Source organism: Allobosea sp. NPDC055594, from assembly GCF_053618995.1.
The window spans coordinates 224690-280240 of sequence record NZ_JBSHIO010000004.1 but is presented as its reverse complement, the minus strand read 5'-3'; the positions used below and the strand labels follow the sequence as shown (position 1 = coordinate 280240).

Sequence of the window (55551 nt, the reverse complement as noted above, 5' to 3'; positions counted from 1 at the left end):
CACCTCGCCGAAGCCGGAGGCCTTGCGGGCGTAGAGCACCTTGCCGGAGAGCGATTTCACCTCGCGGATGACATAGGGCAGCACGCTCTTGCCGCCATTGGCGAAGGTCGCATAGGCGCTGGTCAATTCGATCGGCGTGACCTCGGAGGTGCCGAGCGCCAGCGAGGGGTTGGCCTGCAGCGCCGAATTGATGCCGAGGCGCTGTGCCACCCGGACCGCTTCCTTCGGGCCGATCTCCTGGTTGAGCTTGACCACCACGGTGTTGAGCGAGAGCGCGAAGGCGGTCTGCAGCGTCACCGGGCCGCGATAGGTGCGGCTGTTGTTCTCCGGCTGCCAGCCCTTGATCGAGACCGGCGAATCGTCGCGGATCGCATCCGGCGTCAGGCCGTTCTCCAGCGCCGCGAGATAGACGAAGGGCTTGAAGGCCGAACCCGGCTGGCGCCGCGCCGCCGTCGCCCGGTTGAACTGGCTCTTGGTGTAGTCGCGCCCGCCGATCAGCGCGCGCAGCGCCCCGTCCGGCGCCATCGAGACGATGGCGCCCTGGCTGGCGTTCTGCTTGGCGCCCTGGGCGTTCAGGGTCTCGACCAGCATCGTCTCGGCGCTGGCCTGCAGCTTGGTGTCGATCGTGGTCAGGACGGTGACGTCGCCCTCGATCGCGCCGATGAAGTCGTCGAGGACGTCCATGACGTAGTCTGCGGCGTAGTTGACGGAGCCGGCGCCGGTGCGCTCGGCCGCCTCGGCCGGCGCGATCAATGCGCCCTTGGCCGAGGCCTGCGAGATCAGGCCCTGATCGGCCATCGCCGAGATCACCAGCTGGGCGCGCTTCTCCGCCGCTTCCGGATTGCGGTTCGGCGCCAGCCGCGACGGCGCCTGGACGAGGCCGGCCAGCATCGCCGCCTCGGCGATCGTCACAGAGCGTGCCGATTTGTTGAAATAGCGCTGGGAGGCGGCCTCGACGCCATAGGCGCCCGAACCGAAATATACCCGGTTGAGATAGAGCTCGAGGATCTGGTCCTTGGTGTAGGTCCGCTCCAGCCAGAGCGAGAGGATCGCTTCCTGGATCTTGCGGGCGGCGGTGCGTTCCTGGGTCAGGAACAGGTTCTTGGCGAGCTGCTGGGTCAGGGTCGAGCCGCCCTGGACGCCGCCGCGCTTCGTGACGTTGTTGACGACGGCGCGGGTGAGGCCGATCGGGTCGATGCCGAAATGCTCGTAGAAGCGCCGGTCCTCGATGGCGACGAAGGCTTTCGGCAGATAAGGCGGGACTTCGCCGAGCGTGATCGTCCGCCCGCCGGTCTCGCCGCGATTGGCGAGCAGCGAGCCGTCGGCGGCGAGGATCGCGATGTTCGGCGGCCGCTTCGGCACGGTGAGCTGGTCGATCGGCGGCAATTGCGCTGCGTGATAGGCGACGACCCCGCCGACTCCGAGCACGGCCCAGAGCCCGAGGACGAAGCCCCAATAGAAGATCCGGCCGAAGAAGGAGCGGCCCTTGCGGCGCGGCCTGCGGCCGCCACGCCCTTCGGTCTTCTGGCGGCGTGGTTGCTGGCGCGGTGCCACGGGGTTCTTTCCTCCGCGATAGGGGCGGTCCTCGGCCGATAGGCGCAATTCGCCGTCGTCGCGCTCGTAATTCTCGCGCGCAGGTTCGAATGAGGGCTCGCGCCGCTCTCCGTTCCGTCTCGACCGGTCGTTCATCCCGCCCCGTTCAGGCCCCATGGCCGGCGCGCGACAGGCGGCCAGCCAATTTCCAAACAGAATTTAAACATGGCGCTTTTAAGGGTCGGTTAAGCGCGCCGCGCGGCGGAATGCCGCCAAAGAGGCAAGTTTTCCGCACTGTGGCGGATTTGCCGTCGCCGACCTTTGCTGCACTGCAAACGAAAATGTGAGTTGATCGCCCCTGAGCCGTCGCTGACAACCGCCTTGAGTGGTGAATCAGATATTTTCCAGCAAAGATCGCCATTCGAATGGAATTTCTCTAATCTAGTCTCGAATAGGAAAGAATTTCTGCATGCCGACCCTGAGTTCGTTGAGCCGCTTTGCTCCGCATTCGCTCGCGCTGCTGCGCATCGTCACGGCGCTGACCTTTTTCACTCATGGCACCCAGAAGCTCTTCGCCTTTCCGGTCGCGCCCTCCTGGGGCATGCCGGCCGCCTTCAGCCTGAGCTGGACCGCGGCGGTGCTCGAAGTCGTCGGCGGTGCGCTGCTCGCGCTCGGCTTCCTCACCCGTCCGACCGCCTTCGTCCTGTCGGGGCTGATGGCCGTCGCCTACTGGATGGCGCATGGGCCCAAGAGCTTCTATCCGCTGCTCAATGGCGGCGAGCCGGCCCTGCTGTTCTGCTTCATCTTCTTCTACATTGTCTTCGCCGGCCCGGGCTCCTTCGCGCTCGACAACCGCAAGGGCTGAGGCCTCTCGCCTCGCTCCAGCCGGAATGAGGGCGCGCTTGGAACAGAAGAGGCCCGCCTTCCCTGGGGAAGGCGGGCCTCTTTCACTGCAGCTGCAAAGGATCAGACCGCGGCCGAGATCCAGCGCGAGAGATCGCTCTTCGGGGCGGCGCCGACCTTCTGCGAGGCCAGCTTGCCGTCCTTGAACAGCATCAGGGTCGGGATCGAGCGGATGCCGAACTGGGCCGGGATCTGCTGGTTCTCGTCGACATTCATCTTCACGATCTTGACCTTGCCGTCGAGCTCGCCAGCGATCTCCTCGAGCGCCGGGCCGATCATCCGGCAGGGGCCGCACCACTCGGCCCAGAAATCCACCACCACCGGCTGGCTCGACTTGAGGACATCGGCCTCGAAGCTCGCATCGGTCACTTTCGTCGTCGCCATGGCTGTCGCCTTTTCGATTTGCGAGACGGCTTTCGCGCCGCCATTCGTTCCGGAAGCTATGAACCGACGCCGCCAGGGTCAAGGCTGGCTCGCCTCACGATCAAGCAGGTCTACCCTGCCAAATTCGCCAGAACGGCATCGAGTTCCGCCGCGCTCGGCTCGAGCACGGTGAGGCTTGCCGTGTAGATCGCCAGCGCTCTGACAGTCCGGCCCGGATAGATCTCGCCGACCAGGCGCCGGTAGACCGCAAGCTGCGCCAGCGTCGTCGCGGGCAGGGAGGCGGCGTCCTTCGGCGCCCGCGCCGCCGTCTTGAAATCGGCGATCAGCACCTCGTCATCGGTCGCCACCAGCCGGTCGATCCGGCCGATCACCGGGCGCACCTGCCCGCCGGGCAAGGTCACCTCGCCGGCGAGCGGCGCTTCGGCGAGGCTGCCCGGCGCGAACAACGCCGCCAGCTCCGGCCGCGCGATCAGCGCCAGCGCCTCGGCGCAGATGCGCTGGCGGCGCTCGGCCGGAAGATTGGTCCCGCGCGCTTCCGCCAAAGCGCGGGCGGTCTCGCCGCGCCTTTCGGCCGGGACCTCCGGCAGGATCTGGAGCAGGAGATGCGCCAGGCGCCCCGCCGCCGCCGCTTCGGCGAGGAACGGGCCGTCGGCCGGACGGGCCGCGGCGTCGGCGGCGCCCAGAGCGTTGGAGGGCCGCAGCGGCGGCAGCGCTTCCTGCTCCGGCGGGGCGGAGCGGGCGAGCCAGGCCGGGGCGATGGCGCCAGCCTGCGTCGCCTGCGTCTCGGCTTTAGGCTGCGCCTGCGGCTGCGAGACCATGAAGCGCCGGACCGTGCCATCGCCATCGGGCGCCGCGACCTCGCCGAGCCCGCTCGTCGAGGCAGAGAGCCCGAGCTCGGCCATGGCGTACCAGGAGCCCTCCGGCGCCTCGCCCTTGGCCTGCACGCCGCACAGGATCAGCCGCTCCTCGGCCCGCGTCATCGCGACATAGAGCAGGCGGTGATGCTCCTCGATCATCTGGGCGACGATCTCGTCCTTGGCACGCCGGGTCGCGCTGGAATCGCCGGCCCTGGCCGGCGCCCAGATCGGCACCGGCACGCCGCCCGGCGTTTCGACGCTGATCAGCTTCGGCAGGCGCCGCTCGCCGGGCGCGACGCCGAGATCGGCGAGGATGACGACCGGCGCCTCGAGCCCCTTCGAGCCATGCACCGTCATCACCCGGACCTCGCCGGCACTGGCCGAGAGATCGCGCTTCACCTGCGTTGCGACCGCACCGATATGGTGCAGGAAGCCGGCGAGCGAAGGCCCGTAGCGCCGTTCATGGTCGAGCGCCGCGCTGAGGAAGGCGTCGAGCGCGTCGCCCGCCTCCGGCCCGAGCCGCGCCAGAGCGAGATTGCGCCCGCCGCCGGGGCCGAGCAGGCCGGCGAAGAAGCGGAACGGGCCGTTGCGCCCGGCATCCTCGCCGAGTTCGGTCAGCTTGGCCTCGGCAGAGGCATAGCGCGGCTCGCTCTCTGCGGCCTGGCGTAGCGCCTCGCGCAGCGAGCCTTGCCGCTCCGGTGCAAAGCGCAAGAGGTCGTCGTCGTCCAGCCCGAACAGCGGCGTCTTCAGCGTGATCGCCAGCGAAAGGTCGTCCTGCGGCAGCAGGATGGCGCGGCCGAGCGCGACCAGATCTTCGATGGCGGGATGCTCGGCGAGCGTCAGCCGGTCGCGCCCGGCGACGGGCACGCCGGCATCCTTCAGCGCCTTGACGATCGCCTCGAACAGCGCCCCGCGCTGGCGCAGCAGGATCATCACGTCGCCCGGCTTGAACGGTCGGCCGAGATCGTCATGGCCGGCATCTTTCCAGCGCTTCAGCACCTCGGCGATGCGCGCGGCGAGCTTGACCAGCCCCGAGCGGCGCTCCGGCGCATCGACCGGCGTCGTCCAGGCATCGGGCTTGTCGCCGGCATCGTCGGCAGAGATCGGCCAGAGATCGACCGCGCCGATCGCCGCCTGCCGGACCGTATCGTGCCGCTCCGGCCCGGCACCGCCGTCGAAGACGAGGCCGCGCCAATGCGCCTGCGGTGCGAAGACGGCGTCGACCGCCTGCATGATGTCCGGCGCCGAGCGGAAGGAGGTGTTGAGGCTGATCGGCGCGAAGCGCTGGCCGGCCGCGTCCAGCCGCTTGCCCAGCCGGGCGCGTTCCTCGCCGAAATGCCGCGGCGCCGCCCCCTGGAAGCCGTAGATCGACTGCTTCTCGTCGCCGACCACGAAGACTGTGCGCGGCCGGGCCTGGTCGCGCGCGCCCTCGCCGGCGGAGAACTCCTCGGCGAGGCGGCGCAGGATCGCCCATTGCGCCGCGCTGGTGTCCTGGGCCTCGTCGAGCAGGATGTGGTCGATGCCGGCATCGAGCTTGTAGAGCGCCCAGGCCGGGTCGACCCGGTCGAGCAGCGAGCGCGTCTTGCCGATCAGATCGTCATAGTCGAGCAGCGAGCGCTGTGCCTTCAGCCGCTGATAGGCGGCGAGGATATGCGTCACCAGCACGGCGAGCGCATTGCTGCGCTCGCGCACGGCGATGGCGTTGAGCTGCTCGATCGCGCGCAGCAGGCAGCCGGCAACGGTATCGAGCGCCTCGTCGAGATGGGCCGGCAGGGCGCTGTTGCCCTTGCCGCGGACATGCTGGCTGACCGTGCCTTCGAGGGTCAGGATGCCGGCCCGGCAGGCGGCGACCGGGTCGATCCCGGCTTCCGTCGACAGCGCGAGCCGCAGCGCCGCCGCCGCCTTCTGCCGCGTCGCGCTGCCGGCGTCGAAGCTGTCGATCAGCGCCGAGATACCGCCGATGGCCGCCAGCTCCGCCCCGAAGCGCTGCTGCACCGCCTCCGGCGTCAGCTCCGTCGCGATGCCGAGGAAGGCGGCAATGCCCGCTTCCATCTCCTCCGGGCTGCGCGCCCGGCCCAGGCCGTCATTGAACAGCGCGCGCTGGTGCAGCGCCTCGCGCATGATCTGGTCGAAACTATCCTGCGCCGCCTCGCGCGCCATGAAACGCAGCGCCCGCGCCTGCGGTCCGTTGGGGTCGGCGGCGGCGGTCGCGAGCAGATCGCGCCTGGCATCGCGCATCAGCTCGTCCTGGGCGAGATCGTCGGCGACCTCGAAGCGCGCCGGCACGTTCGCCTCGAAGGGCGCGCTCTGCAGAACGCGGGTGCAGAAGGCGTGGATGGTTTCGATCTTGAGGCCGCCCGGCGTCTCCAGCGCCTGGGCGAACAGCCGCCGCGCCCGGGCGAGGCCGGCAGCGCCCGGCGCCTCTCCGGTCAGCTTCGCCAGGGTTGCGCGTAGCGCCTCGTCATCTGCTACGGCCCATTCCGAGAGCGCCCGGAACAGCCGGTTCGACATGTTGGCGGCGGCGGCCTTGGTATAGGTGATGCAGAGCATCCGCCCGGGCGCGACCCCGTCGAGCAGGAGCCGCAGCACCCGGTTGACCAGCACATGCGTCTTGCCCGAGCCGGCATTGGCGGCCACCCAGGCGCTGAGATCGGGCTCGGCCGCCAGCGCCTGATTGGCCTTCGTCAGCTCAGGGATCACCCAGCCGGAAGGGGTGGCGTGGGCACTCATGCCTCGTCTCCCGTCTCGGAGCCGAGGCCGGGCGCGGCCGACCATTCCTTGACCCGCGCGAGCTGGTCATAAGGGCTGGCATATTTGATGTAGGCCGGCGCCCGCCGCGAGACATAGGGCTCCTTGCCGGCCCGCAAATCCGAAAGATGCGCGAGCAGATGTGCGAGGTGCCGGGCGGTGACGTCGGCCTGGCTCTCATCCTTGAAGGCGAGTTTCTTGTCCTTCTGCCAGCTTTTCGGGTCGTGGCCGAGCTTCAGGTACATGAGCGCCTCGACAGGCGCGGCCCTGACGGTGGGCGGAAAGCCGTGGCGCAGCGCAAGCTCGGCTTCGAGCGTCAGTTGCGGGGCGAAGCCGAGCCTGACCTGCTCGTCGCTCGGCGGCGCCCCGGTCTTGAAGTCGATGATCCTGAGCTTGCCCTCGCGCGTTACCTCGATCCGGTCGGCGCGGCCGGTCAGCAGGATGCCACCACCGCCCGGCAAGGGAAACTCGCCTTGGGTGTCGTGCTCGACCGCGACCCTGGCGAGTTCCGGGCGCCGCCTCTCCTCCCAGCCGACGAAGTTCTGCACGATCATCAGGAACCGCGGCCACCAGAAGGCGCGCACCTCCGGCGTCTCGTCGAAGGCGCGGAACATCCGCTCGCCGATCTCGATCAGGCTGGCGGCGGCGCCGGCCGGCATCTGCTCGGGATAGGTCTGCGCGAACTCGGCGACGATGTCGTGCAGCAGGGAGCCGCGATCGGAGGCGCCGGGGTCCTCCGCCATCTCGGGCAGGGCGTCGAGCTTCAGGATCTTGCGAGCGAACAGCGCATAGGGGTCGCGGTAGAGCGTCTCGACCTCGGTGACGCTGAGCCGCTTAGGGTGGAGATGCGGCGCCGGAACCGGCTTCGGCCGGCTCGCCGGCGTCGCCCGCGCCGGGGCGCTGAGCAGACCGGCCCAGTCGACCAGTTCACGGCCGCGCGCTTCTGCCGCCTGCCAGGCATCGGCAGGGGTCACTGCCTTCAGGCGCTGCCAGAAGCGCGAGGGGATGGTTTCGGCCTCGCCGGCCTTGCGGGCGCGGGTCAGCGTCACCCTGCCCGCCAGTGCCGCCTGGACGAAGTCATGCGCGGTCTGGCCGATGCGCCGTTCCGGCGAACTCAGGCCGAGCTCGGCGCGCATCGGCCGGTTGAGGAAGGAATCGGTCTGTGTCGCCGGCGGCCAGACGCCTTCGATCAGCCCGCCGAGCACGACATGCTCGGCTTCGAGCAGGCGGGCTTCGAGCAGGCCCCAGATCTTCAGGCGGGGATGTCCGGGCTCGCGCCTGACCACCGCGCGCTCGTCGATCAGCCCGGAGAGGATCGCGATCCAGTCGCGCGCCCGCCCTTCCGTCGGGGCTTCCGCCAGCGCGGCCTCGATCTCGTCGAACAGCGCGGCCAGCGCCTCGCCATCGGGGCCGCGGAAGACCAGAGAACTGCCGCTCTCGTCGCTGCCGAGTGCCGCGACGGCGGCGCGGGCGGCGCCCGCGACCTCGGCGAGCACCGGCTCGCGCCGGGCGAGCGCCGCCGCCAGTGGCGCCAGGGCCGCGTCGAGGCGCGCGAGCACCTGCTCGGCGGCGGCGCGATCCTCCGGCGTCAGCTTGCGACGCGGGCGCGGCGCATGCTTGGCATCGATCAGGTCCTCGATCCCGGCAAAGGCCCGGTGCAGCCCGGCCAGGCCGCGGCCGACCGTCTCGCCGCGCCAGCAGCCGATCTCCAGCGTCGCCGCGCCCTGGCGCAGCACGGCCTCTTTGAGCCCGAGCCGGCAGAGCGGGTGCGCCAGCAGGGCGACGATGCCGGCCGGCGCGAACTCCGTCGCGACGGCGTCGAGGACGAGGCGCAGCAGCGCCCCGGCGGGCCAGCGCCCGAGCGGCAAGCCGGCGGAATCGTCGGCGACGATGCCCCAGCGCCGAAGCTCGATCGCGACACGCTCGGCGAGACCGCGATCCGGCGTGATCAGCGCCGCGCGCTCGCCCGGCCGTTCCAGCGCCTCGCGCAAGGCGAGCGCGGCGACGAGCGCCTCCTCGCGCTCGTCGGCGGCTTCGACGACGCGCAGGCCGGCGAGTGCCGTGTCCGCGCCGGGCGCGGTGGCGATGCCGGCCCAGCCATCGGTGACCGTCGCCGGCAGCATCGCCTGCCGCAGCAGGTCGCGCCGGGCGGCCAAGGTCTCGGTCGGCCCGGCCAGGTTCTCGACCTCGTCGCGGCCGGCGCCGATCACCTCCAGGAGATGATGCAGGGCGGCCTGCGGATGCGAGGGCGTGGGCTCCCCGGATATCGCCCGCCAGGCTGGCTCCGGCAGCGCCTCGTCGAGATCGGGCAGTACCACCGCGCCGTTCGGCAGACGGGCGATCGTGGCGAGCAGTCGCGCTGTCGCCGGCACCGTGCCGGTCGAGCCGGCGGCGATCACCGGGCCGGAGAGGCCGCCGGCCTCGAGGCGCCGGCGCTCGGCCTCGAGCATGCGGTTGCGAAAATCGGCCGGGTCGCATTCGCCGCGCTCGGCCAGGATCGCCGGCCAGGTCTCGGCGACGATATCGAGGAAACGGGCGTTGAACTGCCAGATCTCGTCGAAGCGGGCGGCGTCGAGGCCGCGCAGCCGCTCGGGTGAGACGCCTTCGGTCTGCATCTGGTCGAGCAGGCCGGCGAGGTCGCCGGCGAGGCCCCAGGCCTCGGCGAGCGTCGAGGGCACCAGCGCCGGCTCGGCCGGGTCGAGCCGCAGATGCTGGCGGTTGGCGGCCTTGCCCCATTGCGCGATCAGCCGGGTCAGGATCAGCCGACGCTGCAGCGGTTCGATCGGCGCGACGCGCGCCAGCATCTCGCCGGATCCGGCGATCAGCGCCGTCTCGGCCTCGTCGACATCGCCGAGCGGCACGATGCGCGGCAGGAGCAGCGGCCGGCCGCCGAGTTTTTCCGACAGGATCGCCGCGAGAGCGCGGGCGGCGCGCTGGGTCGGCAGATAGAGCGTCGTGCGCGACAGCGCCGTCGGGTCGCAGGGGTCATGGGCCTTGCCGAAGCGTCCGGCCAGCAATGCCTCCGCCAGCACCGCGAGAAACGGCGCGCCGGCCGGGATGCTGAACAGGTTGAGCCCGGCCATGCCGCTCAGGCCCGATGGGCGGCGTAGGCGGCCTCCGCCAGCGGGATCGCCTCCGGCGTGCCGACATGCAGCCAGCGGCCGTCGAGTTCATGGCCGAAGAGCCGCCCGGCCGCGATCGCCCGGTCGAAGAGCAGGTTGAACGAGAACGAGCCCTCCGGCGTGTCGGCGAAGAGTTCCGGCTTGAGGATCGCGACGCCGGCATAGACGAAGGGAGCGCTGGCGGCCTTGCCGCGCCGTGCCAGCCGACCCTCTGCATCGCGGAAGAAATCGCCGGCGCCGTCGAAGCCGACGCTGCCCGCGCGCTCCGAGAGCAGCAGCAAAAGGTCCATCCGGGCCGGGTCCCAGGCCGCGGCCATGGCGGCGAGGTTGGAGATGCCGTTCTCGCTCCACAGCGAGTCGGCGTTGACGCTGAAGAACGGCTCGGTTCCGAGTTCGGGCAGCGCCTTCTTGGCGCCGCCGCCGGTTTCCAGCAAAAGGCCGCGCTCGTCGGAGATCACGATCTGCGGCCGCTCGCGCGCCGCGAGATGGTCTTCGATGCGCTCCGGCAGATGGTGGACATTGACCACCGCCCGCTCGACGCCGGCTTCCGCCAACCGGTCGAGCGCATGGTCGAGCATGGTCTTGCCGCCGATAGCGACCAGCGGCTTCGGCAGGGTGTCGGTGATCGGGCGCATGCGCTTGCCGAGCCCGGCCGCCAGCACGATCGCCCGGCGGATCGGCGGCGTTGTCGTCTGCGTCAAGCGAATCTCCTGGCCGTTCGGCATGTCCAGCCTATCAGCCATGCCGGCGGGATTCGCTCAAGTCCTGCGGCCTCAACCTGCGCCGCCATTCCGGCCGCAGCGAAGCGGAGCGCCGGAATCCATCGTAGCGAGATCGGTCAGCTCGGCTGTTCGCCGGATTCGGCGGCTGTCACGGTTCTTCGGGTGGCGAGGTAGCCGGCGCCCCGGTTTCTGGCTCCGGCTCGGCCTCGGCCGATGCTTCGGCGGGGGCTTCCTGCGTGGCGAACAGCTTCGGCAGATGCGCCTGGTACCAGGCCTTGAGCTCGGCCAGCGCCGGATGCTCGAGATCGCGGCGCAGATAGGCCTCGATCCGGGGCAGGTGCTTCAGATAGCCCGGCTTGCCGTCGCGCTTGTCGAGACGGGCGAAGATGCCGGCGATCTTGGTGTTGCGCTGCGCGCCGAGGATCGCATAGGCGCGGGCGAAGCCGGCGAGGTCGAATGCCGGGTCGTTGCCGCGCCGCGCCCCGGCATAGGCGGCGAGCAGCTTCAGCTCCAGCGCCGCCGGCACGTCGATGCGCGCATCCTGGCCGAGCGAGACCAGGTCATAGGCGGGATGGCCGAGCACGGCGTCCTGGAAGTCGATCAGCCCGAGCCGGGCATGGCCGACCCGGTCGGGCAGCCAGATCAGGTTCGGCGAGTGGTAGTCGCGCAGCGTCCAGGTCGCCGGCGTCGCGAAGACCTCGTCGAACAGCCTGTCCCAGATCCGGCCGAACTCGGCCCGCGTCACCGCCGGCAGCGTCACTCCGGCGATGTGCGGGGCATACCAGTCGAGCACCAGCTCGGTTTCGATCGCCAGCGCCTCGCGGTCGTAATCGGGGATGACGTGGTCGCGCGCCTCGGCCACCGGCAGGATGGTCGGCAGGGCGTGGCGGTGCAGTTCGGCGAGCAGCCGTGCCGCCGCCTCGTAGCGCTCCGGGATCGGCCCATTCTCGTCGATCACCAGGCCGGGCCCGAGATCCTCGATCAGCAGCAGGCCGGTCGAGAGGTCCTGGGCGAGGATCTGCGGTGCCGAGAGGCCGAGCGAGCGCAGACCCTTGTCCATCGCCACGAAGGCATCGACCGTCTCGGCGAGATGGGCGATGGCGCTATAGGGCTTGCCCTGCCGGATCGCCGGCCCGTCCGGGCGCGGCGGCGAGATCATCAGGATCGCGGTCTCGCCATTCTCCCGCACCAGCCGCTCATAGGCCCGGCTCGAGGCGTCGCCCAGCATGAACTGGCGGTCGGCATCGCTCCAGCCGACGGCGTCGATCATCCGCCGCGCCCCGATGGCGATGGCGAGCCGGGCGCGCCAGAGCACGCCTCCCGAAAGCGTCGCGATCCGCCCGGTCTCGGGGTTCTCCGGGTCGACCTCGATGACGATGTCGAGCCGGCGCCCGGCCGGCAGGCGCGCCCCGGCGCGGTCGGGCCACTCGACCAGGGTGATCGCCCGCTCCAGATCCTCGATCAGCCCGAGATCGTCGAGCTCGTCGGGGCTGCGCACGCGGTAGAGATCGGCATGGAGCAGCAGGCCCTTCGGGGCGTCGTAACTCTGGACCAGGGTGAAGGTCGGGCTCGGTGCCTCGAGTTCCGGATCCTCGGCCAGCCGCCGCAGCATCGCCCGGGCGATCAGGGATTTGCCGGCGCCGAGATGGCCGGAAAGTGCGACGATGTCGCCGGTCCTGAGGATGTCGGCGATGTCGCGCGCCAGCCTGGTGGTCGCGGCTTCGTCGCTGAGGACCAGGGTATGCGTGCCCGCCTTGGCGGCTTCCTCGCTCATTCCGCAGCGTCCGAGATGCGCATGCCCTCGGGCGGGAAGACGGCGGTGACGCGGGTGCCGGCGCCCGGCGCCGATTCCAGCTCGATCCGGCCGCCATGCAGCTCGACGATCGAGCGGACGATCGACAGGCCGAGACCGACGCCGCGATGGCGCGACCCCAGGGAATGGCTCTCGAACCGGTCGAACACCTTCTCCTTGACCTCGTCCGGGATGCCACGGCCGTCATCGGCCACGGTGATGCGGATTTCGCCGCCGACGCGTCCGGCGCTGATCCGGATGGTCTGGCCCGGCTGCGAGAAGCCGATGGCGTTCGAGATCAGGTTGAACAGGATCTGGCGCAGGCGCTTGCCGTCGGCCCGCAGCGGCCCGGTTTGGGGCGCGATCTCGACCTGCAGCTTGAGCTTGCTGTCGGTGAGCCGGTCCTGCAGCCCGGTCGTCGCCTGGGCGATCGTCTGCGCGACGTCGACCTCATCGAGATTGAGCGCCAGCGCGCCATTGTCGATCGAGGCGAGGTCGAGAATGTCGTTGATGATGGCGAGCAGCGCCCCCGAGGAGCGCACGATGTGGCCGGCATAGTCGCGCTGCTTCTCGTTGAGCGCGCCGATCGTCTCCTCGCCCAGCAATTGCGCGAAGCCGATGATGTTGGTGAGCGGCGAGCGCAGCTCGTAGGAGACGTGATGGACGAACTCCTCGCGCAGCCGCGAGGCCTTCTCCAGCGCCTCGTTGCGCTCGGTCAGCGCCCGCTCGACATTCACGCCTGCGGTGACGTCGGCGAAGGTGATCAGCGTCGCCCCGTCCGGCAGCGGCGCCGCCGAGCAGTCGAGCACCGTTCCGTCACGCCTCGCCATATGACAGCGGTAATCCTCGCGCGCATCGCGCACGCCGGCGACCGCACTGCGAATCTCGGTCCAGACCGCATCCTCCGGGAAGAGCGGCCGGCACAGCCTGACGACCTCGTCGATATGGGGCGCGCCGACGGTGCGCTCCGGCGCGAGCTTCCAGAGCTGCGAGAAGGCGGGGTTGGAGAGTTTGAGGCGGCCGTCGGAGCCGAACACCGCGACGCCCTCGCGCAGCGAATCCAGCGTCTCGCGCTGGGTGCGCGAGAGGGCGTTGAAGCGCGATTCGAGGGTGAAGCGCTCGGTCTCGTCGTCGAAGAGATAGGTCACGCCGCCCTGCGGATGCGGGCTCGCGACGACGTGGATGGTGCGCCCGTCGGGCAGATACCACCAGTCCTCGCTGGCGCGGGTCGCTGTGTAGGCGGCCTGCACGCCGGCCTTCCAGCTGCGGTAGTCGCCGAGCTCGGGCAGGCGGCGCTCGGTGCGCAGCCGGTCGAGGATCTCGCCATCGCTGGGCCGGCTCTCCAGGAAGCTCGGATCTAGCGACCAAAGCGTTTCGTAGCCGCTATTGTGGTAGACCAGCCGCTGCGAGGCGTCGAAGACCGCGACGGCGGTCTTCAGCCGGTCGAGCGTGCCCACATGCGCATCCATCTGGCGCTGCAGATCGGCGCGTACTGCCTCGAGCTCGCTCATATCGGTGGCGATGCCGGCGAAGCCCGAGGGGGTCGGCGTTTCCAGAATGTCGACGATGCGGCGCTGGCCGGCGATCACGACCGGAGCCCGCACCGTATAGGGACGGCCCTCCTTGCGTGCCCGGGCGGCGGCCTCGCGCTCCGAGCGGTCGAACAGCTCGAGCCCATTCTTGACCACTGCGTCGCCATCCGCCGCTTCGACCGCGCGGGCATAGGCCGCGTTGGCCCAGCTCAGCCGGCCATCGCTGGCGCGGGTCCAGACCGGCTGGGGCAGGCCCGCGAGCAAGGTCGCCAAGGTCGCCTGGTCGGAGCTGACCCGGACGAGCTCGTCCTGCAGGGTCAGTGTCCGGGCGCGTTCGCCGCTGGCCTCGCGCAGGCGGATCACGGCGCGGCCGGCGACCGGTCGTCCTTCCGCGTCGACATATTGCCCGCCCTTGGCCCGGAAGGTGAAGGCGAAGGCCTCGCCGCGTTCCTTCAACGCTTCTGTCGCGAGCTCCATCCGCTTGGCTTCGGCGGGCGGTGCCCAGGAGCCATAGGCCAGCGCCATCGCCGAGCCGTTGACGCCGAGAAAGCCGCTATCGCCCTCGAAGACCGGATTGGCGCCGGGGCCGTCCCAGCTCAGCACCACCTGCGGATCGGCCGCGAGCAGGGCGGCGAGCCGTTCCTGATGGCCGCGCGCCGCTTCCAGCCCGGCGGCGAGTTCGCTCTCGCGCCGCTGCCAGCGCGAGCGCTCGTGGACATAGAAGAGCGAGGTGGTGGTGGCGAAGACCACGAGGCCGGTGAACATCAGCGAGAGGAGGCCGGCGCTCAACGTGGTGCCTTGCAGCGCGAACAGCGTTTCGGCCTGCGCCAGGGCAGGGCTCGGGCTGATCCCGCCGGCCAGGCCGGCCAGGACCAGGCGGGATGCCGTCCCGTCCAATCTGCGCCCCAACTGCCTTGCACGTCTCATCATCGCTTCCGTCATCTCGTCAGTCCGGCCTCGATTGGCCGAAATCGGATAGGGAGACCGCCATTGCAAACGCGCGCCGCGGCCTTGGAAAGAATCCACGCCGCAACGCCGCAAAGCCACCAGTGAACGAAATCCGGCCGCGACCCGCCTGGGCGGTCGAGGGCTCGAATCACTGCCACTCTACTCATCGGGAGAGTCCGGCAGGAAGTGCTTAATCGACGGTAAAGTCGGATCGGGCGGCGCAGCCCCGAAACGGGACGGTCGGGACCGGGGTTGGCCAGGACCGGAGCACGGCGCTTTCGCGGTGCACGACCGGATCATTTTCGCCGGTGCCGCGTTGTCGGCTCGGATAGAGGGGGGTGCGATGGCGAGCGGGCGGGAGAACGGGCAGGCGCGGCTGCCGGATTCGGGCAAGGCGGGGTCTTTCACCGGCGCAACGATCATGCCGGACGCCCTGCCGCCTCTGATGGTGCTGGTCGGCGCGATCGCGGTGCTCTATTTCGCCCGGGAGGTCTTCATGCCTCTCGCCATCGCGGTGCTCCTCACCTTCGCACTGGCGCCGGTCGTCTCGATGATCCGCAAATCCGGCATGCCCCGCATGCCGGCGGTCATCGCCGCGGTCACGGCGGCCTTCATCGCGATCTCCGCCTTCAGCTTCGTCGTCGTGACGCAGGTCGGCGAGCTCGCGCAGCAATTGCCGACCTATCAGTCGAATATTCTGACGAAAATCAGGTCGGCCAAGGACACGGGCACCGGCAGTGGCATCGTCAAGCGGATCACCGATGCCGTCGAGCGGGTCGGCAAGGAGATCAGCCAGCCCGAGGATACAAGCCAGACCGTCGAGAGCCAGCGCTCGGCGAATCCGATCCTCGTCGAGATCTATTCGCCCGAGAGGCCCATCCAGCTGCTGACCAGCATGATCCTGTCCCTGGTCGGGCCGCTCGCGACCGCCGGACTGGTCATCGTCGTGGTGATCTTCATGCTGCTCGAGCGGGAGGATCTGCGCGACCGCTTCATCCGCCTGGTCGGCTACAGCGACCTGCACCGGACCACCGAAGCGCTGCAGGACGCCGGCAGCCGCGTCGGCCGCTATCTCCTGATGCAGCTCGTCGTGAACGTCACCTATGGCATTCCGGTCGCCCTCGGCCTCTGGCTGATCGGCATCCCCAATGCGATGCTCTGGGGCGCGCTCGCCATCATCCTGCGCTTCGTGCCCTATATCGGCCCCGCCATCTCGATGGTGCTGCCGCTCTTCCTGGCTGTCGCGGTCTCGCCGGACTGGTCGCTCGTGCTCTGGGTCGTGGCGCTCTTTCTCGTCATGGAGCTGATCAGCAACAATGTCGTCGAGCCCTGGCTCTATGGCTCGGGGACCGGGCTATCCCCGCTCGCCATCATCGTCGCCGCGATCTTCTGGACCTGGCTCTGGGGGCCGGTCGGCCTGGTGCTCTCGACGCCGCTGACCGTCTGCCTCGTCGTCCTCGGCAAGCATGTGCCGCAGTTCCGCTTCTTCGAGGTCCTGTTCGGCAGCGAACCGGTGCTCGATCCCGAAGCCCGGCTCTATCAGCGCCTGCTCGCCAACGACCCGGACGAGGCGACCGACCAGCTCGACGAGCTGCTCGAGGAGCAATCCCTGCCCGAGGTCTATGGCCGGGTCGCGATCCCGGCGCTGATCCTCGCCGAGCGTGATCGCGCCCGCGGGGTGATGAGCGCCGAGCAGCGCGAGAGCGTCGCGGCGACGGCGCGCGCCCTGGTCGCCAATCTCGGCGAGTTCGCGGAGCCGCGGGCCGGTTCGGACGAGGCCGAGAAAGGCGAGGCGGCGCAGCCTGGCGACGAAGCCGGGCGGGATGGGCGGCTGCCGGCGCTGGCCGGCCGGACCGTCCTCTGTCTCGGTGGCAGGAACGCCCTCGACGATGCGAGCGCCGCCATGCTCGCGCAGGTCCTGCTCCATCAGGGCGCGGACGCGTCAAGCGCCGGCTTCGCCGATCTGGAGGCCGCAAGGCTGCGGGCGCTGCTCGCCGCGGGGCCGGACGCGGTCCTGCTCTGCCTGCTGAGCCGCGATTCCCTGCGCCATGGCCGCTTCCTGGTGCGGCGCCTGAAGCGGGCCCGGCCCGATCTGCGGATCGGTCTGGTGTTCTGGCGCGATCCGGCCGAGCCGCGTGGAGCCGAGGAGAGTGCTGCCGCGGTCGACGTCGATTTCATTGCCCACGATATCGAGGAAGCGGTCGCCGGGCTTGGCCCTGTCCGCAGCGAGCCCGTAGCGGCGGCTGCCGCCGGCTGAGGGGCCGCAATGCAGGCGCCATGAAAAAAGCCCGGCGCGAGGCCGGGCTTTCGTCGTCTCAGCGGTTCTTGCCGCTCAGTAGCGATAGAGTTCCGGCTTGAACGGGCCGGTCTGCGCGAGACCGAGATATTTCGACTGCGCGTCGGTCAGCACGGTCAGCTTGGCGCCGACCTTGGCGAGATGCAGCGCCGCGACCTTCTCGTCGAGATGCTTGGGCAGCGTGTAGACCTTGTTCTCGTACTTGGCGTGGTGGTTCCACAGCTCGATCTGGGCCAGCGTCTGGTTCGAGAACGAGCAGGACATCACGAAGGACGGGTGGCCGGTCGCGTTGCCGAGATTCACCAGGCGGCCTTCCGAGAGCAGGATGATGCGCTTGCCGTCGGGGAACTCGACCTCGTCGACCTGCGGCTTGACGTTGTCCCACTTGAAGTTCTTCAGGCCGGCGACCTGAATCTCCGAGTCGAAATGGCCGATATTGCAGACGATGGCGCGGTGCTTCATCGCACGCATGTGGTCGACGGTGATGACGTCGCAATTGCCGGTGGCGGTCACGAAGATGTCGCCGCGCGAGGTGGCGTCTTCCATGGTGACGACCTCATAGCCCTCCATCGCCGCCTGCAGGGCGCAGATCGGGTCGATTTCGGTGACGAGCACGCGGCAGCCGGCCTGGCGCAGCGAGGCGGCCGAGCCCTTGCCGACGTCGCCATAGCCGGCGACGACCGCGACCTTGCCGGACATCATCACGTCGGTGCCGCGGCGGATGGCGTCGACCAGCGACTCGCGGCAGCCATAGAGGTTGTCGAACTTCGACTTGGTGACGCTGTCGTTGACGTTGATCGCCGGGAAGGGCAGGCGGCCGGCCTTGGCAAGGTCGTAGAGGCGATGCACGCCCGTGGTGGTCTCCTCCGAGACGCCCTTGATCGCGGCGCGGGTCTTGGTGAACCAGCCCGGATTGGCGGCGAGCTCGCGCTTGATCAGCTTGAAGAAGATCGTCTCTTCCTCATTGCCCGGCTTGTCGAGGAAGGCGGCATTGCCGGCCTCGGCCTCGGCGCCGAGGATGATCAGCATGGTCAGGTCGCCGCCATCGTCGAGGATCATGTTCGGCGTGCCGCCATCGCCCCAGGTGGCGGTGCGCAGCACGTATTCCCAGTACTCCTCCAGCGTCTCGCCCTTGATCGCGAAGACCGGCGTGCCGGTGGCGGCGATCGCGGCGGCGGCGTGGTCCTGGGTCGAGAAGATGTTGCAGGACGACCAGCGCACATCGGCGCCGAGATCCTTCAGGGTCTCGATCAGCACCGCGGTCTGGATGGTCATGTGCAGGCAGCCGGCGATGCGTGCGCCCTTCAGCGGGTTCTTGCCCTTGTGCTCGGCGCGGATCGCCATCAGGCCCGGCATCTCGTCCTGGGCCATGTTGATCTCCTTGCGGCCGAAATCCGCAAGCGTGATGTCCTTGACGACGTAGTCCTGCTTCGACACGGGAGCGCTCCAATCGATGGTTCTGCGATGATGGAGGGCTCTCTAGCAGGGCTGCCGGCAGAGCGCAATCAAAGATATAAAGATGTCTTTATGTCTCGCCGTGGCGGGCCGGCAAACACGTGATGCCCGGCCTGACCGGGGCAAGACATGGTGAGCGTACAGGGCTGCTGCCTCGTTCTGGGAGAGGGCCGGGTCTGCGTTGCGCTCCGCCCGGGAAGACGGCCGAAGCCTATTCGCCTTCGCCGAACCGGTCGGCGACCAGCGCTTCCAGCGCCTTCAGGGCCTGCTGAGCCTCGTTGCCCTGCGCGACGACGGTGATGGTCGAGCCGATGCCGGCGCCGAGCGTCAGAATGCCCATGATCGAGGTCGCGCCGACGGTCTCGCCACAGCGGCTCACGGTGATGTCGGCGTCGAAGCCCGAGGCGCATTGCACGAATTTCGCCGTGGCGCGGGCGTGCAGGCCCTTCTTGTTGACGATCTCGAACTCGCCATGGACGGCCCCGGCCGGGATTTCGACCTCCGAACAGTCGCAGTCCTCTTCGCGCATCTCGTCCAACTCGGCCCTCATTTGCCCGCAAGCACGCGGCTGGCGACCGTGATGTATTTGCGGCCGGCATCCTGCGCGCTGGTGACGGCTTCGTCGAGGGTCTTTTCCTCGCGCACGCTGGCGAGCTTGATCAGCATCGGCAGATTGATCCCGGCGACGACGTCGATGCGGCCGGGCTCCATCACCGAGATGGCGAGATTGGAAGGCGTGCCGCCGAACATGTCGGTGAGCACGATGACGCCTTTGCCGCTCTCGACCTGCTCGACTGCCGCGATGATGTCGCGGCGACGACCTTCCATGTCGTCATCGGGGGCGATGGCGATCGTGGCGAGGTTTTCCTGAGGGCCGACGACGTGTTCAAGGGCGGCGCGGAATTCCGTCGCCAGGTGCCCATGCGTCACAAGCACGAGTCCGATCATTCAACACCACCGGAGAGCGCCTGTGGCGCCCGGACAAGGTCGCGGTTTATGCGGCAGGTGCGAAGGATAGGCAAGCGCTTGTCTCGAACTCGTCGAATCTGAGCTTAGGCCGCCCCGGTGAAAAGTGCGAGTGCTGCGAGCACCAGATGTTCGTCGCCGGCCCGCCCGGTCACCCGCAGCCGCGGTAGTGCGATGCCCGCCAGCGTATCCACCAGCTCTTCGGGTTCCGGCATGCGCTGCGGCTCGGTGCCGCAGTCGACGACGAGGCGGATCACCACGGCGCCGAGATGCGGCTCGGGTGTCAGGCCGAGGCCGCGGCGCTCGACCAGTCCTTCGAGCGGTGCGACCGGCCGGGCGATCAACCGCCCGGCGCGGGCCGCGATCCCGGTGCGGTCATCGGAGACCAGCCGCGCGAACTGCCCTTGCGCCCGCGCCAGGCCGATCAGGGCGAGCGCGAGGCTCGATTTGCCGGAGCCGGCAGGGCCGCGGATCAGGATGCCGGTCTCGCCGATCGCGACGGCGCCGGCATGCAGGGTCTCGGGACGTTTCATCTTGCTCATGCCGGTTGCGGCGCAGCCGGCAGGCGAACCACGAAGCGCGCGCCCAGCGGCTTGTCCTCGCCTTCCGACTGCTCGGACTCGTAGCGGTTCTCCGCCCGGATCGTGCCGCGATGCGCCTCGATGATCTGGCGCGAGATCGACAGGCCGAGGCCGGAATTCTGGCCGAAGCCATGTTCCGGCCGGTCGGTGTAGAAGCGCTCGAAGATCCGCTCCAGCGCATGGGACGGAATGCCCGGCCCGTCATCCTCGACGGTGATCAGCACATCTGCGGCGACGCGCGAGAGCTTGATCCTCACAGGTTTGTCGGCTGGCGAGAAGGAGCGGGCGTTCTCGATCAGGTTGACGATGACCTGTCCCAGGCGGGAATCGTGGCCGAGCACGCGGAAGACGTTGCTGCCGGCCGGCGCGGCCGGCCGCTGCCCGCGTCGCTCGATCGAGAGCTCTACCTCCGGCTGGCCCTCGCGGCGGGTCTGGTTCTGCACCGAGACCACCGCCTCGAGCAATTGCGCGACGTCGAGCGGCACGGCGTCGTCGCGGGCGAGCTCGGCATCGAGCCGCGAAGCGTCGGAGATGTCCGAGATCAGCCGGTCGAGCCGCTTCACATCGTGCTGGATCACCGCCAGCAGGCGGCCGCGGGATTCGTCGCTCTTCGCCAAAGGCAGCGTCTCGACGGCGCTGCGCAGCGAGGTCAGCGGATTCTTCAGCTCATGGGCGACGTCGGCGGCGAAGCTCTCGATCGCCTCGATGCGGTCGTAGAGCGCGCGCGTCATCTCGCGGAAGGAGGCGGAGAGATGGCCGATCTCGTCATGGCGGCTGGAGAAGTCCGGGACCTCCTCGCGCGACTTGACGCCGCGGCGGACGCGCTGGGCGGCGTCGGCGAGCTTGCGGATCGGCTCGGCGATGGTGCCGGCGAGCAGCACCGAAAGCACGATCATCACGCCGGCGGCGACGGTGAAGGCCTGGAAGATGGCGTAGCGGTCGGCGGAGATGACGCTGTCGATGTCCCCGCCCTGCGTCGAGAGCAGCAGGGCGCCGCGCACGGCCCGGAAGCGCTGCACCGGAACGGCGACCGAGACGATGGTCTCGCCGCGGGTGTTGACGCGCACCACGCTCGCCGGCGAGCCGGCGAGCGCGCGGGCGACTTCGGTATAGGATTTGCCGTTGGCATTGGCGAAATCGTCGTAGACGGGCAGGTCGGCGCGCCCGAGCCGGTTGCGGAACAGGTTCCAGGTCCGTTCCAGCAGCGGCGGCTCGTCGGATTCGCCGACGCGGGGCAGGTCGAGCCGCATGATGTCGCCGCGCGAGTAGAGGTTGCGCGAATCGAGCGTCAGCATCCCGTCCTTGTCGTAGATTCGGGCCCGCGTCTTGGTCGGAGTGACCAGCCGGCGCAGCAGCGGCGCGACCTTTTCCGGATTGATCGAGAAATCGAGCGGGTCCTCGGCGATCAGGCCGCTTTCACCGGCCTGCATCTGCAAGAGCTTGTCGGGGTCGATCGCGATCGTGTCGGTCTCGACCGTGGCGGAGGCGGCGATCGCGCCGGCGATGATCTCGCCCTGGGTCAGAAGGCTCTGGACCCGCGCTTCGATCAGCCCCTCTCGGAACTGGTTGAGATAGAGGAAGCCGACGAGCAGCGCCACGAGCCCGGCGAGGTTGAGGACGACGATGCGCCGGGTCAGGCTCGAGGCGGCGCGGGCCGAGACGGCACGCACCGCGCGCCGGCCGATCAGCGCCAGCCGGCGGCGCAGCGTCGAGATCCAGCCCGGAGCGGCAGGGTGGGTCCCTTCCTTTTCGATCGTCGCCATAACCGGCTCATATCCTCGCAATGCGAGCCTGTGAATCCGTTATCGGCGGCACCGATGCCGGGCTCAGCTCTCCTTGAAGCGATAGCCGACGCCGTATAGCGTCTCGATCATGTCGAACTCCGGATCGACCTGGTTGAACTTCTTGCGCAGCCGCTTGATGTGACTGTCGATCGTGCGGTCGTCGACATAGACCTCGTCGTCATAGGCGGCATCCATCAGGGCATTGCGGCTCTTCACCACGCCCGGGCGCTGCGCCAGCGACTGCAGGATCAGGAACTCTGTCACCGTCAGCGTCACCGCCTCGCCCTTCCAGGTGCAGGTGTGGCGCTCCGGGTCCATGCGCAGCAGGCCGCGCTCGAGCGCCTTGGCGTCCTCGGTGCGGGCCGGGGCTGCGGCGTCCTTGGCGCCGGCACGACGCAGGATCGCCTTGACGCGCTCGACCAGGAGGCGCTGCGAGAACGGCTTCCGGATGAAGTCGTCGGCGCCCATCTTCAGGCCGAAGAGCTCGTCGATCTCCTCGTCCTTCGAGGTCAGGAAGATCACCGGCAGATCGGATTTCTGGCGCAGGCGGCGCAGCAGCTCCATCCCGTCCATGCGCGGCATCTTGATGTCGAAAATGGCGAGGTCGGGCGGATTCTGCTTCAGCCCGTCCAGCGCCGAGGCGCCGTCGGTATAGGTCAGGATCCGGTAACCTTCGGCCTCGAGTGCAATGGAGACCGACGTCAGGATGTTGCGGTCGTCGTCGACCAGCGCAATGGTTGGCATAAGGCTTTCATCTCTCGACGTTGCAATCAAAGGGTCCACTCTCGCGCGAGAACGGCCAAAGCATGGCTGCAATCTAGCCATGCCGAGGCGGTTTCGCTACGTCTCACCCTGAAAAACCCTGCAGGAACGGAAAAGTGCCATGGCGATCGACCCGATCCGCCCGACCGATGCGACGGCGCGCGGTCTGGCGAAGACATTGCTGCGCAGCACGCGCTCGGCCGCGCTGGCGACGCTGACGCGCGAGGGCCATCCCTTCGCCAGCCTGACCAGCCTCGCCACCGATGTCGACGGCACGCCGCTGATCCTGATCTCGGCGCTCTCCGGCCATACCGGGAATCTCGAGGCCGATCCGCGCGCCTCGCTTTTGCTCGCGCCCGGCGGCAAGGGTGATCCGCTCGCCCACCCCCGCATCACCCTCCAGGTCCGGGCGCAGAAGGTCGAGCGCGACAGCGCGGAGGGCCGGCGCATCCGCCGGCGCTTCCTCGCCCGCCAGCCGAAGGCGTCGCTCTATGCCGATTTTCCGGACTTCTCCTTCTTCGCCCTCAGGCTCGGGCGCGCCAGCCTGAATGGCGGCTTCGGCAAGGCCTATGAACTGGAGGCGGCCGATCTCGTGAGCGACTGCACCCAGGCACAGGCCCTGATCGAGGCCGAGGAAGGCGCGGTCGCGCACATGAATGCCGACCATGCCGACGCGGTCAGGCTCTACGCCACCGCACTGCTCGGGGCCAAGGACGGCGCCTGGCGGATCAGCAGCCTCGACCCCGATGGCTGCGATCTCTCGCTCGGCGACAAGGTGCTGCGGCTGAATTTCGACGAGCCGGTGACCAGCCCCGATGCCCTGCGCAAGACCCTCGTCGCGCTCGCCGCCAAGGCGCGAGCCGGCAGCTGACCGCGACGATTCACCACGCCTGCTTTTTCAAACGATTTAGAAGGTGATCCGCCGGCTTGCCCCGCTCCAGGTGACTTGAGCCGGCCTCGTCATGCGCCTAAAGAGCCGTCGCAGTCATCGCCCTTCAGCGCGGGTCGCTTCATCTGACCCCGTTTCATTCGCAAGCGCCGGCGTCCAAAGCAGGCGGCTACATGGCAGGAGGAATTGCCAGTGGAGACCATCGGTCACGTCAACGCCGCCCATGGCGCGGACAAGTTCGGCCTGCAGCGGCTCAAGGCGGTCTACTGGAACCTCGAGGCGGCCCGGCTTTATGAGGAATCCCTGAAGCGCGGCGAATCGCAGATCGCCCGCGGCGGCGCGCTCTGCGCCGATACAGGCAGCCATACCGGCCGTTCGCCCAAGGACAAGTTCGTCGTCCGCGACGCGCTGACCGAGAGCACCGTCTGGTGGGACAATAACGGCGCGATCTCGTCCGAGCAGTTCGATGTCCTGCTCGCCGATTTCCTGAAACATGCCGAGGGGCGCGAGCTGTTCGCGCAGGACCTCTATGGCGGCGCCGATCCGGCTCACCGGGTCAAGGCCCGCGTCTTCACCGAATTCGCCTGGCATTCGCTCTTCATCCGCAATCTCCTGATCCGCCCCGAGGCGGCCGAGATCGCCTCCTATGTGCCCGAGCTGACCATCGTCGACCTGCCGAGCTTCCGCGCCGACCCGAAGCGCCATGGCTGCCGCAGCGAGACGGTGATCGCGATCGACTTCACCCGCAAGATCGTGCTGATCGGCGGCACCGCCTATGCCGGCGAGATGAAGAAGTCGGTCTTCACCTATCTGAACTACACGCTGCCGACCAAGGGCGTGGTGCCGATGCACTGCTCGGCCAATGTCGGGCGCAATGACGATCCGGCCGTGTTCTTCGGCCTCTCCGGCACCGGCAAGACCACGCTCTCGGCCGATCCCGACCGCACCCTGATCGGTGACGACGAGCATGGCTGGTCGAAGGAAGGCATCTTCAATTTCGAGGGTGGCTGCTACGCCAAGACGATCAAGCTCTCGGCCGAGGCCGAGCCGCAGATCTATGCGGCCTCGCAGCGCTTCGGCACGGTGCTCGAGAACATCGTCATGGACCCGATCTCGCGCGAGGTCGATTTCGACGACCAGACCAAGACCGAGAACACCCGCTCGGCCTATCCGCTCGACTTCATCCCGAACGCCTCGCGCACCGGCCGTGCCGGCACGCCGAAGAACATCGTGATGCTGACGGCCGACGCCTTCGGCGTGATGCCGCCGATCGCCAAGCTGACCCCGGCCGAGGCGATGTACCACTTCCTCTCCGGCTACACCGCCAAGGTCGCCGGCACCGAGCGCGGTCTGGTCGGCGTGCAGCCGGAGTTCTCGACCTGCTTCGGTTCGCCCTTCCTGCCGCGCCACCCGTCGGAATACGCCAATCTGCTGCGCGACTTCATCGCCAAGCACCATGTCGATTGCTGGCTGGTGAACACCGGCTGGACCGGCGGCGGCTATGGCGTCGGCCGGCGCATGCCGATCCGCGTCACGCGGCGCCTGCTGACGGCGGCGCTCGACGGGTCGCTGAACCGCGCCGATTTCCGCCGGGATCCCTATTTCGGCTTCGCCGTTCCCACTTCGGTGCCCGGCGTCGAGCCGCACATCCTCTATCCCGTGAAGACTTGGCAGGATAAGGCCGCTTTCGCCGAGACCGCCAAGAACCTGATCGGCATGTTCGCCAAGAACTTCGAGAAGTTCGAGGCCCATGTCGACGACGCGGTGAAGGCGGCGGCGCCGACGAACTCGCTCGCCGCCTGAGCGTGCGTCGCGACGTCATGCTGGCGCGCGCTCCGTTCTGCCGATATCGGCAGAACGACAAGAATTCGCGCCAGATCAAGACCTTGAGCATGTTCTGATCGCAAAAGTGGCTACCACTTTTGCGGAACATGCTATGAGAGGCGGCGATGAGCCGCCTCTTTCTTTTTCTCCTGCAAGCGTTGCTGACGCTCGTTGTTCTCGGCGCCACACTGTGGGGCGCCGGGCTCCTGGTCTTTCGCGTGCCGGGGGCGATGGGCACTGCCGGTGCGGTCGCCTTCGGGCTCGCCGGCCTTGCGGGCGCGATCGGCCTGTGGACCGGTGCGCCGCGGCTGCCCTTGTCCTTCGCCGTGCTCTTCATCGGCCTGCTCGGCTGGTGGAGCAGCATGCAGCCCTCGCATCAGCGCGACTGGATTCCCGAGCTGGCCCGGCTGCCCGAGATCGCTCGCGAGGGCGACAAGCTCACCGTCAGTAATTTCCGCAATTTCCGCTGGCGTACCGAAGCCGATTACGACCAGCGCTGGGAGACGCGCAGCTACGACCTGAGTAAGGTCGAGGGCATCGACCTTTTCCTCTCCTACTGGTCGGGCGAGGCGATCGCCCACCTCTTGGTCAGCTTCAATTTCAGCGATTCCCTGCCGCTGACCTTCTCGATCGAGGTCAGGCGCGAGAAGGGCGAGGAATGGTCGTCGCTCGCCGGCTTTTTCCGGGTCTACGAGATGGCCTATGTCACCGCCGATGAGCGCGATGTCGTCGGCCTGCGCACCCATGCGCGCGGCGAGGATGTCCGGATGTTCCGTCTGCGCGCTTCGCCGGAACAGGCGCGCGAGGTGCTGCTCGCCTATGCCGCTGATGTGAACCGGCTCGCGGCGCAGCCGCGCTGGTACAACACCATCGCCACGAACTGCACCACGGTGGTCTACCGGCTCGTCGCCTCGGTCTCGCCGGGCTGGAGCTTCACGCTGCCGCTCGACCCGCGCGTCCTGCTCTCCGGCTATCTGCCGGGTTATCTCAAGGATATCGGCGCGGTCCGGCAGGATCTGCCGCTGGCGGAGCTGGTCCGGCTCGGCCGGATCAGCGAGCGGGCGAAGACGATCTCGCTCGACGACCCGGATTTCTCGCGGCTGATCCGCGAGGGCGTGCCGCGCGCTCAGCCATAGCCGTGCAGCGAGGCGCCATGGCGCTTCAGCCAGGCTTCGGCCTCCTCGGTGCGCGGGCAGAGTTTGTGGGTCAGGGCCCAGAAGCGGTGCGAATGGTTCATCTCCTTGAGATGCGCGACCTCATGGGCGGCGAGGTAGTCGAGCACCAAAGGCGGCGCCAGGATCAGCCGCCAGGAGAAATTGAGATGGCCCTTCGACGAGCATGAGCCCCAGCGGCTGGTGGTGTCGCGGATGGTGATTTTGCGGGCGGGGATGCCGAGCGTCGCCGTATGGACCCGCACGGCCCGCTCGAGATCGGCGAGCGCTTCGCGGCGCAGGAAGTCCTTGACCCTTCTTGCGACATGGGCGGCCTCGCCGCAGACCGTGATGATCGGCTCGCCATCGCTTGAAAGCGCGGCGCGGGTGACACCCCGCAGCTTGGTCCAGTGCATGATGCGGTGGGGCGTGCCGCGCAGCGGCACCAACGCGCCGGGCTCGAACGGCACGCCGGCCGGGCGCTTGGCCAGCCTTGCCGCGATCCAGCCGCCATGGTTCTGGGCAAAGCTGCGGCCCAGGGCGAAATCGGCGCGCTCCGGCAGGGTCAGCGTGACCTCGCCGGTCGCCTGCGAAACCCGCAGCGTCATGCGCCGCGCCGCGGCGCGTCGCTTCACGGCGACCGGATAGACGGCGCCGGCATGCGCGACCTCGATCCGGTCCGGATCGGGCTGGCGCTTGAACAGAGAGAACCGCATCGCCGCGATTGTGCGGGATTCGTGACGGGAGAGGAAGGGGCGGGCTTAGCCCGCCGCCTCAGCCTGCGACCTTCAGCGCCTTGCGGGCGGTCGTAGCGCTTTCGTTGCGGCGCTCGCTGGCGGCCTTCATGTCGAGCGTCAGCATGAAGTCGGAGATCCGCGGTGCGATCTCGGAGCGGAAGCGCGAGCCGTTGAAGACGCCGTAATGGCCGACGCCCATCTGCAGATACTCGGCCCGCAGATCGTCGGGGATGTTGACGCACAGATCATGCGCTGCCTTGGTCTGGCCGACGCCGGAAATGTCGTCCTTTTCGCCCTCGACCGTCATCAGCGCGACGCGGCGCACCGCCGTCAGATCGACCGGCTTGTCGCGGTGCATCAGCTCGCCCTTCGGCAGCGCGTGCTGGACGAAGACCTTGTCGACCGTCTCGAGATAGAACTCGGCGGTCAGGTCCATCACGGCGAGATATTCGTCGTAGAAATCACGGTGCTTCTCGGCCGAATCGCCGTCGCCGGCGACCAGGTGCTTGTACATGTCGTAATGCGCGGTCAGGTGGCGGTCGAAATTCATCGCCATGAAGCCCGAAAGCTGCAGGAAGCCGGGATAGACCTCGCGGAAGGCGCCGAGATGCGGGAACGGCACCCTTGTGATGCAGTTGCGGCGGAACCAGTCGGTGCCGCGTTCCATGGCGAGATCGTTGACCGCGGTCGGCGAGCGCCTGGTGTCGATCGGCCCGCCCATCAGCGTCATCGAGCGCGGCGCGTTCGGGTCGCCCTCGGCCTCCATCCGGGCGATCGCCGCGAGCACCGGCACGGAGGGCTGGCAGACGGCCATGACATGGGTGTCGGGGCCGAGCTTCTGCAGCATGGCGATGACGTAGTCGATATAGTCGTCGAGGTCGAAGCGGCCGGCCGCCATCGGCACCAGCCGGGCGTCGACCCAGTCGGTGATGTAGACCTCGTGATCGGGCAGGAAGGCCTCGACCGTGCCGCGCAGCAGCGTGGCGTAATGGCCCGACATCGGCGCGACCATCAGCACCTTGGGCTGCGGCTTGCGGCGCTGGCCGATCTGGCGGTCGAAATAGACCAGGTTGCAGAAGGGACGCTGCCAGACGACGCGTTCCTCGACTGCGACCCTGACGCCGCCGACCGTTGTCTCGGCGAGGCCGAAGGCCGGCTTGCCGTAGCGGCGCGTCGTCCGCTCGAACAATTCGCAGGAGGCGGCGACCGAGCGCCCGAACGGGGTGTAGGTCAGCGGATTCGCCGGGTTCTTGAAGGCGAGATGCATGGCATCGGACATGGCCCGCGCCGGGCTGACCATCATATGAACCGCTTCATAGGCATGATAGGCGAACGACATGGCAGTCCTCTCGTCCCGGCAGCTTCCGTTTCGCAGTGCCGAATTCTGAATGCACTGCAACAGGGGAACGCAGCGTAGATAGAATTTGTTCTCATTCAATCGTTCAAAGGGCTAAGATTTCCTTGTGATGCCGTTTAGACACAGATTTGCATCGCCAGAAGGCCTCGCCCGTTCCAGAGATTGCGCGTCCTGACCATGCCCGACATCTTCCCGGAAGCGCCGGTTCGCGCGCTTCGCCATCTGCGCCTCGACACATTGGTGCGCCTGCGCTGGCTCGCGATCGCAGGCCAGAGTCTCGCAGTGGCCGGCGTGCATTTCGGTCTCGGCTTCAGCTTGCCGTTCGGCTGGTGCTTCGTGGTGATCGCGGTATCCGCCTGGCTGAACATCGCGCTGCGTATCCGCTTCCCGCTCAGCCACCGCCTCCGCGAAGGCGCGGCGACGGCGCTGCTCGCCTTCGACATTCTGCAACTCGCGGCGCTGCTCTATCTCACCGGCGGCCTGCAGAATCCGTTCTCGATCCTGTTCCTGGCGCCGGTGATGATCTCGGCCACAGCTCTGCCGCCACGGCATACATTGGCGCTGGGCCTGCTGGCCGCCGCTCTTGCCAGTCTCCTCACCATAGCACATTGGCCGCTGCCCTGGTCCGGAGGCGACCGCCCGGTTCTGCCGCCCTATTATCAGGCCGGAAGCTGGATCGCCCTGCTGCTCGGCCTCGGCTTCACCGGCATCTATGCCTGGCGGGTCAGCAAGGAGGCGCATGATCTGTCAGCGGCGCTGGCGGCGACGGAATTGGTGCTGGCGCGCGAGCAGCATCTCTCGCAGCTCGATGGTCTTGCCGCCGCCGCCGCCCATGAGCTCGGCACGCCGCTGGCGACGATCACGCTGGTCGCGCGCGAACTGTCCCGGCTCGCGCCGCCCGAAGGCGAGATGGCCGACGACATCAACCTGCTGCGCGAGCAGGTCGAGCGCTGCCGCGGCATTCTCGGCAAGCTCGCCTCGCTTCAGGACGATGATGCCGGCCCGCTCGACCAGCTCTCGCTCAGCCTGCTGATCGAGGAGGCGGCGGGTCCGCAGCGCCCCTTCGGCGTGCCCTTCGAGATCACGCTGGTCGGCGACAAGCCGGAGCCGGTCTGCCGCCGCAATCCCGGCATGATCTACGGGCTCGGCAACATCGTCGACAATGCCGTCGACTTCGCCCGCTCCAAGGTGACCATAACCGCCCAGTGGACGCAGGGCGCCGTGGTCCTGACCATCGCCGATGACGGTCCGGGCTTCGCCTCCGAGGTGCTGATGCGTGCCGGCGAGCCCTATCTGTCGCGCTCGCGCGACAAGGAATCGCGTGCCGGCGGCGGCCTCGGCCTCGGCCTGTTCATCGCCAAGACGCTGCTCGAGCGCAGCGGCGCGGTGCTGGAATTCTCGAATCTGCCGCTGCCGGCGACAGGCGCTTCCATTCGCATGACCTGGCTGCGCGAGGTGTTCGAGCGGGATGATCGGCTGCTCGGACCTTCAAATTCCGAGCTTTCGGCCCTACATGCGACAGCATGAAGCCTTGCGGCGCCTCGCCGCGGCGGCCAATCGATGCCGGAGCGGTGTCGATGTGGAACATGCGAAACCGCGCTTCGCATCGGCGGCGTTCCGGCTTTAGAGTAGGGAGCCGGGCCAGGGCCCGGAGGAGATGAAGGCGATGGAAATGGCTCTCAACGCAGGCCAGGCCCAGGATGGCGCGGCCAGGGACATGTCCCTGCTGATCGTCGACGACGACAAGCCGTTCCTCAACCGCCTCGCCCGCGCCATGGAGGGCCGTGGCTATCTGGTTCGCCTCGCCGATTCGGTTCAGGCCGGGATTGCCGCCGTCGAGGAGGCCGCTCCGGCCTTTGCGGTGGTCGATCTGCGCCTCGGCGACGGCAACGGGCTCGACGTGATCGCCAGGCTGAAGGAGAAGCGGCCGGATGCGCGGGGCGTCGTGCTCACCGGCTACGGCAACATCGCGACCGCGGTCAGCGCGGTGAAGCTTGGTGCCTATGATTTCCTGGCCAAGCCCGCCGATGCCGACGAGATCCATTCCGCGCTCGCCGCCTCGCCGGATTCGCGCCCGGTGCCGCCGGAGAACCCGATGTCGGCCGATCGGGTGCGTTGGGAGCACATCCAGCGCGTCTACGAACTCTGCAGCCGCAATGTCTCCGAGACGGCCCGCCGTCTCGGCATGCATAGGCGCACCTTGCAGCGCATCCTCGCCAAGCGCGCCCCGCGCTGAGCCGCCGCTTCAGTTGCGGCAGGGACGCTTGCCGCGCCTGAGGTCGATGGCGACATCGGCGAGTTCGGCGCGCATCCCGCAATAGGTCGCCCGGCAGGAACCGCCGGGATCGCGCGTCGTCAGTCTGCCGGCCGGCGAGACGACGAGCGTGAGTCGGCATGGCCCCTTGACGCCCTCGAGTTCGAGCTGCCAGCCGGAGCCGAGCGGCCGGCCGATGCCTTCGACCTCGCAGGTATGTCCGTTCTGGCCGAGATGATCGAGGCTGATCTGGGCGCTGCCCGAGGAGGCCACATCGATCTTCAACTGCGACGAACGGCTGGAGAAGCAATAGCGGCCAGGCCTACGCAATTGCCCCGGCCCGGCAGCGCCGTTCTCGGCGGCCGCGACGGCTCGCACGCCGCGGCACGGCGTGGCCGATAGCCGCCAGCGCTCGTCCGGCGCCAGCGACGCAATGTCGGCGATCTTCCAGCTCTCGCCCGAGCGCAGGAATTCGAAGCGGAAATGGTTCGGCTTGCCGAAGCTGCGGAAACGGGCGTCGACGACGGCACGCTCGCCCTCCTGCCGGGCTTCCAGCCGCAGGCTGCGCGCGATCTCCGCCTCGTCGAAATCCTGTCCATTGATATGCAGACCGAAGTCGATGCATTCCTCGCGGTCATTGGTGTCGAACAGGCGCACCAGCGCCGGCTGGAAATAGCGATTGCGCGCTCCGGGTGCGCGCAGGCGGTCGATCGAGCTGCGTGCTCCACCGCCCTCATAGATCCCGCGGACGATCTCCTCGGGCGCCTGCGCCAGGGCGCTGCCCGCGGCCACAAGGAGGCCGAACATGGCGGCCGCGAGCCAGTTCAAGAGCTTCATCCCGACACCCCCTCGAGGCCGGTCGAGCCCAACCGCTTAGCGCAGGCGCTGCCGGGGGTCATGCACTCTAAGGCGGTAATCCGATCAGGCCCGCCGCGGCCTTCAGCGCGGGTCAGGATCCTCCAGCGCCGCGAGCCGCCCTGCCGCGAGCTTGGCGAAGGCGATGGTCAGCATCTTGCGACGGGCCGGGGCGAGCGGATGGCGCGGTGCGTCGCGCAGCATCTCGCCCCCCCAGGCATCGGCGATGATCAGCCCGACATCGTCCGGAATGATTTCGTGCGGGAATTCCGGCGCGACGGCGAACAGGAAGGCGTCGCAATAGTCGCGGTAATCCGGCCATTTTCCGTCGACGCGGTAGTCCTCCAGGCTCGACTTGACCTCGACGACCAGCAATTCGCCGCTCGATGACAGCGCGACGATGTCGCCGCGCCGGCCATTGGCGAAGGTCATCTCCTTGACGATGGCATAGCCGCGCTCGCGCAGATGCCGGGCGGCGCCGCGGCAGACGGCGCGGGTGACCTCCGGCCGGCTGGGAGCCGGGTTGAGGGTGGATTCGGTCGTGCTCATGCCTGCATGTTCTGCTTTTGTGCTTGTCGACGCAAGCTGGAATGCCGCTTTGCGACCATGCCCTCGCAACAAGCCCTTGCGGCCGGCGGAAGGCTGGCTATGGTCCGCCGGCCTTGGAAACCTTCGTCCCAGCCCTGTCGATCACGCTCGCTGCCGCAGGCCTCGCCTGGTGGTTCTGCCGGCTGCTGCGCCCGTTGATGATGCGCTACGCCCTGGCACGGCCCAATGCCCGCTCGAGCCATCGCATCCCGACGCCGCAGGGCGGCGGCATCGCCGTGCTCGCCGGCGCCTTCCTGGCATTGGGGCTGGTGTCCTGGCTGTGGCCGCTGCCGGCGGGAGCCGGTTCCGGCCTGCTCGTGGTGATTGGTGCAGCGGTTCTCGTCGCCCTCGTCGGTGCCTGGGACGATATCCGCCCGCTGCCGGCGGGCCTGCGTCTCGTCCTGCAGCTCGTCTGCGTCACGCTGGTCGTCCTCCAGGGCGCGCCGGACATCCGCCTGCTGCCGGAGGTGCTGCCGCTCTGGGCCGAGCGCGGCCTCGCCATCCTGGCCGGCGTCTGGTTCGTCAATCTCGTCAACTTCATGGACGGCATCGACTGGATCACCGTGGCCGGCATCGTGCCGCTCTGCGCCGCGCTGGTGCTGGCGAGCCTGCATGGCGGGCTCGACCCTGCTGCCGGCCTGCTCGCCGCCGCGCTGCTCGGCGGGCTCCTCGGCTTTGCCCCGTTCAACCGCCCGGTGGCGCAAATCTTCCTCGGCGATGTCGGCTCGCTGCCGCTCGGCCTGCTCACCGCCTATCTGCTCTATCGGCTCGCCGGCACCGGCGCGCTGGCGGCGGCGCTGATCCTGCCGCTCTACCATGTGATGGATTCGACCATCACCCTGTTCCGCCGCCTCGCACGCGGCGAGAAGGTCTGGCAGGCGCATCGCAGCCACTTCTACCAGCAGGCCACTGATAACGGCTTCTCGGTCAGCGAGATCGTGGCGCAGGTGGCGCTGCTCAATCTCGCTCTCGTCGTCCTTGCCGGATTCACCATCGCGTTCCCCGCGTTCTGGGTGCAGCTGGCCGGGCTCGCTGCCGCGCTTTGCCTCGTCGGGCTGTTGCTGCGCCGCTTCGCCCGCCGGCGCCCCGCAAGAGTGGCAAGATGAGCGGCGAGCGCGTTCTCGTCACCGGGGCGAGCGGCTTCGTCGGCCGCCATCTCCTGCGCGAGCTTTCCGCTGCGGGCTACCTGGTGCGGGCGGCGCTCCGGCGCCCGCTGCCGGAGATCGCCGGGGTCGAGCAGGTTATCGTCGGCGATCTCTCTGGTTTCGTCGACTGGAGCGCGGCATTGGCCGGTGTCCGCCATGTCGTGCATGCCGCCGGCCTCGCTCATGCCGATACCGCGCTGCCGGAGGAAGCCTATCGGCGCGTCAACACGGACGCGACCCTGGCGCTCGCCGATGCCGCGCAGGCGGCCGGTGTCGCCCGTTTCGTCTTCCTCTCCTCGATCCGGGCGCAGAGCGGCCCGGCCAATGATCTGCCCCTGAGCGAGCGCGATGCGCCGGCGCCGACCGATGCCTATGGTCGCTCCAAGCTCGCAGCCGAACGGGGGCTGGCAGAGCGCGATCTCGCCTGGGTCGCACTGCGCCCGGTTCTGGTCTACGGGCCGGGGGTCAAGGCCAACATGGCCGGGCTGGTCAGGCTGGCGCGGCTGCCTTTGCCGCTGCCGCTGGGCGGGCTCAAGGCGCCACGCTCGCTGCTGGCGGTCGAGAATCTCTGCGAGGCCGTGATCTTCGCGCTCGGCGAAGCCTGCCCGGCGCGCCGCAGCTTCATCGTCTCCGATCCCGGAGCGCTCGGCGTCGCCGAGATGCTCGCGGCGATGCGTGCCGGGCTCGGGCGCCGTCCGGGGCTGATCGCGGTGCCGCCGGCCCTGCTCGGGCTCGCGGCCCGCCTCATCGGGCGTCCGGGGGTCTATGAGCGGCTGGCCAACGGGCTGGTGGCGCCGCCCGATGCCCTGCTCAGCGCTGGCTGGCAGCCGCGGATTGGGAGTGAGGCTGCGCTGGCGCGGCTGGCGGCGTCGCCGGCTGGCGAAGTCTGAAGTCCGGGATCGCTTCGTCGAGCACCGCCTCGGCCCCGCGCCGGTCATGGGCGGCGACGGCCCGCTCCAGTTCCTCGAGCCAGGCCAGCATGCGCTCGCGCCCGGCGAAGATCGGCTTGGCCGCCATCACCCCGTCGAGCCCGGTCTCGGCCATCGGCTCGTCCTTGGCGAACAGGATCTCGTTCAGGCGCTCGCCCGGCCGGACGCCGGTGATCGCGATCTCGATATCGCTGCCGGGCTCGTAGCCGGCGAGGCGGATCATGCGCTCGGCGAGGTCGAGGATCTTCAGCGGCTGACCCATCTTCAGCACGTAGACCGCGGCGCGGTCGCCGGCGGCGTCATGCTCGGGGGCATGCGAGGCGGCGCTCAGCACGAGGTCGCAGGCTTCGCGGATCGTCATGAAATAGCGGATCATGTCCGGGCTGGTCACGGTGACCGGCCCGCCGCGCTCGATCTGCGCCTTGAATTTCGGCACCACCGAGCCGACCGAGCCGAGCACATTGCCGAAGCGTACGGCGACGAGGCGCATGCCGCGATTGCCGGCGGCGAATTCGGCGTCGCGGGCCTGGGCGTACATTTCGGCGAAGCGCTTGGTCGCGCCGAGCATCGAGACCGGCTCGATCGCCTTGTCGGTCGAGATCATCACGAAGATGCCGGCGCCTGCGGCGATCGCCGCCTCGGTGACGGTGACCGAGCCGAAGATGTTGGTCTTGATGCCCTCGCCCCAGTCCGCCTCGAGATAGGGCACGTGCTTGAGCGCTGCGGCGTGGATGACGATGTCGGGGGCGAAGGCCTTGAACAACGGGCCGATGCGGGCCTCGTCGCGGACATCGGCGAGCGCGCCGGTGACGCGCATCGGCAGCTCCTGCGCGGCCAGCGCCTCGGTGACATGGAACAATGCCGGCTCCGAGCTCTCGACCACCAGGAGCTCGGCGGCACCGAAGGCGGCGCAGCGCAGGCAGATTTCGGAGCCGATCGAGCCGCCGCCGCCGGTGACGATGACCCGCTTGCCCTTCAGGAAGCCTTCCAGGCGCGCACGGTCGATCGTGACCGAGGGGCGCACCAACAGGTCCTCGATTTCGAGCGGCGCGAGCTCGCTGCCACGCATGCCCTCGCCGAGCGTGTCGAGCCGCGAGATCGGAATGGCGAGCTTGCGGGTCCGGGCCAGCCACTGATCGGGCTCGGCCTCGGGCAGGAGCGCGCTCGGGGCGGCGACGATGCGCCGGAAGGGTTCGCCGCGCTCGGCCGCATCGGTGGCGATCGTCTCGATCTGCGAGACCAGGCCGAGCACCGGCACGCCGCGGATCGACTGGCCGAGATCGTCCTTGCGCGGCGTCAGGATGCCGACCGGGCGCATCCTGCCCATCGTGCCGGTTTCCATGGCGCGAATCACCACCTCGACATCGGCGCTGCGGCCGAGCAGCAGCGCCGGCAACGTCGCCTCGCGGGCGGCGTGGTGCTTGGAGCGCGAGTATTTGAAGTAGCGATAGGCGAGGCGCGGACCGCCGAGCAGCGCGGCCTGGACCAGCCAGTAGAGGGCGATGGCGATCTTGCCGAAGTAGAAATAGCCGTAAAGATTGGGCGCGACGAGGACATAGTCGACGACCAGCAGAGTCAGCGCCAGGATGCTGACCGCCCGCACGATGTTGGACAGGTCAGGCAGCGAGGCGAAGCGCCATTTCGAGCGGTAGAGCTGGAAGAACCAGTAGACGACGCCGGCATAGGCCACGAAGAACGGCAGGAAGCTCGGCAGATCGCGCATGCGCTCGTCGAACTGCGCGCCGTCGAAGCGGACCGCGAAGACGAACAGAATCGCCAATGCCGTCATCGCCAGGTCATGGACGATCACGGCGAGCTTCTTGGCGCCCGGTTTGGTGAGGTTCAGCATGCGCGGCGGGGTATCCCGCTCCCGTGAGGCCTTGTCAACGCAAGGCGGACGACCGGCACGTTTTCCGGTCGATAAGCCGGCGCTCAGCCGCCGGCGGCGCGGTGACCGAGGCCGGCAAGGACGAAGTCGATCATCTCGTCGACGCCGGGCCCGGGCAGGGCGCCGCATTGGGTGAGCAACAACGGATTGCAGAAACGGATCATCGCGGCGCGCACGCAATAGGTGGCGATGCGCGCATCGCCGGCGGTGAACTCCCCCTTTTCCATGCCGTCGGCGACGACGCCGCGCAGGATCGCGTCATAGCGCTCGACATGGGCGCGGATGACGTCCCAACTCTCCTCCATCGCGCAGGCGACCATTTCGTGGAGCCGCTGATTGTCGAGATAGCGGGCCGAGTTGAGCCGGCAGGTCGTCGCAAGGATCTCGCGCAGCCTTTCGGCGGCAGGTCGCCTCTCGGCCGCGATCGCCGTCACCAGCGCTTCAAGCTCGCCCATCGCGCGCTCTGCGACGGCCTCGTTGATCGCCTTCTTGGAATCGAAGAAGCGGTAGACGTTGGCGGGGCTCATCCGCAGCGACTTGGCGATGTCGGCGACGGTGGTCTTCTGGTAGCCGATCTGCCGGAAGAACCGCTCGGCGACATCGACGATGTCCTGCCTGGTGTCGCGCTCTAAACTGGTCATGCCAAGCGGCTTCCCGCTCCGGTTGCTCGCGTGTCGAAAGGACGCCATCGATCAGTATGACGTTTTTCGTCAATCGTCAACAATTTGACTTGGCTGACTTTATTCAACCGCTCCTGACAATTTCTTGACGGTAGGTCACGAAATAAAGCCGGTACGCGAACGCGCCAGGGCGAGCAGCGCTTCGATGTCGAGATGTGCGGCGAGATGCGCCGCCAGGGCGTCGAGCGCCGCCTCGACGCCGGCCTCGTAGCCCGGCCCGGCCGCGAGGCCGCGTCCCGCGATGCCGCCGAGCCAGGCGGCGCGCAGCGGGTCCGAGGCGAGCACGCCGTGCAGATAGCTGCCGCTGACGCGTCCATCCGGGCTCTGCGCGCCTTCATTCACGCCCGCGACGCGGAAGGGCGCGCGCGCCGTGTCCGGCCCGGAACTGGCGCCGAGATGGATTTCGTAGGCCTGCCCGGTCGCGCCGCTTTCCGCATGCTCCGCCGAAACCTCGCGCACCGTCTTGTCGGGCGTCAGCTCGGTTTCGATGTCGAGCAGGCCGAGCCCGGGCGCTTCGCCGGGCGGGCCTTCGAGGCCGAGCGGATCACGCACCACGCGGCCGAGCATCTGGTAGCCACCGCACAGGCCGAGCACATGTCCGCCGCGCCGGTGATGGGCGAGGATGTCGATGTCCCAGCCCTCCGCCCGCAGGCGGGCGAGATCGCGCAGCGTCGTCTTCGAGCCCGGCAGGATGACGAGGCCGGCATCGCCCGGCAGCGGCTGGCCGGGGCCGATCAGCACGAGATCGACCTCGGGCTCCTGTTTCAGCGGGTCGAGATCGTCGAAATTGGCGATGCCCGGCAGGACCGGCACGACGACCTTGAGCATCGCGCCCGGGCGGCGGGCGTCACGCTCGAGATCGAGCCCGTCCTCGGCCGGCAGGCGCGCCGCCTGCGGGAACCAGGGCACGATACCGAGCGAGGGCCAGCCGGTCGCAGCCTCGATCGTCGCGATGCCCGCGCCGAACAGGCCGACATCGCCACGGAAGCGGTTGATCGCGAAGGCGCGGATCATCGCCCGGTCGGCTTCGTCCAGCACCGCATGGGTGCCGACCAGGCTCGCGATCACGCCGCCGCGGTCGATGTCGCCGACCAGCACCGCCGGTACCCCGGCGACCCGGGCGAAGCCGAGATTGGCGATGTCGCGGGCACGCAGATTGGTCTCGGCCGGCGAGCCCGCGCCCTCGACGATGACGAGATCGGCGCCGTCGCAGAGTCGGCCGAAGCTCTCCAGCACCTTGGGCAGGAAGTCGCCGCGGCGCGCGAAATCGCCCGAGCTGAGCCGGCCGGCGATGCGGCCCTGCAGCACGATCTGGCTGCCGGTATTGCTTTCGGGCTTGAGCAGGACCGGGTTCATGTCGACATGGGCGGCGATGCGCGCGGCGCGCGCCTGCAGGGCCTGGGCCCGGCCGATCTCGCCCTGCGGTGTCGCCGCGGCATTGTTGGACATGTTCTGCGGCTTGAACGGGTGCACCTTCAGCCCGCGATCGGCGAAGAGCCGGCACAAGCCGGCGACCAGCAGCGACTTGCCGACATTCGAACCGGTGCCGAGCACCATCAGCGCGGGAGTGGAGCGTTTCGGGGCCATGGCGCCTGATAGGCCGCGGCCACCGGGCCGGCAAGCAGGTGGCGGACCCCAGAAAAAGGCTCACCGACCCACGTCAGCATCCTGCAGCCTCAAAGGGGCGAAGAAACCGCAGGCCGCTGTCGTGAATCGGCTGAGCCCGAAAAGACACTGACCGCTGATGAATGTCAACATTCTTCATTTCATAGTCGTCGAAGCGATGTCTGGAGGCGTGCGAACCGCGGCGCCGCATGCTATGGCCGGCCTGCCGCTGGGAGCGGACTGAGGCGAGACGTGGTTCTGGCCGCATCGAGCTTCCATTTCTCCGATGAGAGACGGATTTCGCCGCGAGATCGCAGCGCCTGGCGCTTTCGTTCCGAGGCATCCGGCTCGCCAGCCGACTGCATGACGCCGCGATGAATCCGATCTTTTCCGCTCTCCAGACCAGCGTTTTCGAGGTGATGTCGCGGCTCGCGCGCGAGCACCGGGCGGTCAATCTCGGGCAGGGCTTTCCCGACGATCCCGGCCCGCAGGATGTCCGGCGCAAGGCGGCCGATGCGGTGATGGACGGCTGGAACCAGTATCCGCCGATGATGGGTCTGCCCGAACTGCGCCAGGCGACGGCGACGCATTTCAAGCATTGGCAGGGGCTCGATCTCGATCCCGACACCGAGGTGATGGTGACGTCGGGCGCGACCGAGGCGATCGCCGGCGCGCTGATGGCGCTGGTCTCGCCGGGCGACGAGGTCGTGCTGTTCGAGCCGATGTACGACGCCTATGTGCCGCTGGTGCGCCGTGCCGGCGGCATCCCGAAATTCGTGACGCTGAAGCCGCCGCATTTCGGCCTCTCCGAGGAGGCGCTGGCGCAGGCCTTCTCGCCGAAGACCAGGGTCGTGCTGTTCAACAATCCGCTGAACCCGACCGCGACGATCTTCAGCGACGCCGATCTCGACCTGCTCGCCGATTTCTGCCGGCGCCATGACGCCGTCGCGATCTGCGACGAGGTCTGGGAGCATGTCGTCTTCGACGGTCACCGCCATAGGCCGCTGATGAGCCGCCCCGGCATGCGCGAGCGCACCGTCAAGATCTCCTCGGCCGGCAAGATCTTCTCGCTGACCGGCTGGAAGGTCGGCATGGTCATGGCGGCGCCCGAATTGATGCGCGTGCTCGCCAAGGCGCACCAGTACATCACCTTCACCACCCCACCGAACCTGCAGGCCGCCGTCGCCTACGGACTCGGCAAGGAGGACGGCTATTTCGAGGGCATGCGCGCCGATTTCCAGCGCTCGCGCGACCGTTTCGCCAAGGGATTGACCGAACTCGGCTACAGCGTGCTGCCGAGCAAGGGCACCTATTTCCTCAATGTCGACATCGCCCCTCTCGGCGAGAGCGACGACGTCGCCTGGTGCCAGCGCCTCGTGATGCAGAACGGCGTCGCGGCGATCCCGGTCAGCGCGTTCTATGCGGAAGGAGCGGTGCGCAATGTCGTGCGTTTCTGCTTCGCCAAGCACGACGCCACGCTCGATTCGGCGCTGGAGCGGCTGGAAGCTGCCCGCAAGGGCTGACCGGTCAAGGCTGGCGCAGCTTGCTGACCAATGTGCCGGCGCGGATCAGTGCCGGCTCGAAGCGCTTGGCTTCGGTCGCGAGGCCGAGGCCACGCAGGGTTTCGATCGCCCCCATCAGTTCGGCGGCGGCGGTTTCGGCCATCGGGCGCTCGCCGAGTTGCTCCGCGAGCCGCAGCCGCGCATCGGCGCGGTTGCCGGCGCTCTCGGCCCAGAGCGCGGGGACGATCTCGCGGCGCCGCTCCAGCAGGGCCGCGTCGAAGGCGGCGATCGCCTCCTCCAGCACCACGGGCTCGCGGTAATAGGCGGAAAGCCCGCAAAGCGCGGCGCCGATCCGGTCCTGCACCTCGGCCCATTCGAGCGGGCGGGTGCTCTGCTGCCAGTCGTCCAGGACGCGCTTGAAGGCGTTGATCGCCGCTTCCAGCGCCGCCGCGCCGCTGGCGCGCAGGCCGAGCGCGACATAGGCCTTGCCGAGCTCGAAATTCAGCCGCGTCCACTCCGCCGGCATCGTGCCGCGGTCCAGCGCGGCCAGCGAGGCGCGCAAGGCGGCGATGCCTTCCTCGAGCATGGAGGCATCATCCTCGGCGTCGCCGAGCGAGGTCAGCGCTTCGCCGAAACGGCTCTGGATCGCGGCCCAGAGTGCGGGTGCCTGCTTCTGGGTGAGATCGTCGAGGACGGTGCGATAGATATCGATCGCCTGGCGGGTCAGCCTTCGGTCGCCCTGCAGGCGCGCCAGTCCGTTGATCGCGCGCGCCAGGCGCTGCTGCGTCGTCGCCCAGGCCACGGTCTGGTCGAAATTGTCGAGCTTGGCCAGCATCGTCCGGAAATGCGCGATCGAGGCGTTGAAGCCATCCTTGTCGCGGAAATCGGCGCCGAGCCGGGCGAGCGCGTCGCCCTGGAGCCAGGCATAGACACGGGACCGTTCCTGATCGGCGGAAGCGGCGATCAGCGCGGCCTCCGCGAAGCGTTGGGCGGCATCGTGATAGGCCTGCGCATTCAAGCGCAGCATCGCGACCGCACCGCGATCGGCCCGGCCGGAGGCGGCGGCGAGCAGCTTTTCCTTCGACATCTTGTCGAGCGCGACGGTGCCGTCGAGATTGCGCAGTTCGGCCTGGGCGAGCGCCCGGTCGGCCTCGGCGAAACGGCCTTCCGTCAGCGAGCGTGCCGCCTCGGCGCGCAGCCGGTCGAGTTCGGTGTCGGCGACGGAGGATTTCAGCAGGCGCTCGCGCAGGCTCCGGAATTCGCCGGCCTTGCGCCGCAGGTCATGCTCGATGCGGCTGAAATCCGGCTTGCCGGAGGCTTGTCCCATCGCCGCGAGCACGGCCAGTAGCAGCGCGGGGGGCACGCCCTCGCGCTGCGAGACCCGCGCCAGGATGTTGCTGATTTCCTGGTTCATGCGTCGCGGGCCTTACATGTGCTGATCTCAGCGCGCGGCGATGACCGCGATCTCGACCGTGAACTGCGGGCCGGCGAGCTTGGCCTCGACCGTGGCGCGTCCGGGCGCGTTGCCCTGCGAGACCCAGGCGTCCCAGACGGCGTTCATCTCGGCGAAGGTCGACATGTCGGAAAGCCAGATGTTGACCATCAGCAGCTTGCTCTTGTCCGAACCGGCCTCGGCCAGGAGACCGTCGATGATCCCGAGGATTTCCTTGGTCTGCTCGGCGACGCTCTTGCCCGCCGCCTTGTCGGCGACCTGGCCGGCCAGGTAGACGGTGTCGCCGTGCACGACGGCCTTGGACATGCGGGGGCCGGGGGCGATGCGCTTGATGCTCATGACCTATCTCTCCACTAGGATGGGGTTTGCTGGTAGCCCGAGACCTTCGGCTGTGCAATCGCTGCGAGCGCCGGGCCGGCAAGCGGATGCTGTTTTTCCGGCTATTATGACGCTTTCGCAAAGAGATAGGCTGCTGTCTCGCGCCATGTTGCGCCCGATCTAGGAGGCGGCGGCCCAGCCGGCCCAGAGCAGGGCATAGCGCGCCGCCTTGCCGATGAACACCAGCAGGACGAAGCGGCCGAGCGGATAGTTCAGCGATCCCGCGACGAAGGTCAGCGGATCGCCGCCGATCGGCAGCCAGGCGAAGAGCAGGGACGGCCAGCCGAAGCGGGCGAACCAGCCCTGGGCCTTGGCGAAACGCACCGGGTCCGGCCGCAGCCGCGCCGGCAGGCGCTCGATCCCGCCTTTGGCGATCAGCCGGCCGAGCCACCAGTTGATCACCGAGCCGGCGGTATTGGCGACGCTCGCCACGAGGAAGAGCAGCAGCGGATCGACGGTCCTCGCCGCGAGCAATCCAAGGAAGACCGCTTCGGACTGGGCCGGCAGCAGTGTCGCGGCGACCAGGGCGGCGCCCGCCATCAGACCGAGCGAGGAGAGGGTTTCCATTCAACGGTCCGAAGGCAGGCCGGAAGCTGAGCCCTCATCCTGAGGCGCTGCGCAGCAGCATCTCGAAGGATGAGGGATCGGAAACTCGGGTAGTTCCGGACTCAAAGCCGTCGCAGCGCGACCTGCTGGATGCGATGGCTGGCGCCCTTGGTCAGGATCAGGCTGGCGCGCTGCCGCGTCGGCAGGATGTTCTCGCGCAGATTCGGCAGGTTGATGCCGGTCCAGAGCTTCTCGGCGATCGCGAGCGCCTCCTCCTCGCCGATCTCGGCATATTTGCGGAAGAAGGAGCGCGGGTCGCGGAAGGCGGTCTGGCGCAGGGTCATGAAGCGGTTGACGTACCAGCGGTGCAGATCGTTCTCGTCGGCGTCGAGATAGACCGAGAAGTCGAAGAAGTCCGAGACGAAGGGGATCACCGAGCCGTCCTTCGGCAGGCGGCTCGCCTGCAGCACGTTGAGCCCTTCGAGGATCAGGATGTCCGGCCGCTCGACCGTGACCTGCTCGCCGGGCACGACGTCGTAGACGAGATGCGAATAGACCGGCGCGGCGACGGCGCGCTTGCCGGCCTTCACATCCGAGACGAAGCGCAGCAGCGCCGCCCCGTCATAGCTCTCCGGGAAGCCCTTGCGCTGCATCAGCCCGCGCCGTTCCAGCTCGGCATTGGGCAGGAGGAAGCCGTCGGTGGTGACGAGCTCGACCTTCGGCGTGTTCGGCCAGCGCGAGAGCAGGGCCTGGAGCACGCGCGCCGTGGTCGATTTTCCGACCGCGACCGAGCCGGCGACGCCGATGATATAGGGGACCTTGACCTCGGCCTCGGCCATCAGGAAGCGCTGGGTCGCCTTGAACAGCCCTTGCGTCGCCGCGACGTAGAGCGAGAGCAGGCGCGACAGCGGCAGATAGATCGCCACGATCTCGTCGAGCGAGATCGGGTCGTTGATCGATTGCAGCCTGGTCAGGTCGTCGACCGAGAGGGTCAGCGGCGTGTCGGCGCGCAGATGGGCCCATTCGTCGCGCGTGAAGGCACGGTAGGGCGAGACCAGCTCGGGGTCCTTGGACGAGAGGGCGAGACGCTGGTCCATGGTGAAGCGACCCGCATTCCAGGCTTCGAGGTTCAACGCGTGACTCGCCTCGTGTTCAACGCGGGCGAGCGGCCTTTTCTGCCAGGCCGGAACGCCCCGTTCGAGCCTCAAGCTGGCTCAACACGTCCCGCAATGCAACATTACGGGCCCTGAGCACAACCAAAAGATGATAGATGAGGTCGGCGCTTTCGGCGATCAGCTCCTCGCGATCACCCTTCACGGCGGCGATCACGGCCTCGACCGCTTCCTCGCCGAGTTTTTTCGCGGCCCGCTCCGGGCCCGCGGCGATCAGCTTCGCTGTCCAGGATTCCTCCGGCGAGGCAGCGCTGCGTTCGGCGACGATGCGTTCGAGATCGTCGAGGGTGAAGTTCGTCATCGTCTCAATCCAGCCGCATGGCGAGGCCGGCCGCCGCCATATGGGCCTTGGCCTGCGGAATGGTGAAGGTGCCGAAATGGAAGATCGAGGCGGCGAGTACGGCCGAGGCATGGCCGTCGCGCACGCCCTCGACGAGATGGTCGAGCGTGCCGACACCGCCCGACGCGATCACCGGCACGGCGACCGCATCGGCGACCCGCCGCGTCAACTCGATGTCGAAGCCGGTCTTGGCGCCGTCGCGGTCCATCGAGGTCAAAAGGATCTCGCCGGCGCCCAGCGAGGCGACCTCGCGGGCATAGGCGACGGCGTCGAGCCCGGTCGGGTTGCGCCCGCCATGGGTGAAGATCTCCCAGCGATCGGGTGAGACCTGCTTGGCGTCGATCGCGACGACGATGCATTGCGCGCCGTATTTCTGCGCGGCCTCGCGCACGAATTCGCGCCGCTTCACCGCTTCCGTCATGATCGAGACCTTGTCGGCCCCGGCCAGCAGCAATTGCCTGATATCCTCGAGCGAGCGCACGCCGCCGCCGACGGTCAGCGGCATGAAGCAGGCCTCGGCGGTCCGGGTCACGACGTCGAACAGGATGCCGCGATCCTCGCTGCTCGCCGTTATGTCGAGGAAGCAGAGTTCGTCTGCGCCCGCCGCATCATAGGCCTTGGCGGCCTCGACGGGATCGCCGGCATCGACGAGGTCGAGGAACTGCACGCCCTTGACGACGCGGCCGTCCTTGACGTCGAGGCAGGGGATAATCCGGGTTTTCAGGGTCATGTCTGCCTGCTGGCGAAAAGACGGAAGGTGACGGCGCGGGACCCTAGAGCATGGGCCGGCGGGTTGGAATGCCCTCTAGCGCCGTGCGGGCGCGGATTGAACCTGTTTCGTTCGCCTGCTCTGTTGGGCCATGCGGGCCGATCGAGCCCGGAACAGGAGGAATGGTCTTCGTGAGGATCTCTGCAATCATTGTGCGCGCGCTCCGGGGTGCGGCGCTCTGCACCGCCATCGGCGCAGCCTTCGCCGGCCCGGCGCGGGCGCAGGCTCCCGCCAGCCAGCTCGATGCCGTTCTTGGCGCCGGCGTGCTGCGCATCTGCACGGCCGGCGACTACAAGCCGTTCACCGTCGCGGTGGGCGAGGGCTATGAGGGCGTCGACATCGAGATGGCGCAGTCGCTGGCCAAGGCGCTCGGCGTCGAACCGCGCTTCGTGCGCACCAAATGGGCCGATCTGATGCCGGATTTCCTTGCCGGCAAATGCGACATCGCCATGGGCGGCATCGGCGTCACGCTGGAGCGCCAGAAGCGCGCCTTCTATTCGGCGCCTACGCTCGCCACCGGCAAGGTCCCGCTGGTGCGCTGCGCCGACAAGGGCAGGCTCCAGACGGTGGCTGACATCGACAAGCCCGGCACCACCGTGATCTTCAATCCCGGCGGCACCAATGAGCGCTTCGCCCGCACCAATTTCAAGCAGGCCAAGCTGCAGCTGCACACCGACAATGTCTCGATCTTCGACGAGATCCTCGCCGGCCGCGCCGACGTGATGATCACCGAGGCCCGCGAGGCGACGATCCAGGAGAGGCTCAAGCCCGGCCTTTGCGCGGTCAACACCGACAAGCCGCTGACTTTCTCGGAGATCGGGTATCTGCTGCCGCGCGGCGACGTCGTCTTCAAGGCCTTCGTCGACCAGTGGCTGCACATCGCCAAATCGACCGGCGAGTACCAGCGCATCTTCGACAAGCATTTCCGCTGAGGCGAGTACCGCCAATTCCGCTCGGATTTGCCGGAGCGCCTTAACCGGAGCCCAACGCTCCCTCGTGCACTCTGCGCTGCCTGCCGCAAGGGCAGCGCAGGAATTTGGCCCGGCGCTCCGCCTGGGTCGCTTCGGGGGGAAGACCATGTGTGACCAATGCGCTGACGGCCTGTCGATCTCCGGCTCGCGCCGCGGCTTTCTCAGGGCCGGCGGGCTCCTGGCGCTCGGCGCCGGCCTCCCCGCTGCGCTCGCTTTGCCTGCGCCGGCGCGGGCCCAGGGTGTCGCTGGCGACGAGGCGCTGAAGCGTCTGGTCGAGGGCAATGCCCGCTATGTCGCCGGCCAGCTCAACGAGCGCGATTTCTCGGCCGGGCGCGCGGCGCGCGCCGCCTCGCAATCGCCCTTCGCCTCGATCGTCAGCTGCGCCGATTCCCGCATCGCGCCCGAGCTCGCCTTCGACCAGGGGCCGGGCCAGCTCTTCGTCACCCGCGTCGCCGGCAATTTCGTCAACGAGGATTCGCTGGCCAGCCTCGAATTCGGGGCGCAGGTGCTGGGCTCGCAGCTCATCCTGGTGCTCGGCCATACCAGCTGCGGCGCGATCTCGGCGACGATCGACGTGGTCAAGAACCAGACCCAGCTGCCCGGCCATCTCCCCGCGCTGATCGAGGCGATCCGCCCGGCAGTGCTCGCCGCGCAGAAGGAGAAGCCGGAGGACATGCTGGCGGCCGCGACCATCGCCAATGTCAGGCTCAACGTCGAGAAGCTGAAGAAGGCGGGGCCGATCCTCTCGCAGCGCGTCGCCGAGAAGAAGCTCGTCGTCGTCGGCGGCGTCTACGATCTCGCCACCGGCAAGGTCGGGCTGGTCTGAATGGCCTGCGACAGGGCGGGCGTCAGCGCAGCGCGATCTCGCGCGTGGCGATCGCCCTCAGGTCGTAGGGACAGGCCTCTGGAAAGACGGATGCCTCGAGCCCCGTCTCGCTGGAGGCCTCCAGGCGTGCACGCCGATAGGCCCGCGCCAGTGCCTCGTCGAAACGCGGCTTGAGACCCGGGCTGTCCTGGAGGATGTCAGCCAGTTCCAGTCGCTGGCTGGCGATGGTCAGCTCCCAGCTTCGGCTGCGCTTTTCGGGTTGATGGTCCCATTTCAGCAGGTGCATGGTCAGGACGCGCAAGGCGCTGACGAGCGAGTTGAATTCCGCGCGGCCCAAATCTCCGAGCTCCTCGGCAAGATTCGCGGCGTCCAATTCGGAGAGCCTGCCTTGGCGGAGCAGCGCGGCCTGTTCAAGCGCCCAGCCATAGAAATCCTGCTCGTACCGAATGGCACGCGCCGGACGCTTGCTCAGGATGTTCTGGCTCGCCATGGCGGCAGCATAGCACGGCGTCGTGCGATTGGTCAGCGGCGAGCTTCCGCGAGCCGTGCCAGCGCGGCGGCGGGGTCGATCCGCCCGTCATAGAGGGCGCGGCCGCTGATCGCGCCTTCGAGGATCGCCGCGTCGGGCGCGCAGAGTCGCTCGATATCGGCCATCGAGGCAAGGCCGCCCGAGGCGATCACCGGGATCGAGAGCGCCTGGGCGAGACCGATCGTGCCGTCCCAGTTGATGCCCTGGAGCATGCCGTCGCGGGCGATGTCGGTGTAGATGATCGCCGCGACGCCGGCATCCTCGAAGCGCCGGCCGAGATCGTCGGCGGCGAGTGCCGACGTCTCGGCCCAACCTTCCACGGCCACATAGCCGTCGCGCGCATCGATGCCGACCGCGACCTTGCCCGGGAAGGCCTTGGCCGCCTCGCGCACGAAGCCAGGGTCGCGCACCGCCGCCGTGCCGATGATGACGCGGGCGATGCCTTTCGTCAGCCAGCCCTCGACCGTCTTCATGTCGCGGATGCCGCCGCCGAGCTGCACCGGGAAGGCGACTTTCTTCAGGATCGCCTCGACCGCGTCGGCATTCATCGGCTTGCCGGCGAAGGCGCCGTCGAGATCGACGACATGCAGCCATTGGAAGCCCTGGGCTTCGAAGGTTGCGGCCTGGGCGGCGGGATCGTCGTTGAAGATCGTCGCCTGCTCCATGTCGCCCTGTTTCAGGCGAACGCAGCGGCCTTCCTTGAGGTCGATGGCGGGGAAAAGGATCAAGGCTTCCACCTCAGGAAATTGGCGATCAGCTTGAGGCCGAGCCTCTGGCTCTTTTCGGGATGGAACTGCGTGCCCGCCATGTTGCCCTGCGCGACCATGGCGGTGACCGGGCCGCCATAATCGGTCAAAGCGAGCACGTCCTGCGCCTGCTCGGCGACGAGCGCATAGGAGTGGACGAAATAGGCGTGCCAGCCGGAGGGGCCGGTCTCGATCCCGTCGAGCAAAGCGTGCTCGTCCTGCTTGTGCAGGGTGTTCCAACCCATATGCGGGATCTTCAGGCTCTCGTCCCGCGGGCGGATCAGGCTGACATCGCCGGGGATCCAGCCGAGCCCTTGCGTGGTGACGTATTCCAGCCCGCGGCTCGCCATCAGCTGCATGCCGACGCAGATGCCGAGGAAGGGCCGGCCCTTGCCGCGCACGGTCTCCTCGAGCGCCTCGACCATGCCGGCGACCGCATCGAGCCCGGCCCGGCAATCGGCGAAGGCACCGACGCCCGGCAGCACGATGCGGTCGGCGGCGCGCACCGCATCAGGATCGCTGGTGACGCGGATGCTGGCGGCGAGGCCGGCCTCGGCCGCTGCGCGCTCGAAGGCTTTTGCGGCCGAGTGCAGATTGCCCGAGCCGTAATCGACGATCGTGACGGTCTGGCTCATCGTCCGCTCGCTTCCGGGAAGAGGCCGATCACCGGCGTCGGTCCGCCTGCGAAGCGGGCCGGCGCGTTCGCCGGGGTCACGGGGCGCGGGGCTGCGCCTTCCGGCAGGGCACGCTCGAAATAGCGCCGCTCGGCGCTGGAAAGGTCCGGCGCCTCAACGATGTCGACCAGCCGCCAGCCTTTGCGCATCAGCTTGCGGGCGATCAGGTTCTGGCCTTCGAGGCCGAGGAAGAGGCCGAGCGCCAGATGCGACAGCGAGACCGCGGCGAAGGAGAAGCCGAACTGGCGCTGGAGATAGATGATGCCGCCCCAGGCCAGGCCGTAGAGCAGGAAGGCGAGCCAGAGCCGCTTCAGCAAGAGCCAGAACCCGCCGAACAGGAAGGCTGACCAGGTAAAGCTCTCGGGCAGGACGCGGGCCTGCTCGATTTCCTCGCGCAACCCGCCGGCACCGGGCGGCGGAATCAGGACCTGATAGAATGCCATGGCATCGGCCCCTTACAGCGCGCCCTTGGTCGAGGGCACGCGGCCGCCCTCGCGCGGGTCGACTTCCAGCGCCTGGCGCAGCGCCCGCGCCAGCCCCTTGAAGCAGCTCTCGGCGATATGGTGGGCATTGTCGCCATAGAGCGTCTCGACATGCAGGGTGATGCCGGCATTCATGGCGAAGGCCTGGAAGAATTCGCGCACCAGCTCGGTGTCGAAGCTGCCGATCTTCTGCGCCTTGAACTCGGTGCGGAAGACCAGGAAGGGCCGGCCCGAGACGTCGACCGCGACGCGGGTCAGCGTCTCGTCCATCGGCAGATGCACGTCGGCATAGCGACGGATGCCCTTCTTGTCGCCGAGCGCCTGTTTCAGGGCCTCGCCGAGCGCGATGCCGGCATCCTCGACCGAGTGGTGGTCGTCGATATGGGTGTCGCCCTTCACCGTGACCGTGGTGTCGATCAGCGAATGCCGCGCGAACAGGTCGAGCATATGGTCGAAGAAGCCGACGCCGCTCGAAATCTCGGCCTTGCCGGTGCCGTCGAGCACGAGCTTCACCGCGATGTCGGTTTCGTTGGTACGGCGCTTGACCTCGCCCGAACGCATGCTGGCCTCTGTCTCTTGCGGGATTTGGCGTCGCTTTAGCAGGCGCGGAGCGTCATGGCCAATGCCCTGCGCTCGATGCCAGCCTCCTGTGTCATCCTGGGCGGCCGCAGGCCGTCCCGGGATCCATCGTTGGGCTCGGTGTTCTCCAATGGATCCCGGCGCTCCGCGGAGTTTATCCTCGGGCCAGCCGAAGGCCGGACCCGGGGGCTACGGCCAGGACGACGCGGAGGTTGTCACGGCTTGGCCGGCATAGCCGTCCCGACCTCGATTCCTGTTCCTGCCCTTGATACCGGGGCTTTGCCTGAACATGTTGGCGGCACCCGTTCCGACCGAGACTGAATCGCGATGTCAGAGACCTCCAGCATTCCCAGCATGCACGCGACCACCATCCTGATGGTGCGCAAGGGCGGCCGCGTCGTGATCGGCGGCGACGGCCAGGTCTCACTCGGCCCGACGATCATGAAGGGCAATGCCAGGAAGGTGCGCCGCCTCGCCAAGGGCGCGGTGATCGCCGGTTTCGCCGGCGCCACCGCCGACGCCTTCACCCTGTTCGAACGGCTCGAGGCCAAGCTCGAGCAGTACCCGACGCAGCTGCTGCGCGCCTGCGTCGAACTCGCAAAGGACTGGCGCACCGACCGCTATCTGCGCCGACTGGAGGCGATGCTGCTCGTCGCCGACAAGGAGGTCTCGCTGCTGATCTCCGGCACCGGCGACGTGCTGGAACCCGAGGCGAGCGAGCACGGCTCGGTGATGGCGATCGGCTCCGGCGGCAATTACGCGCTCGCCGCCGCCCGCGCGCTGGTCGATGTCGAGCCCGATGCTGAGACGATCGTCCGCAAGGCGATGAAGATCGCTGGCGATATCTGCGTCTACACCAACCATTCCCTCGTCATCGAGAGCCTGGAATTGGCATGATCCGCGAGGAGGATCTGCAGGCCGCGGTCGCAGAGGGCATCATCGACCAGGCCCAGGCGGTGCGCCTCAGCCATCTGGCGCGGCTGCGCCGCGAGGCCGTTTCCCCGCTCGCCGGCGATGTCGCCGCAGAGGACAGCCGCGCGGTCGATCCCGATGACGAGCGCTTTCGGCTGATCGGCGGCTTCAACGACGTCTTCGTCACCATCGGGGTCGGGCTCCTCGCCTCGGCGCTGCTCGGGCTGACGCAACTGCTCGGTCTCGGCGAGGCTTTCGCCCTGACCGGCCTCGTCGTCGCCTGGGGGCTGTCGGAATGGTTCTCGCGCCGCATGCGGCTCGCTTTGCCGTCGATTGCGCTTGCCCTGATGTTCGCGGCTGCCGCAGGCTTCCTCGCCTTGCTTGCCGTCGAGCTGCTGGTCCAGCAGGCGGCGATTCGCGGCGAGGCACGGCAAGGCTGGCTGCTGATCGGCGGTGGGCTCGGCGGTGCGCTCGCGGCGGGCCTGCACCATTGGCGCTTTCGCGTGCCGATCGATGCTGCGATCACCGCGGCCGGCTGCGTCGCCGTGCTCGCGGGATTGCTGACTCTCGCCGATCCCCGGCTGATCGAGAACCATCTGACCGCCTTGGCCTTCGTGGTCGGCGTCGGCATCTTCCTGTTCGCCATGCGCGCCGATATGAGCGACCCGCGCCGGCTGACGCGCCGCTCCGATGGCGCCTTCTGGCTGCATCTGCTCGCCGCGCCGCTGATCGTCCACCCGACGATCCAGCTCGCGACCGGCGGCATCGGCGATATCGGCACCGGCAAGGCACTGGTCGTGCTGGTGCTGTTCGTCCTGCTCGGGCTGGTTGCGCTGGTGATCGACCGCCGCGCCCTGATCGTCTCCGGGCTGAGCTATGCCGGCATCGCCATCGCCTATCTGCTGGCCCAGCGCGTCGAGGGTGGGCTCGGCCTGCCGCTGACCCTGCTCGGTCTGGCGGTTGTGGTGCTCGGGCTTTCCGCCGGCTGGCGCTCCCTGAGAACGCTGATCGTCCCGCGGCTTCCACTTGGCGCGCTGGCGGATCGCTTGCCGCCGGTCTTCCTGCAGGGCTCGCCATGAGCGGGTCGGATAATCTCGCCGCGATCCGCGCCTATGAGAAGGCCGGCTTCACCGCTCTCCAAGAACGCGATACCGGCGACGGTCGCGCGCTGATCATGGTCCAGGAACCTGTTTGATGACGTCGTTTTCCCCCCGCGAGATCGTCTCCGAGCTCGATCGCTACATCGTCGGCCAGAACGACGCCAAGCGCGCCGTCGCCATCGCGCTGCGCAATCGCTGGCGCCGGCAGCAGCTCGAAGGCCCGCTGCGCGAGGAGGTCGCGCCCAAGAACATCCTGATGATCGGGCCGACCGGCTGCGGCAAGACCGAGATCGCAAGGCGCCTCGCCAAGCTGGCGAACGCGCCCTTCCTCAAGGTCGAGGCGACCAAGTTCACCGAGGTCGGCTATGTCGGCCGCGACGTCGAATCGATCGTGCGCGACCTCGTCGAGGTCGCGATCGGGCTGGTCCGCGACCTCAGGCGCAAGGACGTCCAGGCCAAGGCGCATGTCGCCGCCGAGGAGCGCGTGCTCGATGCGCTCGTCGGGGCGACGGCGAGCACGACGACGCGCGACGCCTTCCGCCGCAAGCTGCGCGCCAACGAGCTCGACGACAAGGAGATCGAGATCGAGGTCGCCTCGGGCGGTTCCGGCCAGCCCATGTTCGAGGTCCCCGGCATGCCCGGCGCCTCGATCGGTGCGATCAACCTCTCCGACATGTTCGGCAAGGCCTTCGGCCAGAAGGGCAAGCCCCGCCGTGTTCAGGTCAAGGACGCCTATGGCCCGCTGCTCGCCGAGGAGAGCGACAAGCTGATCGATCAGGATGCGATCGTCCAGCAGGCGATCCGCGAGGTCGAGAACAATGGCATCGTCTTCCTCGACGAGATCGACAAGATCTGCGCCCGCGAGGGTCGCTCCGGCGCCGATGTCTCGCGCGAGGGCGTGCAGCGCGACCTGCTGCCGCTGATCGAGGGCACCACCGTCGCGACCAAGCACGGGCCGGTGAAGAGCGACCACATCCTGTTCATCGCCTCGGGCGCCTTCCACGTCTCGAAGCCCTCCGACCTGCTGCCGGAGCTGCAGGGCCGCCTGCCGATCCGCGTCGAGCTCTCGCCGCTCGACGTCGAGGACTTCAAGCGCATCCTGACCGAGACCGAGGCCAGCCTGATCAAGCAGTCGGTGGCGATGCTGGCGACCGAGCAGGTCGAGATTTCCTTCTCGCCCGATGCGATCGACGCGATCGCCAGGATCGCGGTCGCGGTGAACGCCACGGTCGAGAACATCGGCGCGCGCCGGCTCCAGACCGTGATCGAGCGCATCCTCGACGAGATTTCCTTCACCGCCACCGATCGCGGCGGCGAGAAGGTCGAGATCGACGCCGCCTATGTCGAGGCGAGGATCGGCGACCTCGCCAGGAATGCCGATCTCAGCCGGTTCATTCTGTGAGAGTGCCGGAGGGCGCTCCGGTACAGTCCTCCTCCCGCCTCGCCCGCGATTCCCTCGTCGTCGGCGCGGCGACGATCCTGTCGCGCCTGCTCGGCTTCGCCCGCGACGTGCTGATCGCCCGCCTGCTCGGCACCGGGCCGGTGGCCGACGCGTTCCTCGCGGCTTTGCGCCTGCCCAATCTGGTCCGCCGCGTGCTCGGCGAGGGCGGGCTGAACGCGCCCTTCGTGCCGCTCTATCTTGCGATCAAGGCCGAGCACGGCGAGGCGGCGGCGCGGCGCTTCGCCGGCGAGGCGGCGAGCCATCTTTGCCTGCTGCTGCTTCTCTTCGTCGCCCTGGCCGAGCTGTTCGCGCCCTGGGTGGTCCTCGGCCTTGCCGGCGGCTTTGCTGGGGAGCCCGACACGCTGGCGCTCGCCGCCTTCTATACCCGCCTGATGCTGCCCTTCGTGCTGCTGACGACGCTCGCGGCTCTGCTCGCGGCGCTGCTCAATGCCGAGGGCCGCTTCACGGTCGCGGCGCTGGCGCCGGCGCTGATGAACGCGATCCTGCTTGTCGCCCTGCTCGTCGAGCTCTTCCGCGGCGGGTCGAGCGCCGAGAGCGCGACCCTGCTCGCCGCCGGCCTCAGCCTGACCGGGCTTGCCCATCTCGCCTTGATCCTCGCTCCCCTGCGCCGAATCGGCCTGCCGCGCCCGAGCCTGCGCTGGTCGCGCGACATGACGCGGCTGGTCAGGACCGGCGGCGCGACCCTGCTCGCGGCATCGGCGGCGCAGCTCATCCTGCTGGTCTCGACCCAGATCGCCTCCACGGAAGCCGGCTCGGTCGCCGCGCTCTATTATGCCGACCGCATCTTCCAGCTGCCGCTCTCCTTCTTCGGCGTGGCGATGGGCACGGTCGTGCTCTCGGCCATGGCGGGCGAGCAGGCGCAGGCGGCGCATGATGCGCTGCTCGGCCGCGCTTTGGCGCTCGGCCTCGCCCTCGCCATCCCTGCCGCGACCGCCCTGTTCCTGCTGGCGGAGCCGATCGTCTCGGTGCTGTTCGAGCAGGGCCGCTTCGGCGCCGCCGACCGTGCGCGCACCGCCTACGCGCTTTCAGCCTTCGCCTTAGGCCTGCCCTTCGCGCTCGTCGCCAAGGTCTTCGGCCAGGCCTATTTCGTCCGGCGCCGGCCGCGCCTGCCACTGCTCGCGGGGTTCGCCGCCGTACTCGTCGCGGCCGGCGCCGGCTATGCCCTGCTCGGCTGGCGCGACGCCGCGATGATCGGCGCGCTGGCCGCGAGCCTCGCCTTCCTCGTCCAGGCGCTGCTGCTGGCGGGCTGCCTGCTGCGGGAGCGGCTGTGGCGGCCCGATGCTGCGACGATTCGCGCCATCCTCGCCATTCTGCTCGCTGCGGCGCTGATGGCGGCGGCGCTCGCGGTCCTGTTGCCGCCTCTGCAGCCCTGGCTCGCCCATGGCCAGCCGGCCTTGTCGCGTGCCGCGGCGCTGGCTGTGCTTTGTCTCGGCGGGGCCCTGGTCTATGGCCTCGCAGGCTGGATGCTCGGGGCTTTCGGGCCGCTGCTCTTGCGCCTTCGCGGCGCTTCCGTCAGAACGCCGCGTTCCTGAGCCGAAAACCTTCGGCCCGGGCCCGATAACGCCAATGACGACGGAGCGCCCGATGGCTGCTTTTCTTCCCCGCGTCTTCTCCGGCATGCAGCCGACCTCGACGCTCCATCTCGGCAATTATCTCGGCGCCCTCGTGAACTGGGTGGCGATGCAGGAAACGCATGACTGCATCTATTGCGTCGTCGACATGCACGCGATCACGCCGTCCATGGAGGTCTGGGGCGGCCCGGTCGAGCTGACCCGCGCCACCCGCGAGGTCGCCGCGGCCTATATCGCCGCCGGTGTCGACCCTAAGCGCAGCATCATCTTCAACCAGAGCCAGGTCACCGGCCATGCCGAGCTCGCCTGGGTCTTCAACACGGTCGCCCGCCTCGGCTGGCTCAACCGCATGACCCAGTTCAAGGAGAAGGCCGGCAAGGACCGCGAGAACGTCTCGGTCGGGCTCTACGACTATCCCGTGCTGATGGCCGCCGACATCCTGCTCTACAAGGCGACCCATGTCCCGGTCGGCGAGGACCAGAAGCAGCATCTCGAGCTGACCCGCGACATCGCCCAGAAGTTCAACAATGACTTCGCCGAGCAGATCGAGAAGCTCGGCACCGGGACCGGCGATCTCGGCTTCTTCCCGCTGCCCGAGCCGATGATCCAGGGTCCGGCGACCCGGGTGATGAGCCTGCGCGACGGCACCAAGAAGATGTCGAAATCCGACGCCTCGGATTTCTCGCGCATCAATCTGACCGACGATGCCGACACCATCGCCCAGAAGATCCGCAAGGCGAAGACCGATCCCGAGGCCCTGCCTTCAGAGGAGAAGGGACTCGAGGGCCGGCCCGAGGCCGAGAACCTCGTCGGCATCTATGCCGGCCTATCCGGCGCCACCCGCGCGCAGGTCCTCAGCCAGTTCGGCGGTGGCCAATTCTCGGGCTTCAAGGGCGCCCTGGTCGATCTTTCCGTGGCCAAGCTCGCCCCGATCGCCGCCGAGATGCGCCGGCTGCTCGCCGATCCCGGCCATGTCGACGCCATCCTCAGCGATGGCGCCGACCGTGCCGATGCGATCGCCGCGCCGATCATGCGCGACGTCAAGGACATCGTTGGCTTCGTACGCCGGCGCCAGGCGTCTTAGTCTTTGAGATCAAGCGATTATCCTGCCCGGCCATAGGCGGCCGGGCAAAGTGCGGTCCGCGCGGTCAGCGCGGGCCGGGGCTTGCGCTGACCTTGCGGCGCCTGCCACGATATCAGGCTCGGGAAGCGGCGACAGGCGGCGGCAATGGTCAAGAGACGGCGGTCCTAT

Annotated in this window: 49 protein-coding genes (2 of these 49 only partly in view); 18 read left to right on the top strand and 31 right to left on the bottom strand. The window is 68.5% G+C overall.

The features are described from left to right. On the bottom strand, window positions 1-1689 hold the 5' portion of the coding sequence (locus ACWGRX_RS10830; protein ID WP_452117547.1) for a transglycosylase domain-containing protein. The gene continues 453 nt to the left of window position 1, outside the view; only the first 1689 of its 2142 coding nucleotides appear in the window; it begins with the start codon at window positions 1687-1689; the stop codon falls past the left edge of the window. A 313-nt stretch (window positions 1690-2002) separates the two neighbouring features. Here ACWGRX_RS10830 and ACWGRX_RS10825 point away from each other — a divergent pair, with 313 nt between their 5' ends. Beyond that, the gene (locus ACWGRX_RS10825; protein ID WP_452117546.1) at window positions 2003-2398 is read left to right on the top strand and encodes a DoxX family protein; all 396 of its coding nucleotides are present in this window, start codon (window positions 2003-2005) and stop codon (window positions 2396-2398) included. A 101-nt stretch (window positions 2399-2499) separates the two neighbouring features. Here the strand turns inward: ACWGRX_RS10825 and trxA are convergent, their stop codons facing one another. The 6 genes from trxA to ACWGRX_RS10795 all read right to left on the bottom strand — a co-directional run bounded on the left by trxA (window position 2500) and on the right by ACWGRX_RS10795 (window position 14490). After that, the gene (trxA, locus tag ACWGRX_RS10820; protein ID WP_291638482.1) at window positions 2500-2820 is read right to left on the bottom strand and encodes a thioredoxin; all 321 of its coding nucleotides are present in this window, start codon (window positions 2818-2820) and stop codon (window positions 2500-2502) included. Between the two features lie 110 nt (window positions 2821-2930). Beyond that, window positions 2931-6407, bottom strand: coding sequence for a double-strand break repair helicase AddA (addA, locus tag ACWGRX_RS10815; RefSeq protein ID WP_452117545.1), 3477 nt, complete (start codon window positions 6405-6407; stop codon window positions 2931-2933). After that, window positions 6404-9508, bottom strand: a complete 3105-nt coding sequence (addB, locus tag ACWGRX_RS10810; RefSeq protein ID WP_452117544.1) for a double-strand break repair protein AddB — start codon at window positions 9506-9508, stop codon at window positions 6404-6406. The genes addA and addB overlap by 4 nt, the downstream gene beginning before the upstream one ends. A 5-nt stretch (window positions 9509-9513) precedes the next feature. Then, window positions 9514-10248: a nucleotidyltransferase family protein gene (locus tag ACWGRX_RS10805; RefSeq protein WP_452117543.1), complete on the bottom strand. Its 735-nt coding sequence runs from the start codon at window positions 10246-10248 to the stop codon at window positions 9514-9516. A gap of 169 nt (window positions 10249-10417) precedes the next feature. Then, window positions 10418-12043: a tRNA (adenosine(37)-N6)-threonylcarbamoyltransferase complex ATPase subunit type 1 TsaE gene (gene tsaE, locus ACWGRX_RS10800; protein ID WP_452117542.1), complete on the bottom strand. Its 1626-nt coding sequence runs from the start codon at window positions 12041-12043 to the stop codon at window positions 10418-10420. Continuing rightward, on the bottom strand, window positions 12040-14490 hold the full coding sequence (locus tag ACWGRX_RS10795; protein WP_452117541.1) for a sensor histidine kinase: 2451 nt from the start codon (window positions 14488-14490) through the stop codon (window positions 12040-12042). The genes tsaE and ACWGRX_RS10795 overlap by 4 nt, the downstream gene beginning before the upstream one ends. Window positions 14491-14884: 394 nt before the next feature. On the opposite strand from ACWGRX_RS10795, the gene ACWGRX_RS10790 reads away from it, so the two are divergent. Continuing rightward, window positions 14885-16798 carry an AI-2E family transporter gene (locus tag ACWGRX_RS10790; RefSeq protein ID WP_452117540.1) on the top strand — a complete coding sequence of 638 codons (1914 nt, stop codon included), beginning with the start codon at window positions 14885-14887 and terminating at the stop codon, window positions 16796-16798. 75 nt (window positions 16799-16873) lie between these two features. On the opposite strand, the gene ahcY is transcribed toward ACWGRX_RS10790, so the two are convergent. The 6 genes from ahcY to ACWGRX_RS10760 all read right to left on the bottom strand — a co-directional run bounded on the left by ahcY (window position 16874) and on the right by ACWGRX_RS10760 (window position 22367). Next, entirely contained in the window at window positions 16874-18274 is a 1401-nt protein-coding gene (gene ahcY, locus ACWGRX_RS10785; protein WP_291638489.1) for an adenosylhomocysteinase, read from the bottom strand. 229 nt (window positions 18275-18503) lie between these two features. Further along, entirely contained in the window at window positions 18504-18821 is a 318-nt protein-coding gene (locus ACWGRX_RS10780; RefSeq protein ID WP_291646238.1) for an HPr family phosphocarrier protein, read from the bottom strand. Between the two features lie 17 nt (window positions 18822-18838). Further along, a complete protein-coding gene (locus ACWGRX_RS10775) occupies window positions 18839-19240 on the bottom strand; it encodes a PTS sugar transporter subunit IIA (RefSeq protein WP_291638490.1) in 402 nt (133 codons plus the stop codon). A gap of 104 nt (window positions 19241-19344) precedes the next feature. After that, the gene (locus ACWGRX_RS10770) at window positions 19345-19800 is read right to left on the bottom strand and encodes an HPr kinase/phosphorylase (protein ID WP_452117539.1); all 456 of its coding nucleotides are present in this window, start codon (window positions 19798-19800) and stop codon (window positions 19345-19347) included. Further along, window positions 19797-21602, bottom strand: a complete 1806-nt coding sequence (locus ACWGRX_RS10765; RefSeq protein WP_452117538.1) for a stimulus-sensing domain-containing protein — start codon at window positions 21600-21602, stop codon at window positions 19797-19799. The genes ACWGRX_RS10770 and ACWGRX_RS10765 overlap by 4 nt, the downstream gene beginning before the upstream one ends. 63 nt (window positions 21603-21665) lie before the next feature. Next, window positions 21666-22367, bottom strand: coding sequence for a response regulator transcription factor (locus ACWGRX_RS10760; protein ID WP_291646213.1), 702 nt, complete (start codon window positions 22365-22367; stop codon window positions 21666-21668). A gap of 139 nt (window positions 22368-22506) precedes the next feature. On the opposite strand from ACWGRX_RS10760, the gene ACWGRX_RS10755 reads away from it, so the two are divergent. The 3 genes from ACWGRX_RS10755 (at window position 22507) to ACWGRX_RS10745 (ending at window position 26234) form a co-directional block, all read left to right on the top strand. Further along, window positions 22507-23256 carry a HugZ family pyridoxamine 5'-phosphate oxidase gene (locus ACWGRX_RS10755; protein WP_452117537.1) on the top strand — a complete coding sequence of 250 codons (750 nt, stop codon included), beginning with the start codon at window positions 22507-22509 and terminating at the stop codon, window positions 23254-23256. Window positions 23257-23466: 210 nt separating this feature from the next. Next, window positions 23467-25077, top strand: coding sequence for a phosphoenolpyruvate carboxykinase (locus ACWGRX_RS10750; protein WP_452117536.1), 1611 nt, complete (start codon window positions 23467-23469; stop codon window positions 25075-25077). A gap of 146 nt (window positions 25078-25223) precedes the next feature. Then, window positions 25224-26234 (top strand): Lnb N-terminal periplasmic domain-containing protein, encoded by a 1011-nt coding sequence (locus ACWGRX_RS10745; RefSeq protein ID WP_452117535.1) that lies wholly within the window; start codon window positions 25224-25226, stop codon window positions 26232-26234. Here ACWGRX_RS10745 and ACWGRX_RS10740 read toward each other — a convergent pair. Beyond that, a complete protein-coding gene (locus ACWGRX_RS10740) occupies window positions 26225-26965 on the bottom strand; it encodes a M48 family metallopeptidase (protein WP_291638497.1) in 741 nt (246 codons plus the stop codon). The genes ACWGRX_RS10745 and ACWGRX_RS10740 overlap by 10 nt on opposite strands. A 58-nt stretch (window positions 26966-27023) precedes the next feature. Beyond that, the gene (locus tag ACWGRX_RS10735) at window positions 27024-28325 is read right to left on the bottom strand and encodes a polyhydroxyalkanoate depolymerase (RefSeq protein ID WP_452117534.1); all 1302 of its coding nucleotides are present in this window, start codon (window positions 28323-28325) and stop codon (window positions 27024-27026) included. Between the two features lie 195 nt (window positions 28326-28520). On the opposite strand from ACWGRX_RS10735, the gene ACWGRX_RS10730 reads away from it, so the two are divergent. Together ACWGRX_RS10730 and ACWGRX_RS10725 are read left to right on the top strand one after the other, a co-directional pair. Further along, the gene (locus ACWGRX_RS10730; RefSeq protein WP_291646206.1) at window positions 28521-29870 is read left to right on the top strand and encodes an ActS/PrrB/RegB family redox-sensitive histidine kinase; all 1350 of its coding nucleotides are present in this window, start codon (window positions 28521-28523) and stop codon (window positions 29868-29870) included. Between the two features lie 145 nt (window positions 29871-30015). Next, a complete protein-coding gene (locus tag ACWGRX_RS10725) occupies window positions 30016-30579 on the top strand; it encodes an ActR/PrrA/RegA family redox response regulator transcription factor (protein WP_291638501.1) in 564 nt (187 codons plus the stop codon). Window positions 30580-30588: 9 nt separating this feature from the next. Here ACWGRX_RS10725 and ACWGRX_RS10720 read toward each other — a convergent pair whose 3' ends face one another. Beyond that, on the bottom strand, window positions 30589-31434 hold the full coding sequence (locus tag ACWGRX_RS10720; protein ID WP_452117533.1) for a hypothetical protein: 846 nt from the start codon (window positions 31432-31434) through the stop codon (window positions 30589-30591). A gap of 102 nt (window positions 31435-31536) precedes the next feature. Beyond that, window positions 31537-32001 (bottom strand): DNA repair putative endonuclease MmcB, encoded by a 465-nt coding sequence (gene mmcB / locus ACWGRX_RS10715; protein ID WP_291638503.1) that lies wholly within the window; start codon window positions 31999-32001, stop codon window positions 31537-31539. A 113-nt stretch (window positions 32002-32114) separates the two neighbouring features. Here mmcB and ACWGRX_RS10710 point away from each other — a divergent pair, with 113 nt between their 5' ends. Further along, a complete protein-coding gene (locus ACWGRX_RS10710) occupies window positions 32115-33146 on the top strand; it encodes an MraY family glycosyltransferase (RefSeq protein ID WP_452117532.1) in 1032 nt (343 codons plus the stop codon). Next, on the top strand, window positions 33143-34075 hold the full coding sequence (locus tag ACWGRX_RS10705) for an NAD-dependent epimerase/dehydratase family protein (protein ID WP_452117531.1): 933 nt from the start codon (window positions 33143-33145) through the stop codon (window positions 34073-34075). The genes ACWGRX_RS10710 and ACWGRX_RS10705 overlap by 4 nt, the downstream gene beginning before the upstream one ends. Here the strand turns inward: ACWGRX_RS10705 and ACWGRX_RS10700 are convergent. From ACWGRX_RS10700 to ACWGRX_RS10690, 3 genes are all read right to left on the bottom strand, one after another. Continuing rightward, window positions 33996-35963, bottom strand: coding sequence for an SDR family NAD(P)-dependent oxidoreductase (locus ACWGRX_RS10700; RefSeq protein ID WP_452117530.1), 1968 nt, complete (start codon window positions 35961-35963; stop codon window positions 33996-33998). The two genes, ACWGRX_RS10705 and ACWGRX_RS10700, sit on opposite strands and share 80 nt — an antisense overlap. 83 nt (window positions 35964-36046) lie before the next feature. Beyond that, entirely contained in the window at window positions 36047-36643 is a 597-nt protein-coding gene (locus ACWGRX_RS10695) for a TetR/AcrR family transcriptional regulator (RefSeq protein ID WP_452117529.1), read from the bottom strand. A gap of 135 nt (window positions 36644-36778) precedes the next feature. After that, window positions 36779-38269: a cobyric acid synthase gene (locus ACWGRX_RS10690; protein WP_452117528.1), complete on the bottom strand. Its 1491-nt coding sequence runs from the start codon at window positions 38267-38269 to the stop codon at window positions 36779-36781. 392 nt (window positions 38270-38661) lie between these two features. Here ACWGRX_RS10690 and ACWGRX_RS10685 point away from each other — a divergent pair, with 392 nt between their 5' ends. Continuing rightward, a complete protein-coding gene (locus ACWGRX_RS10685) occupies window positions 38662-39810 on the top strand; it encodes an aminotransferase (protein ID WP_452117527.1) in 1149 nt (382 codons plus the stop codon). 4 nt (window positions 39811-39814) lie between these two features. Here the strand turns inward: ACWGRX_RS10685 and ACWGRX_RS10680 are convergent, their stop codons facing one another. The 6 genes from ACWGRX_RS10680 to hisF form a co-directional block, all read right to left on the bottom strand. Beyond that, complete coding sequence (locus ACWGRX_RS10680) at window positions 39815-41203, bottom strand: hypothetical protein (RefSeq protein ID WP_452117526.1); 1389 nt, start codon at window positions 41201-41203, stop codon at window positions 39815-39817. A 27-nt stretch (window positions 41204-41230) separates the two neighbouring features. Further along, entirely contained in the window at window positions 41231-41581 is a 351-nt protein-coding gene (locus ACWGRX_RS10675) for a RidA family protein (RefSeq protein WP_291641043.1), read from the bottom strand. A 159-nt stretch (window positions 41582-41740) separates the two neighbouring features. Continuing rightward, window positions 41741-42187: a YqaA family protein gene (locus tag ACWGRX_RS10670; RefSeq protein ID WP_452117525.1), complete on the bottom strand. Its 447-nt coding sequence runs from the start codon at window positions 42185-42187 to the stop codon at window positions 41741-41743. 101 nt (window positions 42188-42288) lie between these two features. Further along, a complete protein-coding gene (gene coaA, locus ACWGRX_RS10665; protein ID WP_452117659.1) occupies window positions 42289-43263 on the bottom strand; it encodes a type I pantothenate kinase in 975 nt (324 codons plus the stop codon). Between the two features lie 55 nt (window positions 43264-43318). Next, window positions 43319-43639 carry a phosphoribosyl-ATP diphosphatase gene (locus tag ACWGRX_RS10660; protein WP_452117524.1) on the bottom strand — a complete coding sequence of 107 codons (321 nt, stop codon included), beginning with the start codon at window positions 43637-43639 and terminating at the stop codon, window positions 43319-43321. A gap of 4 nt (window positions 43640-43643) precedes the next feature. Beyond that, a complete protein-coding gene (hisF, locus tag ACWGRX_RS10655) occupies window positions 43644-44408 on the bottom strand; it encodes an imidazole glycerol phosphate synthase subunit HisF (protein ID WP_291641050.1) in 765 nt (254 codons plus the stop codon). Between the two features lie 170 nt (window positions 44409-44578). On the opposite strand from hisF, the gene ACWGRX_RS10650 reads away from it, so the two are divergent. Further along, window positions 44579-45379, top strand: coding sequence for a transporter substrate-binding domain-containing protein (locus ACWGRX_RS10650; RefSeq protein WP_452117523.1), 801 nt, complete (start codon window positions 44579-44581; stop codon window positions 45377-45379). A 145-nt stretch (window positions 45380-45524) separates the two neighbouring features. Next, complete coding sequence (locus ACWGRX_RS10645) at window positions 45525-46244, top strand: carbonic anhydrase (RefSeq protein WP_452117522.1); 720 nt, start codon at window positions 45525-45527, stop codon at window positions 46242-46244. A gap of 22 nt (window positions 46245-46266) precedes the next feature. Here the strand turns inward: ACWGRX_RS10645 and ACWGRX_RS10640 are convergent, their stop codons facing one another. From ACWGRX_RS10640 to hisB, 5 genes are read right to left on the bottom strand one after another with little or no spacing between them, the layout of a single operon-like run. Further along, on the bottom strand, window positions 46267-46734 hold the full coding sequence (locus ACWGRX_RS10640) for a DUF29 domain-containing protein (protein ID WP_452117521.1): 468 nt from the start codon (window positions 46732-46734) through the stop codon (window positions 46267-46269). 32 nt (window positions 46735-46766) lie between these two features. Next, entirely contained in the window at window positions 46767-47510 is a 744-nt protein-coding gene (gene hisA, locus ACWGRX_RS10635) for a 1-(5-phosphoribosyl)-5-[(5-phosphoribosylamino)methylideneamino]imidazole-4-carboxamide isomerase (RefSeq protein WP_452117520.1), read from the bottom strand. Beyond that, window positions 47498-48154 (bottom strand): imidazole glycerol phosphate synthase subunit HisH, encoded by a 657-nt coding sequence (gene hisH, locus ACWGRX_RS10630; RefSeq protein ID WP_452117519.1) that lies wholly within the window; start codon window positions 48152-48154, stop codon window positions 47498-47500. Before hisH ends, hisA begins: the two co-directional genes overlap by 13 nt. Further along, complete coding sequence (locus ACWGRX_RS10625) at window positions 48151-48636, bottom strand: DUF2628 domain-containing protein (protein WP_452117518.1); 486 nt, start codon at window positions 48634-48636, stop codon at window positions 48151-48153. Before ACWGRX_RS10625 ends, hisH begins: the two co-directional genes overlap by 4 nt. 12 nt (window positions 48637-48648) lie before the next feature. Further along, complete coding sequence (gene hisB / locus ACWGRX_RS10620) at window positions 48649-49236, bottom strand: imidazoleglycerol-phosphate dehydratase HisB (protein ID WP_291641064.1); 588 nt, start codon at window positions 49234-49236, stop codon at window positions 48649-48651. 345 nt (window positions 49237-49581) lie between these two features. Between hisB and hslV the strand changes: the two genes are divergently transcribed. The 6 genes from hslV to ACWGRX_RS10590 all read left to right on the top strand — a co-directional run. Further along, entirely contained in the window at window positions 49582-50151 is a 570-nt protein-coding gene (gene hslV, locus ACWGRX_RS10615) for an ATP-dependent protease subunit HslV (RefSeq protein WP_452117517.1), read from the top strand. Next, window positions 50148-51245, top strand: a complete 1098-nt coding sequence (locus tag ACWGRX_RS10610) for a hypothetical protein (RefSeq protein ID WP_452117516.1) — start codon at window positions 50148-50150, stop codon at window positions 51243-51245. Before hslV ends, ACWGRX_RS10610 begins: the two co-directional genes overlap by 4 nt. Before the next feature lie 115 nt (window positions 51246-51360). Continuing rightward, window positions 51361-52668 (top strand): ATP-dependent protease ATPase subunit HslU, encoded by a 1308-nt coding sequence (gene hslU, locus ACWGRX_RS10605; RefSeq protein WP_291641072.1) that lies wholly within the window; start codon window positions 51361-51363, stop codon window positions 52666-52668. Next, complete coding sequence (murJ, locus tag ACWGRX_RS10600; protein WP_452117515.1) at window positions 52665-54260, top strand: murein biosynthesis integral membrane protein MurJ; 1596 nt, start codon at window positions 52665-52667, stop codon at window positions 54258-54260. Before hslU ends, murJ begins: the two co-directional genes overlap by 4 nt. Window positions 54261-54312: 52 nt before the next feature. Beyond that, window positions 54313-55383 (top strand): tryptophan--tRNA ligase, encoded by a 1071-nt coding sequence (gene trpS, locus ACWGRX_RS10595; protein WP_452117514.1) that lies wholly within the window; start codon window positions 54313-54315, stop codon window positions 55381-55383. A 144-nt stretch (window positions 55384-55527) separates the two neighbouring features. Then, window positions 55528-55551, top strand: the start of a protein-coding gene (locus tag ACWGRX_RS10590) for a universal stress protein (RefSeq protein WP_291641080.1). The gene runs 471 nt beyond the window's last position; 24 of the gene's 495 nt are visible here — the first part of the coding sequence; it begins with the start codon at window positions 55528-55530; the stop codon falls past the right edge of the window.

What these genes read in the sequence shown, in the direction of transcription:
- ACWGRX_RS10825 (WP_452117546.1), top strand. Translation starts at nt 2,003, where the DNA reads ATGCCGACCCTGAGTTCGTTGAGCCGCTTTGCTCCGCATTCGCTCGCG.
- trxA (WP_291638482.1), bottom strand. Translation starts at nt 2,820, where the DNA reads ATGGCGACGACGAAAGTGACCGATGCGAGCTTCGAGGCCGATGTCCTC.
- addA (WP_452117545.1), bottom strand. Translation starts at nt 6,407, where the DNA reads ATGAGTGCCCACGCCACCCCTTCCGGCTGGGTGATCCCTGAGCTGACG.
- addB (WP_452117544.1), bottom strand. Translation starts at nt 9,508, where the DNA reads ATGGCCGGGCTCAACCTGTTCAGCATCCCGGCCGGCGCGCCGTTTCTC.
- tsaE (WP_452117542.1), bottom strand. Translation starts at nt 12,043, where the DNA reads ATGAGCGAGGAAGCCGCCAAGGCGGGCACGCATACCCTGGTCCTCAGC.
- ACWGRX_RS10790 (WP_452117540.1), top strand. Translation starts at nt 14,885, where the DNA reads ATGGCGAGCGGGCGGGAGAACGGGCAGGCGCGGCTGCCGGATTCGGGC.
- ACWGRX_RS10780 (WP_291646238.1), bottom strand. Translation starts at nt 18,821, where the DNA reads ATGCGCGAAGAGGACTGCGACTGTTCGGAGGTCGAAATCCCGGCCGGG.
- ACWGRX_RS10775 (WP_291638490.1), bottom strand. Translation starts at nt 19,240, where the DNA reads ATGATCGGACTCGTGCTTGTGACGCATGGGCACCTGGCGACGGAATTC.
- ACWGRX_RS10770 (WP_452117539.1), bottom strand. Translation starts at nt 19,800, where the DNA reads ATGAGCAAGATGAAACGTCCCGAGACCCTGCATGCCGGCGCCGTCGCG.
- ACWGRX_RS10765 (WP_452117538.1), bottom strand. Translation starts at nt 21,602, where the DNA reads ATGGCGACGATCGAAAAGGAAGGGACCCACCCTGCCGCTCCGGGCTGG.
- ACWGRX_RS10760 (WP_291646213.1), bottom strand. Translation starts at nt 22,367, where the DNA reads ATGCCAACCATTGCGCTGGTCGACGACGACCGCAACATCCTGACGTCG.
- ACWGRX_RS10755 (WP_452117537.1), top strand. Translation starts at nt 22,507, where the DNA reads ATGGCGATCGACCCGATCCGCCCGACCGATGCGACGGCGCGCGGTCTG.
- ACWGRX_RS10745 (WP_452117535.1), top strand. Translation starts at nt 25,224, where the DNA reads ATGAGCCGCCTCTTTCTTTTTCTCCTGCAAGCGTTGCTGACGCTCGTT.
- ACWGRX_RS10740 (WP_291638497.1), bottom strand. Translation starts at nt 26,965, where the DNA reads ATGCGGTTCTCTCTGTTCAAGCGCCAGCCCGATCCGGACCGGATCGAG.
- ACWGRX_RS10735 (WP_452117534.1), bottom strand. Translation starts at nt 28,325, where the DNA reads ATGTCGTTCGCCTATCATGCCTATGAAGCGGTTCATATGATGGTCAGC.
- ACWGRX_RS10730 (WP_291646206.1), top strand. Translation starts at nt 28,521, where the DNA reads ATGCCCGACATCTTCCCGGAAGCGCCGGTTCGCGCGCTTCGCCATCTG.
- ACWGRX_RS10725 (WP_291638501.1), top strand. Translation starts at nt 30,016, where the DNA reads ATGGCTCTCAACGCAGGCCAGGCCCAGGATGGCGCGGCCAGGGACATG.
- ACWGRX_RS10720 (WP_452117533.1), bottom strand. Translation starts at nt 31,434, where the DNA reads ATGAAGCTCTTGAACTGGCTCGCGGCCGCCATGTTCGGCCTCCTTGTG.
- mmcB (WP_291638503.1), bottom strand. Translation starts at nt 32,001, where the DNA reads ATGAGCACGACCGAATCCACCCTCAACCCGGCTCCCAGCCGGCCGGAG.
- ACWGRX_RS10705 (WP_452117531.1), top strand. Translation starts at nt 33,143, where the DNA reads ATGAGCGGCGAGCGCGTTCTCGTCACCGGGGCGAGCGGCTTCGTCGGC.
- ACWGRX_RS10700 (WP_452117530.1), bottom strand. Translation starts at nt 35,963, where the DNA reads ATGCTGAACCTCACCAAACCGGGCGCCAAGAAGCTCGCCGTGATCGTC.
- ACWGRX_RS10695 (WP_452117529.1), bottom strand. Translation starts at nt 36,643, where the DNA reads ATGACCAGTTTAGAGCGCGACACCAGGCAGGACATCGTCGATGTCGCC.
- ACWGRX_RS10690 (WP_452117528.1), bottom strand. Translation starts at nt 38,269, where the DNA reads ATGGCCCCGAAACGCTCCACTCCCGCGCTGATGGTGCTCGGCACCGGT.
- ACWGRX_RS10685 (WP_452117527.1), top strand. Translation starts at nt 38,662, where the DNA reads ATGAATCCGATCTTTTCCGCTCTCCAGACCAGCGTTTTCGAGGTGATG.
- ACWGRX_RS10680 (WP_452117526.1), bottom strand. Translation starts at nt 41,203, where the DNA reads ATGAACCAGGAAATCAGCAACATCCTGGCGCGGGTCTCGCAGCGCGAG.
- ACWGRX_RS10675 (WP_291641043.1), bottom strand. Translation starts at nt 41,581, where the DNA reads ATGAGCATCAAGCGCATCGCCCCCGGCCCCCGCATGTCCAAGGCCGTC.
- ACWGRX_RS10670 (WP_452117525.1), bottom strand. Translation starts at nt 42,187, where the DNA reads ATGGAAACCCTCTCCTCGCTCGGTCTGATGGCGGGCGCCGCCCTGGTC.
- coaA (WP_452117659.1), bottom strand. Translation starts at nt 43,263, where the DNA reads ATGGACCAGCGTCTCGCCCTCTCGTCCAAGGACCCCGAGCTGGTCTCG.
- ACWGRX_RS10660 (WP_452117524.1), bottom strand. Translation starts at nt 43,639, where the DNA reads ATGACGAACTTCACCCTCGACGATCTCGAACGCATCGTCGCCGAACGC.
- hisF (WP_291641050.1), bottom strand. Translation starts at nt 44,408, where the DNA reads ATGACCCTGAAAACCCGGATTATCCCCTGCCTCGACGTCAAGGACGGC.
- ACWGRX_RS10645 (WP_452117522.1), top strand. Translation starts at nt 45,525, where the DNA reads ATGTGTGACCAATGCGCTGACGGCCTGTCGATCTCCGGCTCGCGCCGC.
- ACWGRX_RS10640 (WP_452117521.1), bottom strand. Translation starts at nt 46,734, where the DNA reads ATGGCGAGCCAGAACATCCTGAGCAAGCGTCCGGCGCGTGCCATTCGG.
- hisH (WP_452117519.1), bottom strand. Translation starts at nt 48,154, where the DNA reads ATGAGCCAGACCGTCACGATCGTCGATTACGGCTCGGGCAATCTGCAC.
- ACWGRX_RS10625 (WP_452117518.1), bottom strand. Translation starts at nt 48,636, where the DNA reads ATGGCATTCTATCAGGTCCTGATTCCGCCGCCCGGTGCCGGCGGGTTG.
- hisB (WP_291641064.1), bottom strand. Translation starts at nt 49,236, where the DNA reads ATGCGTTCGGGCGAGGTCAAGCGCCGTACCAACGAAACCGACATCGCG.
- hslV (WP_452117517.1), top strand. Translation starts at nt 49,582, where the DNA reads ATGTCAGAGACCTCCAGCATTCCCAGCATGCACGCGACCACCATCCTG.
- ACWGRX_RS10610 (WP_452117516.1), top strand. Translation starts at nt 50,148, where the DNA reads ATGATCCGCGAGGAGGATCTGCAGGCCGCGGTCGCAGAGGGCATCATC.
- hslU (WP_291641072.1), top strand. Translation starts at nt 51,361, where the DNA reads ATGACGTCGTTTTCCCCCCGCGAGATCGTCTCCGAGCTCGATCGCTAC.
- trpS (WP_452117514.1), top strand. Translation starts at nt 54,313, where the DNA reads ATGGCTGCTTTTCTTCCCCGCGTCTTCTCCGGCATGCAGCCGACCTCG.